Source organism: Arthrobacter sp. MOO21, assembly GCF_057369995.2.
The window spans coordinates 739070-795775 of the sequence record NZ_CM170671.2 but is presented as its reverse complement, the minus strand read 5'-3'; the positions used below and the strand labels follow the sequence as shown (position 1 = coordinate 795775).

Annotated in this window: 52 protein-coding genes, 1 tRNA gene and 1 pseudogene (2 of these 54 only partly in view); 40 read left to right on the top strand and 14 right to left on the bottom strand. The window is 65.7% G+C overall.

The features are described from left to right. A pseudogene (locus tag AC2JAJ_RS03595) lies at nt 1–702 on the bottom strand (hypothetical protein) (it extends 37 nt beyond the left edge of the window). A 188-nt stretch (nt 703–890) separates the two neighbouring features. Between AC2JAJ_RS03595 and AC2JAJ_RS03590 the strand changes: the two are divergent. Further along, nucleotides 891–2558, top strand: a complete 1668-nt coding sequence (locus AC2JAJ_RS03590; protein WP_473693842.1) for an ABC-F family ATP-binding cassette domain-containing protein — start codon at nt 891–893, stop codon at nt 2556–2558. Then, entirely contained in the window at nt 2555–4468 is a 1914-nt protein-coding gene (locus tag AC2JAJ_RS03585) for an ABC transporter ATP-binding protein (RefSeq protein ID WP_486414234.1), read from the top strand. Before AC2JAJ_RS03590 ends, AC2JAJ_RS03585 begins: the two co-directional genes overlap by 4 nt. Here AC2JAJ_RS03585 and AC2JAJ_RS03580 read toward each other — a convergent pair. The 3 genes from AC2JAJ_RS03580 to AC2JAJ_RS03570 form a co-directional block, all read right to left on the bottom strand. Beyond that, nucleotides 4465–4956, bottom strand: a complete 492-nt coding sequence (locus AC2JAJ_RS03580; protein ID WP_486414235.1) for an NUDIX hydrolase — start codon at nt 4954–4956, stop codon at nt 4465–4467. The two genes, AC2JAJ_RS03585 and AC2JAJ_RS03580, sit on opposite strands and share 4 nt — an antisense overlap. Then, complete coding sequence (locus AC2JAJ_RS03575) at nt 4953–5447, bottom strand: DUF6314 family protein (RefSeq protein ID WP_486414236.1); 495 nt, start codon at nt 5445–5447, stop codon at nt 4953–4955. The genes AC2JAJ_RS03580 and AC2JAJ_RS03575 overlap by 4 nt, the downstream gene beginning before the upstream one ends. Before the next feature lies 1 nt (nt 5448). Beyond that, nucleotides 5449–5521, bottom strand: a tRNA-Arg gene (locus AC2JAJ_RS03570). A gap of 82 nt (nt 5522–5603) precedes the next feature. Here AC2JAJ_RS03570 and AC2JAJ_RS03565 point away from each other — a divergent pair. Then, nucleotides 5604–6377, top strand: a complete 774-nt coding sequence (locus tag AC2JAJ_RS03565; RefSeq protein WP_486414237.1) for a DUF998 domain-containing protein — start codon at nt 5604–5606, stop codon at nt 6375–6377. A gap of 42 nt (nt 6378–6419) precedes the next feature. On the opposite strand, the gene AC2JAJ_RS03560 is transcribed toward AC2JAJ_RS03565, so the two are convergent. After that, entirely contained in the window at nt 6420–7049 is a 630-nt protein-coding gene (locus AC2JAJ_RS03560) for a hypothetical protein (RefSeq protein WP_221387120.1), read from the bottom strand. A 32-nt stretch (nt 7050–7081) separates the two neighbouring features. On the opposite strand from AC2JAJ_RS03560, the gene AC2JAJ_RS03555 reads away from it, so the two are divergent. Continuing rightward, nucleotides 7082–7912, top strand: a complete 831-nt coding sequence (locus AC2JAJ_RS03555; protein WP_486414238.1) for an inositol monophosphatase family protein — start codon at nt 7082–7084, stop codon at nt 7910–7912. Between the two features lie 415 nt (nt 7913–8327). Continuing rightward, nucleotides 8328–10820, top strand: coding sequence for a DNA helicase PcrA (gene pcrA / locus AC2JAJ_RS03550; RefSeq protein ID WP_486414239.1), 2493 nt, complete (start codon nt 8328–8330; stop codon nt 10818–10820). 63 nt (nt 10821–10883) lie between these two features. Here pcrA and AC2JAJ_RS03545 read toward each other — a convergent pair whose 3' ends face one another. Beyond that, nucleotides 10884–11462: a TetR/AcrR family transcriptional regulator gene (locus AC2JAJ_RS03545; RefSeq protein ID WP_473693824.1), complete on the bottom strand. Its 579-nt coding sequence runs from the start codon at nt 11460–11462 to the stop codon at nt 10884–10886. 129 nt (nt 11463–11591) lie between these two features. On the opposite strand from AC2JAJ_RS03545, the gene AC2JAJ_RS03540 reads away from it, so the two are divergent. The 15 genes from AC2JAJ_RS03540 to AC2JAJ_RS03470 all read left to right on the top strand — a co-directional run bounded on the left by AC2JAJ_RS03540 (nt 11592) and on the right by AC2JAJ_RS03470 (nt 26854). Beyond that, on the top strand, nt 11592–12269 hold the full coding sequence (locus AC2JAJ_RS03540) for an NADPH-dependent F420 reductase (protein WP_486414240.1): 678 nt from the start codon (nt 11592–11594) through the stop codon (nt 12267–12269). A 27-nt stretch (nt 12270–12296) separates the two neighbouring features. After that, nucleotides 12297–13004 carry a hypothetical protein gene (locus AC2JAJ_RS03535; protein WP_486414241.1) on the top strand — a complete coding sequence of 236 codons (708 nt, stop codon included), beginning with the start codon at nt 12297–12299 and terminating at the stop codon, nt 13002–13004. Nucleotides 13005–13228: 224 nt separating this feature from the next. After that, nucleotides 13229–14398 (top strand): ADP-forming succinate--CoA ligase subunit beta, encoded by a 1170-nt coding sequence (sucC, locus tag AC2JAJ_RS03530; RefSeq protein ID WP_486414242.1) that lies wholly within the window; start codon nt 13229–13231, stop codon nt 14396–14398. An 11-nt stretch (nt 14399–14409) separates the two neighbouring features. Then, entirely contained in the window at nt 14410–15312 is a 903-nt protein-coding gene (sucD, locus tag AC2JAJ_RS03525; protein ID WP_486414243.1) for a succinate--CoA ligase subunit alpha, read from the top strand. A 201-nt stretch (nt 15313–15513) separates the two neighbouring features. Beyond that, the gene (locus AC2JAJ_RS03520; RefSeq protein ID WP_486414244.1) at nt 15514–16245 is read left to right on the top strand and encodes a FadR/GntR family transcriptional regulator; all 732 of its coding nucleotides are present in this window, start codon (nt 15514–15516) and stop codon (nt 16243–16245) included. A gap of 229 nt (nt 16246–16474) precedes the next feature. Next, nucleotides 16475–17824 (top strand): MFS transporter, encoded by a 1350-nt coding sequence (locus AC2JAJ_RS03515; protein ID WP_221387112.1) that lies wholly within the window; start codon nt 16475–16477, stop codon nt 17822–17824. Nucleotides 17825–17833: 9 nt separating this feature from the next. Beyond that, nucleotides 17834–18610: an SDR family NAD(P)-dependent oxidoreductase gene (locus tag AC2JAJ_RS03510; protein WP_486414245.1), complete on the top strand. Its 777-nt coding sequence runs from the start codon at nt 17834–17836 to the stop codon at nt 18608–18610. A gap of 108 nt (nt 18611–18718) precedes the next feature. Further along, nucleotides 18719–19408 (top strand): GntR family transcriptional regulator, encoded by a 690-nt coding sequence (locus tag AC2JAJ_RS03505; protein ID WP_221387110.1) that lies wholly within the window; start codon nt 18719–18721, stop codon nt 19406–19408. 139 nt (nt 19409–19547) lie between these two features. Next, nucleotides 19548–20546: a sugar phosphate isomerase/epimerase family protein gene (locus tag AC2JAJ_RS03500; RefSeq protein ID WP_486414246.1), complete on the top strand. Its 999-nt coding sequence runs from the start codon at nt 19548–19550 to the stop codon at nt 20544–20546. Nucleotides 20547–20588: 42 nt separating this feature from the next. Further along, a complete protein-coding gene (gene dhaL / locus AC2JAJ_RS03495; RefSeq protein ID WP_486414247.1) occupies nt 20589–22310 on the top strand; it encodes a dihydroxyacetone kinase subunit DhaL in 1722 nt (573 codons plus the stop codon). 10 nt (nt 22311–22320) lie between these two features. Beyond that, complete coding sequence (locus tag AC2JAJ_RS03490; RefSeq protein WP_473693810.1) at nt 22321–22815, top strand: ribose-5-phosphate isomerase; 495 nt, start codon at nt 22321–22323, stop codon at nt 22813–22815. Next, nucleotides 22812–23765 carry a 3-hydroxyacyl-CoA dehydrogenase NAD-binding domain-containing protein gene (locus AC2JAJ_RS03485; protein ID WP_501053361.1) on the top strand — a complete coding sequence of 318 codons (954 nt, stop codon included), beginning with the start codon at nt 22812–22814 and terminating at the stop codon, nt 23763–23765. Before AC2JAJ_RS03490 ends, AC2JAJ_RS03485 begins: the two co-directional genes overlap by 4 nt. 38 nt (nt 23766–23803) lie before the next feature. Then, the gene (locus AC2JAJ_RS03480; protein WP_221387105.1) at nt 23804–24571 is read left to right on the top strand and encodes an SDR family NAD(P)-dependent oxidoreductase; all 768 of its coding nucleotides are present in this window, start codon (nt 23804–23806) and stop codon (nt 24569–24571) included. Between the two features lie 91 nt (nt 24572–24662). After that, nucleotides 24663–26009, top strand: coding sequence for an MFS transporter (locus tag AC2JAJ_RS03475; RefSeq protein WP_486414249.1), 1347 nt, complete (start codon nt 24663–24665; stop codon nt 26007–26009). A gap of 26 nt (nt 26010–26035) precedes the next feature. Further along, a complete protein-coding gene (locus AC2JAJ_RS03470) occupies nt 26036–26854 on the top strand; it encodes a triose-phosphate isomerase family protein (protein ID WP_486414250.1) in 819 nt (272 codons plus the stop codon). Here the strand turns inward: AC2JAJ_RS03470 and AC2JAJ_RS03465 are convergent. Continuing rightward, nucleotides 26812–27294, bottom strand: coding sequence for an SRPBCC family protein (locus AC2JAJ_RS03465; RefSeq protein ID WP_454482217.1), 483 nt, complete (start codon nt 27292–27294; stop codon nt 26812–26814). The two genes, AC2JAJ_RS03470 and AC2JAJ_RS03465, sit on opposite strands and share 43 nt — an antisense overlap. Next, entirely contained in the window at nt 27291–27650 is a 360-nt protein-coding gene (locus AC2JAJ_RS03460; RefSeq protein WP_486416748.1) for an ArsR/SmtB family transcription factor, read from the bottom strand. Before AC2JAJ_RS03460 ends, AC2JAJ_RS03465 begins: the two co-directional genes overlap by 4 nt. A gap of 170 nt (nt 27651–27820) precedes the next feature. On the opposite strand from AC2JAJ_RS03460, the gene AC2JAJ_RS03455 reads away from it, so the two are divergent. The 9 genes from AC2JAJ_RS03455 to AC2JAJ_RS03415 all read left to right on the top strand — a co-directional run bounded on the left by AC2JAJ_RS03455 (nt 27821) and on the right by AC2JAJ_RS03415 (nt 38396). Then, nucleotides 27821–28225 (top strand): tautomerase family protein, encoded by a 405-nt coding sequence (locus AC2JAJ_RS03455; protein WP_486414251.1) that lies wholly within the window; start codon nt 27821–27823, stop codon nt 28223–28225. A gap of 189 nt (nt 28226–28414) precedes the next feature. Next, nucleotides 28415–29431 (top strand): 5-dehydro-2-deoxygluconokinase, encoded by a 1017-nt coding sequence (gene iolC, locus AC2JAJ_RS03450; protein ID WP_486414252.1) that lies wholly within the window; start codon nt 28415–28417, stop codon nt 29429–29431. Further along, nucleotides 29428–30363, top strand: coding sequence for a Cgl0159 family (beta/alpha)8-fold protein (locus AC2JAJ_RS03445; protein WP_501053359.1), 936 nt, complete (start codon nt 29428–29430; stop codon nt 30361–30363). Before iolC ends, AC2JAJ_RS03445 begins: the two co-directional genes overlap by 4 nt. Nucleotides 30364–30395: 32 nt before the next feature. Continuing rightward, nucleotides 30396–32345 carry a 3D-(3,5/4)-trihydroxycyclohexane-1,2-dione acylhydrolase (decyclizing) gene (gene iolD, locus AC2JAJ_RS03440; protein ID WP_486414253.1) on the top strand — a complete coding sequence of 650 codons (1950 nt, stop codon included), beginning with the start codon at nt 30396–30398 and terminating at the stop codon, nt 32343–32345. A 42-nt stretch (nt 32346–32387) separates the two neighbouring features. Next, complete coding sequence (locus tag AC2JAJ_RS03435) at nt 32388–33917, top strand: CoA-acylating methylmalonate-semialdehyde dehydrogenase (RefSeq protein WP_486414254.1); 1530 nt, start codon at nt 32388–32390, stop codon at nt 33915–33917. Nucleotides 33918–34006: 89 nt separating this feature from the next. Continuing rightward, nucleotides 34007–34918 (top strand): sugar phosphate isomerase/epimerase family protein, encoded by a 912-nt coding sequence (locus AC2JAJ_RS03430; protein WP_486414255.1) that lies wholly within the window; start codon nt 34007–34009, stop codon nt 34916–34918. Nucleotides 34919–34964: 46 nt separating this feature from the next. Next, nucleotides 34965–35978 (top strand): Gfo/Idh/MocA family protein, encoded by a 1014-nt coding sequence (locus tag AC2JAJ_RS03425; RefSeq protein WP_321215426.1) that lies wholly within the window; start codon nt 34965–34967, stop codon nt 35976–35978. A 76-nt stretch (nt 35979–36054) separates the two neighbouring features. Beyond that, nucleotides 36055–36927, top strand: a complete 873-nt coding sequence (locus tag AC2JAJ_RS03420; protein ID WP_486414256.1) for a sugar phosphate isomerase/epimerase family protein — start codon at nt 36055–36057, stop codon at nt 36925–36927. Nucleotides 36928–37040: 113 nt separating this feature from the next. Continuing rightward, nucleotides 37041–38396 carry a sugar porter family MFS transporter gene (locus AC2JAJ_RS03415; protein WP_486416749.1) on the top strand — a complete coding sequence of 452 codons (1356 nt, stop codon included), beginning with the start codon at nt 37041–37043 and terminating at the stop codon, nt 38394–38396. A gap of 222 nt (nt 38397–38618) precedes the next feature. On the opposite strand, the gene AC2JAJ_RS03410 is transcribed toward AC2JAJ_RS03415, so the two are convergent. After that, nucleotides 38619–39638, bottom strand: a complete 1020-nt coding sequence (locus AC2JAJ_RS03410; RefSeq protein ID WP_486414257.1) for a sugar phosphate isomerase/epimerase family protein — start codon at nt 39636–39638, stop codon at nt 38619–38621. Then, a complete protein-coding gene (locus tag AC2JAJ_RS03405; RefSeq protein ID WP_157239009.1) occupies nt 39635–40813 on the bottom strand; it encodes a Gfo/Idh/MocA family protein in 1179 nt (392 codons plus the stop codon). Before AC2JAJ_RS03405 ends, AC2JAJ_RS03410 begins: the two co-directional genes overlap by 4 nt. Before the next feature lie 151 nt (nt 40814–40964). On the opposite strand from AC2JAJ_RS03405, the gene AC2JAJ_RS03400 reads away from it, so the two are divergent. The 9 genes from AC2JAJ_RS03400 (at nt 40965) to AC2JAJ_RS03360 (ending at nt 50273) form a co-directional block, all read left to right on the top strand. Continuing rightward, on the top strand, nt 40965–42005 hold the full coding sequence (locus tag AC2JAJ_RS03400; protein WP_321215429.1) for a LacI family DNA-binding transcriptional regulator: 1041 nt from the start codon (nt 40965–40967) through the stop codon (nt 42003–42005). 122 nt (nt 42006–42127) lie between these two features. Further along, complete coding sequence (locus tag AC2JAJ_RS03395; RefSeq protein ID WP_321215430.1) at nt 42128–43123, top strand: substrate-binding domain-containing protein; 996 nt, start codon at nt 42128–42130, stop codon at nt 43121–43123. Between the two features lie 64 nt (nt 43124–43187). After that, a complete protein-coding gene (locus AC2JAJ_RS03390) occupies nt 43188–44255 on the top strand; it encodes an ABC transporter permease (RefSeq protein WP_486414259.1) in 1068 nt (355 codons plus the stop codon). A gap of 12 nt (nt 44256–44267) precedes the next feature. Next, entirely contained in the window at nt 44268–45203 is a 936-nt protein-coding gene (locus AC2JAJ_RS03385) for an ATP-binding cassette domain-containing protein (protein ID WP_157239006.1), read from the top strand. An 88-nt stretch (nt 45204–45291) separates the two neighbouring features. Next, a complete protein-coding gene (locus AC2JAJ_RS03380) occupies nt 45292–46287 on the top strand; it encodes a Gfo/Idh/MocA family oxidoreductase (protein WP_486414260.1) in 996 nt (331 codons plus the stop codon). Beyond that, entirely contained in the window at nt 46287–47315 is a 1029-nt protein-coding gene (locus tag AC2JAJ_RS03375; RefSeq protein WP_501053357.1) for a Gfo/Idh/MocA family oxidoreductase, read from the top strand. The genes AC2JAJ_RS03380 and AC2JAJ_RS03375 overlap by 1 nt, the downstream gene beginning before the upstream one ends. 44 nt (nt 47316–47359) lie before the next feature. Further along, nucleotides 47360–48451 carry a Gfo/Idh/MocA family oxidoreductase gene (locus tag AC2JAJ_RS03370; RefSeq protein WP_486414262.1) on the top strand — a complete coding sequence of 364 codons (1092 nt, stop codon included), beginning with the start codon at nt 47360–47362 and terminating at the stop codon, nt 48449–48451. Next, complete coding sequence (locus AC2JAJ_RS03365) at nt 48451–49236, top strand: TIM barrel protein (protein ID WP_321215434.1); 786 nt, start codon at nt 48451–48453, stop codon at nt 49234–49236. Before AC2JAJ_RS03370 ends, AC2JAJ_RS03365 begins: the two co-directional genes overlap by 1 nt. Further along, nucleotides 49233–50273: a Gfo/Idh/MocA family oxidoreductase gene (locus tag AC2JAJ_RS03360; protein WP_486414263.1), complete on the top strand. Its 1041-nt coding sequence runs from the start codon at nt 49233–49235 to the stop codon at nt 50271–50273. The genes AC2JAJ_RS03365 and AC2JAJ_RS03360 overlap by 4 nt, the downstream gene beginning before the upstream one ends. A 31-nt stretch (nt 50274–50304) precedes the next feature. Here AC2JAJ_RS03360 and AC2JAJ_RS03355 read toward each other — a convergent pair whose 3' ends face one another. The 3 genes from AC2JAJ_RS03355 to AC2JAJ_RS03345 are packed head-to-tail and all read right to left on the bottom strand — an operon-like array spanning nt 50305 to nt 53025. Then, nucleotides 50305–51327 (bottom strand): LacI family DNA-binding transcriptional regulator, encoded by a 1023-nt coding sequence (locus AC2JAJ_RS03355; RefSeq protein WP_486414264.1) that lies wholly within the window; start codon nt 51325–51327, stop codon nt 50305–50307. A 46-nt stretch (nt 51328–51373) separates the two neighbouring features. Then, nucleotides 51374–52267: a 5-deoxy-glucuronate isomerase gene (gene iolB / locus AC2JAJ_RS03350; protein ID WP_486414265.1), complete on the bottom strand. Its 894-nt coding sequence runs from the start codon at nt 52265–52267 to the stop codon at nt 51374–51376. A 17-nt stretch (nt 52268–52284) separates the two neighbouring features. Next, nucleotides 52285–53025 carry a GntR family transcriptional regulator gene (locus tag AC2JAJ_RS03345; protein WP_461858750.1) on the bottom strand — a complete coding sequence of 247 codons (741 nt, stop codon included), beginning with the start codon at nt 53023–53025 and terminating at the stop codon, nt 52285–52287. 286 nt (nt 53026–53311) lie between these two features. Here AC2JAJ_RS03345 and AC2JAJ_RS03340 point away from each other — a divergent pair, with 286 nt between their 5' ends. Then, the gene (locus AC2JAJ_RS03340; protein WP_486414266.1) at nt 53312–54730 is read left to right on the top strand and encodes a sugar porter family MFS transporter; all 1419 of its coding nucleotides are present in this window, start codon (nt 53312–53314) and stop codon (nt 54728–54730) included. A 121-nt stretch (nt 54731–54851) separates the two neighbouring features. Then, nucleotides 54852–55988: an LOG family protein gene (locus AC2JAJ_RS03335; protein ID WP_486414267.1), complete on the top strand. Its 1137-nt coding sequence runs from the start codon at nt 54852–54854 to the stop codon at nt 55986–55988. Here AC2JAJ_RS03335 and AC2JAJ_RS03330 read toward each other — a convergent pair. Continuing rightward, on the bottom strand, nt 55985–56706 hold the 3' portion of the coding sequence (locus AC2JAJ_RS03330; protein WP_221387080.1) for a VIT1/CCC1 transporter family protein. 415 nt of this gene lie beyond the right edge of the window; 722 of the gene's 1137 nt are visible here — the last part of the coding sequence; its start codon lies beyond the right edge, outside the window; its stop codon occupies nt 55985–55987. The two genes, AC2JAJ_RS03335 and AC2JAJ_RS03330, sit on opposite strands and share 4 nt — an antisense overlap.

The following is a 56706-nucleotide window of genomic DNA, read 5'->3' as shown; positions in this document are numbered from 1 at the left end:
TGGTCCTGCTCCTGCCAGGCGCAGCGTCTTGCCCAGTGCTTGAAGCCGGTCCCCGGCCAGGGTGGTCAGCTCTCCGTCGGACATGCTGTCCAACGCTGCCTGCCGGGCGTCCGGGGGCCAGCCGGCTTCCTCTTCCGTGATGACCCCGGTCGCCACCAGTCCGCTGGCCGGCGCCACCCCGGCAGCCAACGCGGTGGCTACCGCCAGTTCCGGAGAGAGCCGGTTGGCAGTCAATTGCGCGGAGTAGTTCTGCGGTGCAACACCGGTCGCTGCCGAGACACGGTGGCGGACCTCGCCGTCGTCAATCGCATCCACCCAGTTCTTGACCGAGGTGGCGTGCGGGGCCGGGCTGAGGACGAAGGGCGGGGCGCCCTTCCTTCCCGAGGGGTCCATCGCGGGACGAGCCAATACGGCGCGCAGGAGGTCGGCAGTGGAGATCTGGCTCACCAGTTCGGAGCTGGTGGGGGCCTGCGGGGGTCCGGCGAGGACGCTGTAGGCGTCGAAACCGGCCAGCGCCGTGACGGGATTGAGGTTGTAGGCCCGGCTGATGCTGACCACGGTGCCTACGGAGATTTTTCCCCGCACCAGCTGCTGGGCGAGCGTGGTGCGCTTGATGCCGGAGACCCTGCAGATGTCTGCAGTGCTGGCATCCGGGGCAATGCCTTGCAGCCAGCGCTGGAACGCCTTGGCGGTGAGGGTCATGAAATGCTCTCTGCATAAAGGGTGGTCGGAATCGATTTTACCGTGTTGTTGTACACGTCGTTTTGCCCATGCCCGGCGGTTCGTCTATAGTTGTTGGTCGAGCCCGTTGGTCCGTACACCCCCCAAGTCCGGACCAGCGGGTTCTTTCATGCCTGCAGGCCTGGGCGGTTCGCGAAAGGACCACATCGATGACTGCGACCCTTGTTGCCAAGGACGTTGCCGGCGGCCACGGCCACCGGGTACTTTTTTCCGCGCTTTCGTTGACTGTCGCCCCGGGTGACGTCGTGGGCGTCGTCGGCGCCAACGGCGCCGGGAAATCCACCCTGCTGCGGCTGCTGGCAGGCGTGGACCAGCCGCAGGAGGGCACTGTCAGCCTGGCACCTGCCGACGCCTTCGTCGGGTGGCTGCCGCAGGAGCATGACCGCATTCCCGGCGAAACGGTGGCCGGCTACATCGCCCGCCGGACCGGTTGTACAGAAGCCACCGCCGAGATGGAAGCCACCGCCGAGGCCCTGGGCGCCGGCGCGCCCGGCGCCGACGACGCCTACTCCCGCGCCTTCGACCGCTGGATGGCCTCCGGCGCCGCGGACCTTGAGGACCGGATGCCAGCCGTGTTGGCCGACCTGGGGCTGGAGGCAGGCCCGGACGCCCTGATGACCGGTCTTTCCGGCGGCCAGGCGGCACGGGTGGCGCTGGCCGCCTTGCTGCTGAGCCGCTTCGACGTGGTGCTGCTGGACGAGCCCACCAACGACCTTGACCTGGCAGGCCTGGCCACCCTGGAAGCCTTCGTCAAGGGGCTGCGCGGCGGTGTGGTGCTGGTCAGCCACGATCGCGAATTCCTGGCGCGCTGCGTGACCCGGGTGGTCGAGTTGGACCTGGCCCAGAACAGCGTGGCCGTTTACGACGGTGGCTACGATGCCTTCCTTGAAGAACGGGCCGTGGCGCGGCGGCACGCGCGCGAGAGGTACGAGGAGTTCGCCGCCACCAAGGCGGACCTGGTGTCGCGGGCGCGGACCCAGCGGGAGTGGAGTTCGCAGGGCGTTCGGAACGCGATGAAGAAGAATCCAGACAACGACAAGATCCGCCGCGCCGCCAGCACGGAGTCGTCCGAGAAACAGGCGCAGAAGGTCCGGCAGATGGAATCGCGCATCGCCAGGCTCGATGTGGTGGAGGAGCCCCGGAAGGAATGGCAGCTGCAGTTCTCCATCGGCGCAGCTCCCCGCTCCAGCGCCGTCGTCGCGACCCTGCGCAACGCCGTGGCACGCCAAGGCGACTTCACGCTGGGTCCGGTCAACCTCCAGCTCAATGGCGGCGAACGCATCGGCATCACCGGGCCCAACGGCGCCGGCAAGTCGACACTCCTGCGCCTGCTGCTGGGAACGCAGGAACCGGACGACGGCGACGCCTCCATGGGTGCCTCAGTCGCCGTCGGCGAGATTGACCAGGCCCGTGGCCTGCTGGACGGCGGCCGAAACCTGGGTGACGCCGTCGAGGCCGTACTGGCGGACTGGAACAGCGCCGACGTCCGTACGCTCCTTGCCAAGTTCGGCCTGAAGGCCGACCATACGTCGCGGACCGTCGACTCACTCTCACCCGGCGAGCGGACCCGCGCAGCCCTTGCCCTACTGCAGGCACGCGGCGTGAACCTGCTGGTGCTGGACGAACCCACCAACCACCTCGACCTGCCCGCGATCGAACAGCTCGAAGAGGCGCTGGAAAGCTACGAGGGCGCCCTGCTGCTGGTCACCCACGACCGCCGGCTGCTGGAAAACGTACGACTCGACTCCCGGTGGCACCTGGAAAACGGAAAAGTCCAGGAGCTCCACCGCATCCCAAGCCAGGAGAAACAACCATGAGCATGGACCGCGTGGCCTGGAATTCCCTGCGCAACATCAGCACCGCCCAGAGTGGCTCCAGGCCGATCTCCAGGGAAACGCTGCGGCGCGTGCTGGGTTTCGCCGCGCCGCACAAGGGTAAGCTCATTGCCTTCGTGCTCGCCTCGGTGGCGGGTGCCTTCCTGGCGGTCGCCACCCCGGTGCTCGCCGGGCAGGTGGTTGACGCCATCATCGCCAATGCCGGGGTGGACACCGTCATCCGGCTGGCGGTGCTGATCGCACTCGTGGCCGTTGGCGAAGCCGGCGTGGGGCTGCTGACCCGCTGGCTGTCGGCCACCATCGGCGAAGGCGTCATCGTGGACCTCCGCACCCGGGTGTTCGACCACGTCCAGCGCATGCCCATCGCTTTCTTCACCCGCACCCGCACAGGCGCCCTGGTCAGCAGGCTCAACAATGACGTCATCGGGGCGCAGTCCGCGTTCGCCGGCACGCTCTCCGGCGTGGTGAGCAACGTGGTGGCGCTGGCCCTGACGCTGGCCGTGATGCTCAATACCTCCTGGCTGGTAACCGTGCTGGCCATGGTGCTGCTGCCGATCTTCCTCATCCCGGCCCGCCGCATGGGCTCGAAGCTGGCGGACCTGCGCCGTGAAGCCGCGGCACACAACGCGGCCATGGGCACACAGATGACGGAGCGGTTCTCGGCGCCGGGGGCGACGCTGGTGAAGCTCTTCGGCCGGCCGGACGACGAATCCCGCGAGTTCGCCCTCCGCGCCGGGCGGGTCCGCGACATCGGCATCCGCACGGCCATGCTGCAGTTCACCTTCGTGACGGCCCTGACGCTGGTCTCCGCGCTGGCGCTGGCCCTGGTCTACGGCCTGGGTGGCTGGATGGCAATTACCGGCCAGCTGGCAGCCGGGGACGTGGTTGTCCTGGCGCTCCTGCTCACCCGGCTCTACGCCCCGCTGACGTCGCTGTCCAGCGCCCGCGTGGAGGTCATGAGTGCCCTGGTCAGCTTTGAACGCGTCTTTGAAATCCTTGACCTGCAGCCCCTGATCCAGCAGAAGCCTGACGCGGTGCCCATTCCCGCCGGCCCGGTGTCGGTCGAGTTCGACAACGTCCGCTTCGGCTACCCGGCCGCTGACAAGGTGTCGCTGGCCTCATTGGAGGAGGTCGCCACGCTGGACACCCGCGGTGGCGAGGAGGTGCTGCATGGCATCAGCTTCCGGGTGGAACCTGGCCAGACCGTGGCGCTGGTCGGCTCGTCGGGCGCCGGAAAGTCCACCATCGCGCAGCTGCTGGCCAGGCTGTACGACGTCGACTCCGGGGCCGTGCGGCTCGGCGGCTCCAGGCCGGGGGCGGGCGTCGACGTCCGGGATACCACGTTCGACTCCCTGCGCGACACACTGGGAATGGTCACCCAGGACGGGCACCTCTTCCACGAAACCATCGCCTCCAACCTGCGCCTGGCCCGTCCGGACGCCACTGACGAGGACATGTGGGACGTCCTGCGGCAGGCGCGGTTGGAAGACATGATCCGGTCCCTGCCGGATGGGCTGGAGACGGTGGTGGGGGAGCGCGGCTACCGGCTCTCCGGCGGTGAACGGCAACGGCTCACCATCGCCCGCCTGCTCATCGCCCAGCCCCGCGTCGTCATCCTGGACGAGGCCACCGCGGCACTGGACTCCACGAACGAAGCCGCTGTGCAGGCAGCCCTCGGGGCGGCGCTTGAGGGGCGGACCGCCGTGGTGATTGCCCACCGCCTGTCCACCGTCCGTGCCGCCGACGCCATCCTGGTGGTGGAGGGCGGCCGGGTCGTCGAGCGCGGAACGCACACAGAGCTCCTGGCCGCCGACGGCCGCTACGCTGAGCTGTACCGGACGCAGTTCGCCGAGGCGACTGCCGTGGCGCAGGAAGCAGTACCCGAGTACTAGTCGGTGTGCTCCAGCCGGCGAGGTTCGGGTTGGCCGGGTCCGGGTCGGCCGGCTTCGGGTTGGCCGGGTTCCGGGGGTGTGCCTGCGAGCACGGGCAGGACATGGTCCGTCAGCAGCGGTGCCAGGTCCTGCGGGAGGGAAGCGCCACCGGCTAGCAGGTCAAGGTCCAGCCAGCGGATCTCTGCGATTTCGGCAGCGGGCCTGGCCTCCCAGGTGCCCGGGGCCAGGAAAACCGTCGCCTCGATATCGGTGGCGGCCTCATTGGCAGCGTCGGCGATCCAGACGCCCATCAGGGCAAGGTCCAGGGGATCGATAACGATCCCCACCTCTTCAGCGAGCTCGCGGGCCGCTGCCTGGACGGCACTTTCGCCCGGTTCCGGCTTGCCGCCGGGGTGCATGAACATGGCGGTTCCGCGCTTCCTGACGGTCAGGAGCCGCCCGGCGTCGTCGAAGACGCAGACGGCGGACACCACGATGCGGTCCTTCACGCGTCCTCCCTCCGGACCAGCCGCGACACCAGCAGCAGGTCCTTGCGCGGCCCGGCCACGTCCCAGCTGTAGCTGAACGCGTCCGGCCCCTCCCACGTGTACAGCACGCGGTAGGTGTCCGGGTCGCACCAATGCGAATCAAGGTTGGCGTCCGGGGCGAAGCTCATCCGGTGGAAGGGCCGGCCGTCAGGAAAGAACACGTCCAGCGCCTCCGGCTGGCCCGAAGGCTTCAGAACATACCTCCGCGAGGCGGGGCCGGTGAAAGCAGGCCAGCGCATGGTGCCTTCCTCGGAAAGGACCAGGCCGCCGTCGTCCGTTGGCGTAAAAAGTACGACGCCGGAGAAGGTTCCGCGGCTGCCATCCGAGCGGTCCAGCAGGTCACGCTCCACCTGCCAGCAGCCCGGCCGTTCGGGCGCACGAGTGTCCGGGGCGCTGCCGAGGAGGTAGGCGCGGAGGTCTCGGAGTTCGGGCTCCGGGGAACGACGGTTCAAGTGCCCTCGATTGGAATCGAACCAACGACACCGGCTTTAGGAGAGCCGTGCTCTATCCACTGAGCTACGAGGGCGCGCGTCCTGGGGCCGGCGGGACCGGTCCGTCCGAACACGGTTACAAGCATACAAGGTGCGGGGGCGTACTACGCTCAACCCATGAGTCCAGCCCCGACTGCCGCTCCGTCCGCTGTCTACATCCCGGACACTGCGTCCACACGGCATTACATCGGTGCGTGGTCCACCCTGAGCGTGCTGCAATACTTTGCTGCCGAAGCGGCGGTGGCGATTGCGTGGGCGGGTCCCCGGCCCTACGACCTCCGGACCGGCTACATCAGCGACCTTGGCGCCATCCATTGCGGTGTCTATTCCGGCCGGGAGGTGTGTTCGCCGCTGAACTGGCTGATGAATGTGTCGTTCGTGGTGCAGGGGCTCGGCATGCTGCTGGGAGCGGTGCTCCTGACCTCGGGGCTGCTGTGCGTGGCGGCGCGCCCTGGTGCCCGCGTGGACCGGGGGCGCCGGAAGCCCTGGCTGGCAGCCTTGTGGGTGCGGCTGCTGACGGGCGCCGCAGGTATCGGGACCGTGATCGTGGGGTTCGTTCCCGAGGATGTGGGCTCCCCATGGCACTACACGGGCGCCGTCTTGTACTTCGTCGCGGGCGCCGCTGCCCTGCTGGTGCTGGGACTGCTGTGGCTGCGCAAAACCGGAATGGCATGGCTCATCCTGGCGTGCGGCGCCGTGTCGGCGGCCGCGCTCGCCACCGGCGGCCTGACCCGTATGGCCGTGCCGGAGCCGGGAGCGCTGGAACGGCTGATGGCATATCCGGTGACCGTGGGGATGGCTGCCGCCGGGCTGGTGGTGGCCAGCCGGGTACACCGGCACCGGAAGGCACGGCGAGCTCTGGCCCTTGCCGCCCGGGTGGACGCGCCCTAGCGGCCGGGGCGGCCTGGCCGGTATGGCTTGGTTGGGGCCGCCTTAGTTTTCGTCCGGGGCTTTCCGCTTGCGGAGGAGCACCGCCGCAGCGCCCGCCAACAGGCTCAGGACGAACAGCACCCAGCCGGCAACGGTGAGGCCGGACGCCAAGGCAACCTGCCCGGCGTCGGGACCATTTGAGGCCAGCATGGCGTCGATGGCTACGTTGCCCCAGAGTCGGACCACCACGAACAGCAGCGGCAGCGCCCACAGGCCCCAGCGCAGCGCCTTCCGGGCCACGTTCGTGCCGATGAGGAGAAGCCACGTAAACCCGAAAATCAGCGGGAACAGCGTGCCTGCGGTCTTGTGGACGTAGTTAAGCTGGCCCAAGGCATCGGCGTTCATCGCCGCCTGCAGCTGCCCGATGTAGCCCGTATCGAAACCACCGACCAGGGAATCCGGCATGGCCCGGCCCTCGGTGAGCTGCGTGAGCTGGTCCAGGGTGAGCAGGTGCAGGTACCAGAAGAGGAACAGGCTGGCCACCACGCCCGCAATCACGATCAGGTTGCTGTTTCCTTGCGCCTTCTCAGGCGTGCGCGCCGTCGTCGGATTCACCACCGGCGGCAGGTGATGCTGCGGGACAACCGCGTTGGCGCCGTGCTTCTTGATCCGCTGGGCAGGGGTTTTGGCCATGGCACCATTATCCCGCCCCCTACACTGAAGCCATGACCATTGGCCGGCACAGCGCTGCTGAACTTGACCCTGCATTGGACGACTACCAGCTCGCAGCAGGGCTCGTGAAGGAAGCCGGGCAGCTGGCGCTCCTCATGCGCATGGGCGGCCTGCAGTCCGAGCAGAAGACCTCAGTCTCCGACGTGGTGACCGCGGCGGACCATGCGGCCGAGGCCTACGTGCTTGCACAGCTGAGACGCTGCCGCCCGGACGACGGCATCCTGGGCGAAGAGGGCACTTCCATTACGGGCACCAGCGGTCGCACGTGGGTCATCGACCCCGTGGACGGCACCTATAACTTCCTGCATGGCTCCACCTATTGGTGTTCGGCCATCGCCCTCAAGGACTCAAACGATGTCCTGCTGGGCGCCATCTTCCAGCCGGAAGAGGACAAGCTGTGGCTCGGCGGCCGGGACAGGCCGGCAACGCTCAACGGCGAAGCGCTGACGGTCTTCACCGACGACGGCGGCAAGCGGAACGCCACCGCCGTTGCTGAGCTCGGCGCTGCCACCTACATCCACCCCACCTGGCTGATGGACCCCATGTGCGCCATGCCCTGGCATGCGGCTGCCACTTCCGCTGCCTCCCTGCGCATGCTGGGTTCGGGCTCCTGCGATTTGGGCCGCGTGGCGGACGGGCAGCTGGGCTGCTGGTTCCAGCACAGCTGCCCGGAGTGGGACTGGCTGCCAGGCAAGGCCATCGTCGCGGCAGCCGGCGGCTCGGTGGACACCGTCACGGTCAACGGTCTGGAGTGGTTCATGGCGGGAGGCGCGACGGCGGTACGCCAGCTGCGTTCAGCCCTCCAGTCTGCGTCGGTGGCGTAAGCATCACCACAACACCGGTTGCTGGATGAGAGTCCGTTTGGACGTAGATCTCCTGCCGCCAGTGCCACTGCCACTGCCACTGCCACTGCCAGTGCCAGTGCCAGTGCCCCTGCAGGCGTCCGCAATGCTCCCCTCGGCGCGGTCGCGCCGCAGGCGGATCGCCGGAGGTGGAGGGGAACGAAGCAGCGCCAGGACATCAGCAAGGGTGGGAAAGGCAGGAACAACCGCAACAGCGGCCATCACCGCCGTCCCGTTCGCTTGAGTCGTGCCCACTGCTTCCACAACCAAAGTCTTCCAGCAGGGTGTGACACCGGTACCTAGCCGAAATCCCTATGTGGACAACGACTGGGGATTCGACCGGCAATCCACAGGCGGGAAGAGCCTGTCGGTCCCACCGCCTAGACTTGTAGGCACCATGGATATGTTGTTTGACCCGTACTCTGACGGACCCTTCAAGGCCGCGCCTGCAGCCGGCGCCCGCATCAAGTCGCCCGCGGAAGGCGCAGTTGCGGCACCGGGAAGCGGCGGCAGCGTCCACGCAGACCGGGCACCGGAAGGGCAACACCGAAGCCACCGCCTGGACCCCGCTCAACTGGTGGAGGGACTGAACCCGCAGCAGGAGGAAGCGGTCAAGCACGCCGGGTCCGCGCTGTTGATCGTCGCTGGCGCCGGATCCGGCAAGACCCGCGTGCTCAGTAACCGGATCGCGTATCTGATCGCCACCGGCCGCGCCCACCACGGGGAAATCCTGGCCATCACCTTTACCAACAAGGCGGCCGCCGAGATGCGGGAACGCATCGAGGCCCTGGTGGGTGCCCGCGCCAAGATCATGTGGATTTCCACGTTCCACTCGTCCTGCGTCCGGATCCTGCGGCAGGAAGCTGCCAACGTCGGACTCAAATCCAACTTCTCCATCTACGATTCCGCCGATTCCCTCCGGCTGGTTACGCAGGTGGCCAAAACACTGGATTTGGACCCCAAGAAATTTGCGTCCAAGGCCATCCAGCACAAGATCTCGGCCTTGAAGAACGAACTCATCGACGCCGACTCCTATGCCTCCGCGGCCAACTACAACGATCCCTTCGAACATGCGGTTGCGGACGTCTACAAGGGCTACACCCAGCGGCTCCGCCAGGCCAACGCCATGGACTTCGACGACCTCATCGCCGAAACCGTCTACATGTTCCGCGCGTTCCCGGCGCTTGCCGAGTCCTACCGCCGGCGGTTCCGCCACGTATTGGTGGACGAATACCAGGACACCAACCACGCCCAGTACGCGCTGGTTCGCGAGATCGTGGGGGAGGGACCCGGGGCATCGGAACTGACCGTAGTGGGCGATTCCGACCAGTCCATCTACGCCTTCCGGGGTGCTGACATCCGCAACATCGTGGAGTTCGAGAAGGACTATCCGGAGGCCCGCACCATCAAGCTGGAGCAGAACTACCGCTCCACGCAAAACATCCTCACCGCCGCCAACTCGGTTATTTCCCGGAACCCGAACCGCCCGGAAAAGCGGCTGTGGACTGCCGAAGGCGAAGGCCACAAGATCATCGGCTATGTGGGCGAGAACGAGCACGACGAAGCTCAGTTCATCGCCAAGGAAATAGACCGCCTCCAGGACGAGGAAAACCTGCGTCCCGGCGACGTCGCCATCTTCTACCGGACCAACGCCCAGTCCCGCTCCATCGAGGACGTGCTGGTCCGCGTGGGCCTGCCCTACAAGGTGGTGGGGGGCACCCGCTTCTACGAGCGCAAGGAAATCAAGGACGCCCTCGCCTACCTGCGCGTCCTGGTCAACCCTGACGACGACGTCAACCTGCGCCGCGTGCTGAACGAACCAAAGCGCGGCATCGGGGACCGCGCCGAGGGTGCGGTGGCAGCCCTGGCTGAGCGTGAACGCACGTCCTTCATCGCTGCGGCGCGGCGTGCGGACCAAGCGCCCGGCATGGCCACCCGTTCCGTCAACGCCGTCCTGGGCTTCGTGAAGCTCCTCGATGACCTGGCGGAAGTGGCCGCCGGCTCAGGCGCGGCCGCAGCCCTGGAAGCCGTCCTGGAACAGACCGGCTACCTCGCCGCGCTGCGCTCCAGCACCGATCCCCAGGATGAGTCCCGGGTGGAGAACCTGGCCGAACTCGTGGCCGTCGTGCGTGAATACGAGCAGGAGAACCCGGAAGGCAGCCTTGCAGCGTTCCTGGAACAGGTGTCGCTTGTGGCGGATGCAGACCAGATCCCGGACGCACCCGGCGCGGACATCGACTCCGCGGTTGCCGAGGCCAAGCGGCTGGGCGTGGTGACCCTCATGACTCTGCACACGGCAAAGGGGCTCGAATTCCCCGTGGTGTTCCTGACAGGCATGGAGCACGGTCTCTTCCCGCACCAGCGTTCCGCCACCGACCCCAAGGAACTGGCCGAGGAACGCCGACTGGCCTACGTGGGCCTCACTCGTGCACGGAAGCGGCTGTACGTGACACGGTCCGAGGTGCGCAGCATGTGGGGCCAAAGCCAGTACAACCCTGCCAGCCAGTTCCTGGAAGAAATCCCCGCCGAGCTCCTGGAATGGAAGCGCGAAGGAACAAGCCGGCAGTCGTGGGGTGGCGGCGGCTCGATCGGCTCAGGCCGCTACAGCGGATCGTTCTGGGGCGCAGGTACGGCCCGGGGCCCCGCGGCAGATTCTTCCGCCGGCTTCAACGCCGACGTCCCGGCGTTCATCGCCAAGAACCGGGTGCAGCCGCAGAAGGAGATCATCGCCGTCAGCGTGGGGGACAAGGTAAACCACACAAGCTTTGGCAACGGAACGGTCCTGGCTCTTGAAGGGGCGGGTGACAAGACCGTGGCCAAGGTGAAGTTCGACGTTGGAGAAAAGCGACTACTGCTGCGCTACGCGCCGCTGACAAAGCTCGACGCCTAGCCCACGTCCGTGCTGGTGCTGTCCCCGTGGGGTGCCTTCAGCATGCATGGCTAAGCGCCAGGGCTACGCACTCGGGCAGGCTTCGGCGATGATGCGCCTGGCCAGGTCGGCGGCGCGTTTTCCGTACGTTCCGCCGTCAAGGACGGCTGCGGTGGCGTAGGCCCCGTTGAGGACGATGAGGAGTTCTTCGGAGAGCCGGTCGGGGTCGGCAGCCCCGGCATCTGCTGCCAGGGTGTAGAACCAGTCGCGGACCTGCTGTTTGTGGGTTACGGCTGCCAGGTGGGCAGGGTGCTGCCCTTCGGGAAACTCCGTGCTGGTGTTCAGCATGGGGCATCCCCGGTAGGTGCTGCCGGCGCAGTCCGTTGCGAGCACTTCGAAGACGGCGATGAGCTTCTCCCGCGGGTCCCCATGCTCGGCGGCGGCCTCGCGCATGCGTTCGAACCAGGCGTCTGCCCGGCCCTCCACGTAGGCGGTGGCGAGAGCGTCCTTGGTGGGGAACTGGCGGTAGACGGTGGCGTTGCCAACCCCGCATTCCTTGATCACGCTGTCCATCCCCACGGCCCTGATACCGCGGGTATAGAACAGGCGCGTGGCCACTGCGAGAACATTGCGGCGGTTCTCCTCGCCCGTCCTGCGCGCCATCAAGCCACTCCTTCTGGATCTTCCGGGATGTCTCTCCAAGTTTGACAGACGGAACGATCCGTCACAAACTTGAGAACGATCCGTCACATTGGGCCGTGCGCCCTGAACCTGAACCACTGGGAGAACACCATGAAGACAGCAGTACTTGGAACGGGCATGGTTGGCCGGACCCTCGCCGCACGCCTCACCGAACTTGGTCACACCGTGACCATCGGCACCCGCGATCCCGAGGCAACACTGGCCCGGACAGGCGCCGACGCCATGGGTACCGCGCCCTTCGCCACCTGGGCGGCGGAAAACCCCGGCATCAACGTCGCCGGCTTCGCCCACGCCGCCGTGGGGGCCCAACTCATTGTCAACGCCACCAACGGCGGCGTATCCCTCGAGGTGCTGGCCCAGGCCGGGGAGGAAAATCTCGACGGCAAGATCATCCTGGACATCGCCAACCCGCTCGACTTCAGCAACGGCATGCCCCCAACCCTGTTCGTCAAAGACACCGACTCCCTGGGTGAGCAGATCCAGCGCGCCTTCCCCGGAGCCCGCGTGGTGAAGTCCCTCAACACCATGAACGCCGACCTGATGGCCCGCCCGGGACAGCTGTCCGATCCCGGCACGGTCTTCGTTTCCGGCAACGACGCCGAGGCCAAGGCCATCGTCAGCAGCCTGTTGAAGGACTTTGGCCACCAGGACGTCATCGACCTCGGCGACATCACCACCGCCCGTGGAACCGAAATGCTCCTGCCCGTATGGCTCCGCCTCTGGGGCGCACTCGGAACCCCCGCGTTCAATTTCAAGATCGTCCGCTGACGCAGGAGGCTGCGGGCGCCGGGCATAATGGAGGCCATGCGACGGACTGTTTGGGGGATGCTCGCCGCCCTTCTTTTGGTGGCAACGGCGTGCAGCGTGACCACCAAGGACCCTTCCTATGTTCCGCCGCCCCCGCTGCCTCCCCTCGAACAGCTGGAGAAGGCTCCCCTGGCCGACCCGAAGGACTTCTCAGCAGGGGGAGGTGACGTGCTTTCCTTCATCACGGAGGACCACAGCGTTGCCTGCTCGCTCACGTCCGCGCGCGGAGAACACCTGAACCTCCCGTATGAGCAGAACCGCTACAGCGACGCCGCCAACAACAAACTCCCCATCGTCCCGGTCGCCCACTGCGAACTCGGCAGGTACCCCGCGCCCCGGCCCGCCGACGTCAAGGACGACTGCGCCGGAACCAACCTTGGCTACCTTGGCGGCGTCGCCCTCCTGGCTCCGGACAATGCCCGTTACGGTGAGTGCCGCTCCGGCGTCACATCCATGGAGGCGGCGTTCGGACCCAAGGGGAGCAAGTCCGGGCCGCTGGCCGAACTGCACGTCCTGGCCGACGGGCAAAACATCGAACGCAACGGGCTGCGCTGCTCCGCCTACAATGGCGGCGTGGCATGCGGAAACGTCTCCTCCGGCGTCGGATTCTTCGTTTCCACCGAACGTTACGAGCTGGTCCCCGGGCCCGGCATGGACCCCTCCAAGACGCCCTCGGAAGCCCCAAAAACCCCGTAAATCCGCGGTTTTTCTACGCCTCATAGAATAGTGTCGTTACTCACATAAGAGGTAGTCTGGGACGGCCCGGTCCCTCCAAAGGACTAGAGTTCCCCATGGAGCATTACGCCGCGTGGCTCGTTTCCAGACAGGCCGCCGGTGCGTGCAATCCGCAGCGCGGTCATCGTCTTTTCGATGGTGTCCGACTGTACCGAAACTACTTCGACGTAGAAGGACACTAAACCGTGGACCTGTTTGAATACCAGGCGCGCGATATGTTCGAGGCGCACGGTGTACCCGTGCTTGCCGGCATCGTGGCGTACACCCCAGAAGAAGCAAAGGCAGCTGCCGAGAAGATCGGCGGCGTTACCGTTGTCAAGGCACAGGTCAAGGTAGGCGGCCGCGGCAAGGCCGGCGGCGTCAAAGTCGCAAAGTCCGCCGACGAGGCGCTTGAGCACGCCACCAACATCCTGGGCATGGACATCAAGGGCCACACCGTCAACAAGGTGATGATCGCCCAGGGTGCGGACATCGCCGAGGAATACTACTTCTCCGTCCTGCTGGACCGGGCCAACCGCAACTACCTGGCTATGTGCTCGGTTGAGGGCGGCATGGAAATCGAACAGCTCGCCGTCGAACGCCCCGAAGCGCTGGCCAAGATCGCCATCGACCCCGCCGTGGGCATCGACCAGGCCAAGGCCGACGAAATCGTCGCCGCCGCGGGCTTCGCCGAGGAACTGCGTGGCAAGGTCGCCGGCGTCATCCTCAAGCTCTGGGACGTCTTCAAGAAGGAAGACGCCACCCTCGTGGAGGTCAACCCCCTCGTTAAGACCGGTGCCGGTGACATCGTCGCCCTCGACGGCAAGGTCTCCCTGGACGAGAACGCCGACTTCCGCCACCCCAAGCACGCGCTGCTTGAGGACAAGGACGCTGCCGACCCCCTTGAGGCCAAGGCAAAGGCGCAGGACCTCAACTACGTCAAGCTCGACGGCGAAGTTGGCATCATCGGCAACGGCGCCGGCCTGGTTATGTCCACCCTCGACGTCGTTGCGTACGCCGGCGAAAACCACGGCAACGTCAAGCCCGCCAACTTCCTCGACATCGGCGGTGGAGCCTCCGCCGAGGTCATGGCCGCCGGCCTGGACGTCATCCTGGGCGACGAGCAGGTCAAGTCCGTGTTCGTCAACGTCTTCGGTGGCATCACCGCTTGTGACGCCGTCGCCAAGGGCATCGTCGGTGCGCTGGCCGAGCTCGGCCACTCCGCAAACAAGCCGCTGGTCGTCCGCCTCGACGGCAACAACGTCGAGGAAGGCCGCCGCATCCTCACCGAGGCCAACCACCCGCTGGTTACCCTGGCCGCCACCATGGACGAGGGCGCCGACAAGGCCGCCGAGCTCGCCAACGCAGCTAAGTAAAGGGACGCACCATGTCTATCTACCTCAACAAGGACTCCAAGGTCATCGTCCAGGGCATCACCGGCGGCGAAGGCACCAAGCACACCGCCCTGATGCTCAAGGCCGGCACCAACATCGTGGGTGGGGTTAACGCCCGCAAGGCCGGCACCACCGTCCTGCACGGCGACAACGAAATCAACGTCTACGGCACCGTCAAGGAAGCCATGGCCGAAACCGGCGCCGACGTCTCCATCGTCTTCGTACCGCCGGCATTCACCAAGAACGCCGTCGTCGAAGCCATCGAGGCCGGCATCGGCCTGGTCGTCGTCATCACCGAAGGCGTTCCCGTCCAGGACTCCGCCGAATTCTGGGCCCTCGCCCAGTCCAAGGTGGACGCCGACGGCAACCAGGTCACCCGCATCATCGGACCGAACTGCCCCGGCATCATCACCCCCGGCGAAGCCCTGGTGGGCATCACGCCCGCCAACATCACCGGCAAGGGCCCCATCGGACTGGTTTCCAAGTCCGGCACCCTGACCTACCAGATGATGTACGAACTGCGCGACCTGGGATTCTCCACCGCCATCGGCATCGGCGGCGACCCGATCATCGGCACCACCCACATCGATGCCCTGGCCGCATTCGAGGCTGATCCCGAGACCAAGGCGATCGTCATGATCGGCGAAATCGGTGGCGACGCCGAAGAGCGTGCCGCCGACTTCATCAAGGCCAACGTGACGAAGCCGGTCGTCGGCTACGTTGCCGGGTTCACCGCCCCTGAAGGCAAGACCATGGGCCACGCAGGTGCCATCGTCTCCGGCTCGGCCGGTACTGCCCAGGCCAAGAAGGAAGCCCTCGAGGCCGCCGGCGTCAAGGTCGGCAAGACGCCGTCCGAAACCGCCAAGCTGCTTCGCGAGGTCTACGCAGCGCTCTAGCAGAACTGCGCGACGCTCCAGCACAAACGCGTAACGCGGGGCCGCTTCCGGCCGGTCCGTCCAACGGACCCCGGGGCGGCCCCGCGTTACGCGTTTAATCACCGTCTCGCGGCGCTGCACGTAACGCGTGCCGCCGGATGTCAGACGTCGAGTAGGGTTTAAGAGGCAAAACGGGCCATGGCGGCCAGGCAGGGGAGCAGGATGGCAGAAGCACGGCGAACGCTGGTGGACGTCGTCGTGGACAGAGTCCTCGAGCACATCCTCAGTGGAGAGATAAAGCCCGACGACGCCCTTCCGCCTGAAGCGGACATCGCCAAGGAATCCGGGGTCAGCAGGCTGACGGCACGCGAGGCCATGAATGTCCTCAAGGCGCAGAACGTCGTCTACGTCAAACGCGGCCTTGGCACTTTCGTCAATCCGCCGGAGCGGTGGACCGGCCTGGACGCCATCATGCAGGCCGCCTCCAGGGGCGTGGCATCCGAACAGGTGGCGCTGCTGCTGCTCGAGGTTCGGCGCATGGTGGAAACCGGGGCGGCCGAACTGGCTGCCGTCCGGCACAACCAGGATGACCTTGCCGCGATGGAACAAAGCCTGCACGAGATGGAAGCCGCGCACGAGGCCGGTGACGTGGACGCCCTGACTGTCGCTGACATCGCCTTCCACGACCGCATCCTGCGGGCGTCCGGCAATCCGTTCGTCCCGGCGCTGCTGGGCCAGTTGTCGACGCTGCTGTTCGCCATGCGGCGCGAGACTTCCGCATTCCCCGATGTGCAGCGGCACGCCATCCACCATCACAAGCTGGTGCTGGCCGCCGTCGCGTCCGGCGAGCCCGGGATAGCGCGCTCCGCAATGGACGCCCACATCACCCAGACCTTCGAGGACTACGAACACTACCTCGCAGAGGCAAGCCGCAGCGGCGCCACCGCGGGCTAAAAGCTCCCCGCCGGCTCTTTCCCACAATGGGTCCTGCCCACTGAACGGTAGGCAACTCACCCTCCTTCCCAGCCGTATTGACGTGCTCACAACGCTGTGACTAGAATCTCAACCAGACATCAGACATCTGATATCAAACACCCCCCCAAAAAATGCCGCCAGCCAAAGGAGTCGTTATGTGCGCGCATTCCCTGATCATGGGTCCCCACACCACAACTGGAGCTCAGCGATGAGCGCCCGCGCAGCCGCCCCGGCACTCAGCGACCTCGGGGAGGCGACCCTCCGCAAGGTCAGGCGCCGGCTCATGCCCCTGATCGTCCTCCTCTACTTCATCGCCTACCTCGACCGCAATAACGTCGGCTTCGCCAAGCTCGGGATGCAGAACGACATCGGCCTGACCGAAGCCGCCTACGGCCTCGGTGCCGGTATCTTCTTCCTGGGCTACGCCTTGCTCGAAATCCCCAGCAATGGAGGCATGTACCGCTACGGCGCCCGCAAGTGGATCGCCCGCATCCTCATCACCTGGGGCATTTTCGCGACAGCGATGTTCCTGGTCAACGGTGAAGCCACTTTCTACGTCATCCGCTTCCTGCTGGGCGCTGCGGAAGCCGGCTTCTTCCCCGCAATCCTTTTCTACCTGACCCTCTGGTTCCCGGCCGCGCAGCGCGTGACGGTGCTGGGCATCTTCATCCTTGCCCAGCCCATCTCCAACGCCCTGGGCGCACCGGTGTCCGGCATGCTCCTGAACCTGGAAGGCGTCGCGGGGCTGCACGGCTGGCAGTGGCTGTACATCATCGAAGGCATCCCCGCCATCATCCTCGGCATCATCACGCCGTTCGTGATGACCGACCGCCCCGAGCACGCCAAGTGGCTGAAGCCCGAAGAGCGCGAATGGCTCTCCACCACCATGGCCGCGGAGCTGGCCCACAAGCAGAAGTCCGGCAACCACAACTTCCTGGCCGGCCTGAAGGACCCCCGCACCATCGCCTACTCGGCGCTGTACTTCGGCCTGGTCTGCGGCATCTACGGCCTGGGGCTCTGGCTGCCCACCATCGTCAAGGCGCTCGGCAAGTTCGACTCAACTCAGGTGGGCTTCATTGTCTTCATCCCGTACGCCATCGCAGCGGTCTTCGTCTACTTCTGGAGCAAGCGGTCCGACCGTACCGGCAACCGCGTATGGCACGCCAGCGTGAGCATGGTGCTCGCCGCCGTCGGCCTCCTGGGCGCCGGGTTCCTGCTTCCGGTCAATGCCGTGCTCGCGATGGTGTTCCTGACCCTCGCAGCCATGGGCATCTACTCCGCGATCGCCCCCTTCCTGGCCATGCCCTCCGCAGCGCTGACCGGTGCTGCGGCGGCCGCGGGGCTGGCGATGGTCAACTCGCTCGGCAACCTGGGCGGCTTCGTGGCGCCCTACATCGTGGGCATCCTCAAGGACGCCACCGGCAACAGCCAGAGCGGCCTGGTCTTCCTGGCCGCCTGCCTGGCCGTAACCGCCGTCGCCACCTACCTTTACGCACGCAATCGGCCGGAAGGTGTCTCCGCCCCCGGAGCCACCGTTCCTGCCGCCGAAACCCACTAGGAAACACCAATGACTGAGCAGCACACCTTCCCTGCAGAGCGCACCGTTGTCCTCACCGGCGCGGCCTCGGCCCGGGGCATCGGCCGTGCCACCGCGGACCGCCTGGCCAGCGAGGGCTGGTCGATCGCCATCCTGGACATCAACGCTGAAGATGCCCAGGCGGCAGCCGCGGAAATCGGATCCGACAGGGCCGTCAAGGCAATCGGCGTGGGTGCCGACGTCTCGGACGAAGCGTCCGTGGACCGTGCCATCACAGAGATCGAACAGGCCCTCCCGCCGATCATTGGACTCGTGAACCTCGCCGGAATCAGTTCCCCCACCCCCTTCATGGAGACCTCCGTGGCGGAATGGGACAAGGTATTCGCCATCAACATGCGCGGTACGTTCATCGTGTCCCAGCGGGTGCTCAAGGGCATGATCCAGCGCAGGCTGGGACGGATCGTCAGCATCTCCTCCATCTCGGCCCAGCGCGGTGGCGGTACCTACTCCAAGGTGGCCTACAGCGCGTCCAAGGCAGGCATCCTCGGTTTCACCCGTGCCCTGGCCCGCGAAGTGGGGGAGCACAACATCACCGTGAACGCCATCGCACCGGGCCCGATCGACACCGACATCATGGGCGGAACGCTGTCGGACGAGCGCAAGGCGCAGATGTCCGAGGGGATCATGATGGGCAGGGTGGGGACCCGGGAGGAAGTGGCCGCGCTGATCGCATTCCTGCTCGGCGAGGACGCCGGCTACATCACTGCCGCCACCTATGACATCAACGGTGGCCTGCAGGTTTCCTGAGACCGCCGTACTGAAGGTGCCGTGCCGTCCCACGGGCGGCACGGCGCCTTCAGGCCCGCCTCCTTGGTGCCCGCATTCGCGGGCATCTTCCGGCTATAGGATTTCTACATGGCAATCAAGAACCAGGCCTCAGGCGGCGTGAGCAGGCAGGTCCTCGCCGACCACGTTTACGAAGCGCTTCTCGTTGCCCTCATGGACGGCCGGCTGGAGGCCGGCACGCCCGTCAGCATCGACGGCATGGCAAGGGAGCTGGACGTTTCCCCAACACCGGTGCGGGAAGCCCTCGCCCGGCTGGAAGCCACCGGAATGGTGCGGAGAATGGCTTTGCGCGGTTATCGCGTGGCTCCATTGTTTTCCCCTGAAGAGCTGGCAGACCTGATGGACGCCCGGCTGGTGATCGAACCCGCCAACGCCTTCATGGCCTGCAGGAACGCGGACCCGGAACTGGCCAAACAGCTGGAACAAGCCATCGAAGACCTGAAAGCCGCCCCGCGCGGTCCCAGTTTCGCCGAGTTCCGGGCTTATTGGGAAGCGGATGAACGGTTCCACCGGCTCATCGCCGAATTCGCGGACAACCAGTTCCTGCTGTCCGCCTACAACGCGCTGGGCGGCCAAGTGCAGCGTTTCCGCTTTTTCGGGGGCCTGGGCGTGACCGACGCCGACTACGCCATCGCGGAGCACACCGAGATACTGAAGGCCTTTGAGTCCGGTGACGCCGAACTCGCCCGGCAAAAAATGATCGACCACATCGAGGGCGTCAAGCAGCGCTCACAGCACGACAGCGAAGTGCGCAGCTAGCGGTCCTTCCCGGGCGTACCGGCTGCGGAGCCAGCCCCCATACCCGCCCTGCCCTGAGCAGGCACAACACACAAGCCCTTGACAGGGCACCTTAGCAGCGTAGATCCTATAGGAAATGCGATTTAGATCTGGAGTGACAATGCCGTACACCGCTGAAAACTGGCCCATCGCCGCAGCCCTGCTGCAGTTCCCGGGAACCAGGCCCGATGGAACCACCGCCCAGGACGCCCCCGCCAGCGACTGGCAGAAGGTCTTCGAAGAAGTGGCCGACGCCGGATTCACCAACGCCGACCTCACTGACAGCTGGGTGCGTCCCGGAGATCTCTCCGCCAGCCGGCTGGATGAGCTGAAGGCGGCCGCCACCGCCGCCGGCATTGGCCTGCCCTCCATCTCCGCTATCCGCCGCAGCGTGATCGAAGAAGCCAACTGGGAAGACAACCTGGCCTACACCCACCGCACGCTCGAGGCCGCAGCCCACCTGGGGTGCGAGGTTGTCTCGATCGGCCTGCACCAGGCCATCACCCCTGAGCAGCAGAAGCAGCTCTGGTTCTGGACTGTTGAAGGCCACAAGGATCCGGTGGGGGACAAGGAAACCTGGAACAAGGCGGTCACCCGCATCCGCGAGGTGGGCAAGCACGCTGCAGAACTCGGCCTCCTGGTGTCGCTGGAGATGTACGAGGACACCTACCTGGGCACGGGGGATTCCTCCGTGCAGCTCGTCCAGGACATCGACCTGCCCAACGTCGGGCTCAACCCGGATCTGGGCAACCTCATCCGCCTGCACCGTCCCATCGAGGACTGGCGCGAACTGGTGCACAAGACCCTGCCGTACTCCAACTACTGGCACGTCAAGAACTACATCCGCGATGAGGACCAGGCACGGGACCAGTACGTCGCCATGCCGGCCCCCATGGAATCGGGCCTCATCAGCTACCGCGAGGCCTTCCAGTTCGCCATCTCCGTTGGCTTCCAGGGCATTATCTGCACGGAACACTACGGTGGCGACGGCCTGAGCGTCACCGCCGCCAACCAGGACTACCTGCGCCGCCAGGTCCTGCCCAAGCGCGACGGCTACGCCCTGGGCACCAGCCTGGTGGCCCAGGGCCGGCAGACTCCGGCGGCAGTCCCGGCCCGCTAGGCCGCCAGGCATCCCAACCGACAACCGGTTCGACGAGGAATCATGACAAAGATATTTGACGATCCAGCGCAGTTCGCAGACGACGCCCTCGACGGCTTCGTCGCCGCCAACCGCCAGTACGTGGCCCGCGTTGACGGCGGTGTTGTCCGCTCCACTGAAATGCCTGCGGGCCAGGTGGCACTGGTCATCGGCGGCGGCTCCGGCCACTATCCGGCGTTCGCCGGACTGGTTGGCGCGGGCTTGGCTGCCGGAAGTGCCTGCGGCAACATGTTCGCATCCCCGGCAGCCGGACAGGTGTACCGGGTGGCAAAGGCGTCCCAGAACGGCGGCGGCGTCCTCCTCAGCTATGGCAACTACGCCGGGGACGTCCTGCATTTTGGGCAGGCGCAGGAGAAGCTGAACGCCGAGGGCATCGAAACCCGGACCGTGCTGGTCACTGATGACATCGCCAGCGCGCCGCTCGAGGAGATCGGCAAACGCCGCGGCATCGCCGGCGACCTGACGGTCTTCAAGGTGGCGGGCGCAGCAGCCGAGGCAGGCCTGGACCTGGAGGAGGTGGAGCGCCTGGCCATCAAGGCCAACCACCACACCCGCTCGCTCGGTGTGGCCTTCGCCGGCTGCACCCTTCCCGGAGCAGATGAGCCCCTGTTCACGGTGCCCGAAGGGATGATGTCCGTGGGCCTTGGCATCCACGGCGAACCGGGCATCTCCGAGCAGCCCCTGCCCAGCGCCAGCGAGCTTGCCCAGCTGCTGGTGGACGGGCTGCTGAAGGACAAGCCGGAAGCCGCAGGCCGCCGGGTGGTGCCCATCCTCAACGGCCTGGGTACCGTCAAGTACGACGAACTGTTCCTGCTGTTCGGCAGGATCGAGGCCTTGCTCACCGCAGCCGGGCTGGACATCGTTGAGCCGGAGTGCGGCGAACTGGTCACCAGCCTGGACATGTCCGGCCTGTCCCTGACCCTGTTCTGGCTTGATGAGGAGCTGGAGAAGTTCTGGGCGGCCCCGGCTGACACCCCGGCTTTCCGGAAGGGCAACCTGGCTCCCCGCCGGGCCCGTTCCGTGGAGTCCCTCGCGGAGGTTGCAACGGAGCCGGCGCTGGACGCCACCCCGGCGTCGACTGCCCTGGCCGCCACGGCACTGGACGCGCTGAAGGAAGCGCAGGCCGTCGTCGTCGAACACGAAGAGGCGCTGGGCAAGCTGGACGCCATCGCCGGGGACGGCGACCACGGCATCGGCATGCGGCGGGGCGTGGACGCCGCCGTTGCCGCCGCTGAGAAGTCCCATGCTGCAGGCGCGGGGCTCGAGGAACTCCTCGCAGCAGCGGGGGAGCAGTGGGCCGAGCGTGCGGGCGGTACCTCCGGGGCCCTCTGGGGCGCGGCCGTCACCGCCGTCGGAAGGACCCTGGGCAGCAAGGATGCCTACACGGCCGCAGATGCAGCGGCGGCCGTCAACGCCCTCCGCGACGCCATCATCACCCTGGGCAAGGCCGAAGCGGGGGACAAGACCATGGTGGACGCGCTGCTTCCGTTCGCTGACACCTTCAGCAAGGCAATTGACGACGGCGGCAGCCTGGCCGGGAGCCTGCGTGCGGCAGCGGAGGCGGCAGCAAAGGCCGCTGACGCGACTGCGGAGCTGAGCCCGAAGAAAGGCCGCGCCCGGCCGTTGGCGGAAAAGAGCCTGGGCCACCCGGACCCCGGGGCAGTGTCCTTCGGCCTCATCGCCCGCAGGGTGGCCGACTACGCCGCCTCCATCGAAAGCAACTAAGGAGAACCGCATGACCGAGAAGACCCAGTCAGGCTGGCGCATCGTCGTCGGCAACGACGAGGCCGGTGTGGAATACAAGAACGCCCTGCGCGAACTGCTGGAGGCGGACCCCCGCGTTGCGTCGGTGGAGGACGTGGGAGTCGGCGCTGACGACTCCACCGCCTACCCGCACCTGGCCGTCGCCGCCGCCCGCAAGGTGGCCGCGGGGGAAGCGGACCGCGCCCTGCTGATCTGCGGAACCGGCCTCGGCGTCGCGATCTCAGCGAACAAGGTGCCCGGTATCCGGGCGGTCACCGCGCATGACAGCTACTCCGTGGAACGCTCCGTGCTGTCCAACAACGCCCAGGTGCTGACCATGGGCCAGCGCGTCATCGGCCTGGAACTGGCCAAGAAGCTCGTGGGCGAGTGGCTGGACTACCGCTTCGATGAAAACTCCGCATCCGCGGCAAAAGTAGACGCTATCTGCTCCTATGAGGGCGCGTCGGAAGGACTTGAGGACAAATGAGCACTCGTAACATCGCCGTCGTCGGCTCAGGCTACATGGGCGGCGGGATCGCCCAGGTCCTGGCGCTCGCGGGAGCCCGCGTCGCCCTGGCCGACGTCTCCGCCGAGATCGCCCAGAGCAACTACGAGCGGCTGCTGAAGGAATCCGACGAGTTCGTCGCCGCCGGCCTGTTTCCTGCCAACGCCACGGACCTGCTGAAGGAAAACCTCTGGGCAGCCAAGGACATCGAAGAAGCAGTAGCTGACGCCGAGTACATCGAGGAAGCGGTGCCCGAGGTCCTCGAGATCAAGCACTCCACCCTGGGCCGGATCAGCGCTGCCGCCCGCCCGGACGCCATCATCGGCTCCAACACCTCCACCATCTCCATCGCCAAACTGGCCGAGGTCGTCGAAAACCCGGAGCGCTTCCTGGGCGTCCACTTCTCCAACCCGGCACCGTTCATCCCCGGCGTGGAAGTCATCCCGCACGAGGGAACGTCCGAGGCAACCGTTCAGGCCGCCCGCACCATCGTGGGGGAGACGGGCAAGGAAACCGCCACCGTCAAGGACGTCACCGGCTTCGTGCTGAACCGGCTCCAGTACGCCCTCTTCCACGAAGCCGCCCAAGTGGTGGAGGAAGGCATCGCCAGCGCCGAGGACGTGGACACTCTGGTCCGCACCACCTTCGGCTTCCGGCTGCCGTTCTTCGGCCCGTTCGCCATTGCCGACATGGCAGGCCTCGACGTCTACGCCTTCTGCTACAAGTCGCTGCAGACCGGTTTCCCGGAACGGTTCGCCACCCCGAAGATCCTGCAGGAAAAGGTCGACGCCGGCCAGCTTGGCACCAAGACCGGCTCCGGATTCCTCGACGTCCCCGCCGACCGCACCGCAGCCCTGGTTGCCTACCGGAACAAGGCGTACGTCGCCATGCAGAAGCTCATCGAGGAACTGGGCCCGGCGCCCCTGGCGTAAACCCAGGCCGTCAACCCCCATACCCGAAGGAAGACCTTATGACTTCATTTCCCGCAGACCGCACCGTGATCGTCACCGGGGCCGTCTCCGAGCGCGGCATCGGCCGGGCCACCGCGGAGTACCTTGCCGAGCGCGGCTGGAACATCGGCGTGATCGACCTCGACGACGCCGCCAGCAAGAGCCTGGCCAAGGAGCTTGCCGAAAGGCACGGCGTCAAGGCCCACGGGGCCGGAGCCAACATCGGCGATGAGGCCTCGGTGCGGGCAGCCATCGACGAGATCGAGGCGGAACTGCCCCAGCTGGTGGCCCTGGCGAACATTGCCGGCGTCAGCTCACCGGTGCCCTACCTTGAACTCGACGGTGCCGAATGGGACCGGGTGGTGAACATCAACATGAACGGTGTGCACTACGCCACCCGCCGGGCCGCCGAGTCCATGGCCAGGAACCGGCTGGGCCGGATCGTCAACATCTCCTCCGTCTCGGCCCAGCGTGGCGGCGGAACCTTCAGCAAGACCCCGTATTCCGTAGCAAAGGCCGGAGTTATCGGCCTGACCCGGGCCACCGCCCGCGAGCTGGGCGAGTACGACATCACCGTCAACGCCATCTCGCCCGGTCCCATCGACACGGACATCATGGGCGGCACCCTCAGCGAGGAACGCAAGGATGAACTCGTGAAGGATCTGGTGGTGAACCGGGTGGGCACCACCCGCGACGTTGCCGCGGCGATCTCCTTCCTGATTGGCGAGGATGCCGGCTACATCTCGGGCCAGACGCTGAACGTCGACGGCGGCCTGTACATGCACTGACGGCACGGGTTTCCCATAACCCATGCCACAACACCCCGCGGGCCGTCGGCCCGCGGGACACCACCAACGTCACCACTCGAAGGAGAGTGCTGTGTCTGAAACCACCGCAACATCCAAGGAACTTCTGGCCCGTCCGGTCCTGAAGTCCGCGATTTTCAAGGCGGCCCGCCGGCTGATGCCGATGCTGGTCATCCTGTACGTCGTTTCGTTCCTGGACCGCACCAACGTCGGCTTCGCCGAGGCGGCCCTGGGAGCGGACAAGGGGGTGTCCGCTGCGGCCTTCGCCCTGGGTGCGGGCATCTTCTTCATCGGCTATGCCATCTTTGAGATCCCCAGCAACCTGCTGCTCAAAAAGGTCGGTGCCAAGATCTGGCTCGCACGCATCGCGATCACCTGGGGCATCGTCTCGGCCTGCTTCGCCTTCGTCCAGGGCGAGACCTCCTTCGTGATCCTGCGCTTCCTCCTCGGCGTGACCGAAGCAGGGCTGTTCCCCGGGGTGATCATGTACCTCGCCGAATGGTTCCCCAACAAGGTCCGCGTCCAGATGTTCGCCATCTTCTACCTGGCCCAGCCGTTCTCGCAGATGATCGGCAACCCGCTCTCCGGCTGGTTGATCAACATCGGCGACCAGGTTCCCGGCCTGCGCGGCTGGCAGGTCATGTTCTTCGTCGAAGGCATGCTCGCCGTCGTAGCTGGCATCGCCGCCTTCTTCTTCCTGATCAATGGCCCGGACAAGGCAAAGTTCCTCAACCGCGAGGAGAAGTACGCGCTGAAGGAAGTCATGGCCCTTGAGGACAACGTCAAGGACGAGCACGGCCCCCGCGGCATCCTCGCTGCCATGCGGAACGGCCGCGTCTGGTACTTCACCGCCATCTACTTCTGCCTGCAGATTGCCGTGTACGGTGTGACCTTCTTCCTGCCGCAGCAGGTCGCGTCCCTGACCGGGCAGAAGGTGGGGCTCGCCGTCGGCCTGCTGATCGCCGTGCCGTGGTTCTTCGGCATCTTCGCCTGCTACTTCATCGGCCGGGCTGCCAACACGGTTGCCAAGCGGCGCAAGTTCGGCACCTTCCTCTTCATCTCCACCGGCCTGTGCATCTTCGGTTCCGCTTGGGCGGGCACCAACCATCAGCCGGTCATCGGCATGGTGTTCATCACCCTGGCAGTCTGCAGCTTCCTGGCCGTGGGCCCGGTGGTGTGGTCCTATCCGACGGCGTTCCTCGCCGGATCCGCCGCGGCGGCGGGCATCGGGCTGATCAACTCGCTGGGCAACCTGGGCGGCTTCGTCGCCCCGATCCTGCGCACCGCGGTCAACGAGGCCACGCAGTCACCCACCGGATCCATGGGCGTCTACGCGCTGGGTGTCCTTCCGTTCGTGGCGGCAGCGATGATGTTCGCCACGAGGCGGTTCAAGAACAAGGCCGACGAACTGCTCGACTGAGCATTCCGCAACAAGCAAGGAAACCCATGAGCGCCTCCGGCAGCAGCGAACGCAACGGCACCGTATATGTCGGTGTCAGCACCAAGATGTACCTGGGGTACCAGGCAAGCCTTCGCTGGCTGTCGGAGGTCCGCTCTGTGGTTGACCACAGGCCCGGACTGGCCATGGATGCCGCCAAGGATTCTCCGGTCCGGGTCTTCGTCATCCCATCCTTCCCCGTCCTCGAACCGGCCGCACGCATCCTGGCCGGCTCACCCGTCCTGCTCGGTGCGCAGAACTGCGCCTGGGGTGACGGGCCGCTGACCGGGGAAGTCAGCCCCGGCATGCTGTCCGAACTGGGCGTGTCGTTCGTGGAAATCGGCCACGCCGAGCGACGCAAACTCTTTGGCGAGGACGACGACATCGTGGCCCGCAAGGTGCGTGCCGCCGTCGACCAGTCCCTCACCCCGCTGCTCTGCATCGGCGAGCCTGAAAGGCTCGACGCCGGTGCTGCCGCCGACTTTTGCCTCGAGCAGGTCAGGGCAGCCACGGCCGGTGACGCCGCCCGCCTCAGAAGCCTGGTCCTCGCCTATGAACCCGTCTGGGCCATCGGTGCGGAGGAGCCCGCCCCGGCGCAGCACGTCAATGAGGTCCTCACCCTGATCCGCGCCTCCCTGGACGCCGCATGCCCCCTTATCTACGGCGGCAGCGCCGGACCCGGGCTGCTTCCGCAACTGCCGGCCGCGGACGGCCTCTTCCTGGGCCGCTTCGCCCACGACGCCGCGAACCTGGGCCGGGTCATCGACGAAGCCTTTCGCCGGCGTCAGGCCGACGCGCCTGCCAGCAGCTCGTCCAGCCGCTCATAGCCTTCGGACATTCCGCCCTCCATGCCTGAGTGCAGCATGCCGTCCCGTGCCTCCATGCTCTGGTACATGGCATGGCCCCTCAGCCGGCAACGCCCGCCGTCGAGCTCCTCGAAGGTCATGGACTCCAGGCTGACCGAGTCCGGATAGCCGCCGAACTCAAACGTCTGCAAAGCGAAGTCATTGTCGCGCACGGTGTGGAAGACGCCACGGAACTCATAAGGGATTCCCTCCGGGCCCGTGTGGATGTACCGGTAGCTCCCGCCGGTGCGGAAATCGTAGTGGTCCATTTCCATCTTCATTCCCCGCGGGCCCAGCCATTGGCTGACGAGCGCGGGGTCCTTGTGCGCCCGGAATACGTCGGCGACCGGAAAATCGAACTCCCGCTCGAAGTCGATGTAGGGGAGTCCCTCCGGCGCAGTGATCTTCAGTGGATTGCTCATCGCATGTCCTTTGCCTTTGGCGCCGCTTGCCCGGCGCTGGATTCAAGCACGGCATCGAGGCTGCGGAACTGCTCCTCGCGGACCAACCGGTACTGGTCGATCCAAGCGGTGAGCGCCTCCAGCCGTGCGGGATTCAGGTGTACGGGCCGGCGCTGCGCGTCCCTGGTGCGGGTGACCAGCTCTGCCTGCTCGAGTACCTGGATGTGCTTCGAGACCGCTTGCTTGGAAATCTCGAAGGGTTCCGCCAATTCATTAACCGTCGCCGGGCCCCGGCTGAGCCGGGCGATGATGCTCCGCCGCACCGGATCGGCCAGGGCCATGAAGGCCGAGTCCAAACCCGCGCTCTCCGAGCTCATTGCTGCCCTTTCTTGATCAATGGATTCGTTGATCAGTTGAGTCATTGATCAACCATTTGGTTGTTTGAGGATAATCCCCAGGATCCGGTCTTTCAAGGCTTTTCGGGTCTTGTCTGCGGTTAAAGATCTTTGTTAGTATGTCAGTACAAACTTTTTGAACAGGAGATGGAATGCCGCTTGTACGAATTGACGTGAATGAAGGGCGAAGCGCGGAGGAGCTGCAGCGCCTCAGCCGGGGAATCCACGACGCAATCCTTGCCGAATATGGCATTCCCGAGCGCGACTACTTCCACATCCTCACCGAGCACCCGCAAGGGCAGATCTTCGCGCAGGACGCCGGTCTTGGCTTCGACCGCACCCGGGGAGTGGTGATGATCCAGATCTTTACCCAGGGAGGGCGATCCCAGGAGGCCAAGCAGCGGCTCTTTGCCGCTGTGGCGGACAAGCTCGCGGCTGCAGGGGTTGCCGGCGAAGACGTCTTTATCGGCTACGTCGAAAACACTGCCAGCGACTGGTCCTTCGGCTTTGGCCGTGCGCAGTATGTGACCGGCGAGCTAGCGGTCCCGGAAAAGTAGTTGAGCGCCCGCGCATGGGGGGAGCGGGCGACGCTAATACACTTGTTGTAAGTATGTCAGTACAAACCTTTGACAGGACATTGGATCTAGGGCAAAGTAGTGCGTGTGGCGCACACCACGGCCAGCCAGTCCCGGAACTCCTCCCGCTCAAAGGACCCGAGTTCCACACCAGAAAGGTCCACGATTCCCGTGACCCACGAGCTTCTTACGATCGGGCGCATCAGCGTTGATATCTACCCGAACGACATCGGGGTTGGCCTGGAGGATGTTAATTCCTTCGGCAAGTACCTCGGCGGTTCACCGTCCAACGTCGCTGTTGCCGCTGCCCGCCACGGCCGCCGGACCGGCGTGATCACCCGCACCGGTGATGATCCGTTTGGCACCTACCTGCACCGCGAGCTGCGCAAGTTCCACGTTGACGACATGTTCGTCACCCCGGTGGCTGGTTTGCAGACGGCGGTGACGTTTTGCGCGATCAAGCCAGCCACGGATGAGTTCCCGCTGTATTTTTACGGCCGGTTCCCCACAGCTCCTGACCTGCAGATCAAGGCCGAAGAGCTGGACCTGGAAGCCATCCGCGAGGCCGGTATTTTCTGGTCCACGGTGACCGGGCTTTCCCAGGAACCGTCCCGGTCTGCACACATCGCCGCGCATGAGGCCCGTCCCCGCGCCGGCCTTTCCGAGGGGCAGTTCACGATCCTGGATCTGGATTACCGGCCGATGTTCTGGGCCTCCGAAGAGGAAGCCCGCGCGGAGGTCGCCAAGATCCTCCCGCACGTTACCGTCGCGATCGGCAATGACAAGGAATGCGCCGTCGCCGTCGGCGAAGGCACTCCGGATGAGCAGGCGGACCGTTTGCTGGCCGCGGGCGTGGAGATCGCCGTCGTCAAGCTTGGGCCTGAGGGCGTGATGGCGAAGACCCGCACCGAACGTGTTGTGTCCGCCCCGGTCCCGGTGGAAACCCTGAACGGACTGGGTGCCGGCGACTCGTTTGGCGGCGCGTTCGTCCACGGCCTGCTGTCCGGCTGGCCACTCGCCCACGTCCTGGACTACGCCAACGCCGCAGGCGCGATTGTCGCCTCCCGCCTTTCCTGCGCAGATGCGATGCCGACGCCGGACGAGGTCACCTCGTTGCTGGCAGAACGCGGCCGCCCGGTCCCCGCCGCCCCTGCCGGTCAGCTTGCAACCGAAGGAGCAGGACTGTGACCCTCACGCCCGTAACCCGTGGCAGTGCCGTGAACGACGATCCGCGCCGGTATGAGCACCTGAGCACCATCCGCCTGGAAGATCCGGAGGCCGTGGCCCGTGCCGCGAAGTCCCGCCGCCGGCACCCGGGATTGAAGTCCGGGCGGCAGAACTTCATCGTCGCTGCCGACCATCCGGCCCGTGGCGCCCTGGCTGTTGGCAGCGACCCAGTGGCGATGGCGGACCGCCGCCAGCTGCTGGACCGTTTGCAGATCGCGCTGGCCAACCCGGCCGTGGACGGCATCCTGGCCTCCCCGGACATCATGGACGACCTGCTGCTGCTGGGTGCCCTGGACGGCAAGCTGGTGTTCGGCTCGATGAACCGCGGCGGGCTTTCCGGGTTGGTCAATGAGTTTGATGACCGGTTCACCGGCCACACCGCCGCGGCCCTGGAGGCCCTGGGCGCGGACGGCGGGAAGATGCTGACCCGCATTTGCCTGGGCGACCCCGATACCGTGGCCACCCTCGAGGCGACCGCGAAGGCCATCGATTCCCTGGCCGAGCGGAAGTTGATCGCGATGGTGGAGCCGTTCCTCTCCACGTGGGTAAACGGCAAGGTCAAGAACGACCTCTCCACGGATGCGGTGATCAAGTCCATCGGTATCGCTGAGGGCTTGGGTTCCACCAGCGCTTACACCTGGATGAAGCTCCCGGTCGTGGCGGAGATGGAACGGGTGATGGCGGCGACCACCATGCCCACCGTCCTGCTGGGCGGCGACCCCGAGGGGTCCCAGGACGAAGTCTTCGCCACCTGGGGAGCTGCCCTGTCCCTGCCCGGCGTGCAGGGCCTCACCGTGGGCCGCACCCTGCTCTACCCGGCTGACGGGGACGTTGCCGGCGCTGTCGCCGCGGCCGCCTCGCTGCTGCACCACACCACAGAAGTATCGGAGTAAGTCCCATGGGATCCACAACAGGAACGCGCAGGATGACGGTGGCGCAGGCCGTCGTCGAATACCTCTCCAGGCAGTACACCGTGGACACGGTGGGCGGGGTTGAGTACCGTGAGCGGCTCATTCCGGGCACGTTCGGTATTTTCGGGCACGGCAACGTGGCCGGCGTGGGCCAGGCGCTGAAGCAGTACCAGCAGCAGGACCCCACCCTGATGCCGTACTACCAGGGCCGAAACGAACAGGCCCAGGTCCACCAGGCCGTCGGCTACGCCCGGCACACCCGCCGCCGCCAGACCTTCGCGGTCAGCACGTCGATCGGCCCCGGCTCGTCGAACCTGCTGACCGGCGCCGCGCTGGCGACCACCAACCGGCTGCCGGTGCTGCTGCTGCCGTCGGACACGTTCGCCACCCGCGCCGCGGACCCGGTCCTGCAGCAGCTTGAGCAGCCCTACGCGTACGACATCACGGTCAATGACGCGTTCCGGCCGCTGTCCAAGTTCTTCGACAGGGTGAACCGCCCGGAGCAGCTGTTCTCCGCGTTCCACCACGGCCTGCGCGTCCTCACGGACCCGGCCGAGACCGGCGCGGTGACCATTTCGCTGCCGCAGGATGTCCAGGCCGAGGCCTTCGACGTCCCGGCCGAGTTCCTGGCCGAGCGGGAATGGCGAATCCGCCGCCCCGACGCCGACGACGACGACATCGCCCGCGCAGCCGCAGCGATCAAGGCGGCAAAGCGCCCGCTGATCATCGCCGGCGGCGGCGTCCTCTACGCCTACGCCAACGACGAACTCGCAAAGTTCGCCGAGCTGACCGGCATCCCGGTGGGCAACACCCAGGCCGGTGTCGGCGTGCTCCCGTGGGACCACAAGTTCAGCCTCGGTGCCATTGGCTCCACGGGCACAACGGCTGCCAACGCCATCGCCGCAGAGGCGGACCTGATCATCGGCATCGGCACCCGCTACGAGGACTTCACCACCGCGTCCCGGACCGCGTTCCAGAACCCGGACGTGCGCTTCGTGAACATCAACGTCGCCCCGATCGACGCGTACAAGCACGGCACCACGCTGCCGATCGTCGCCGACGCCCGCAAGGCCCTGGTCAAGCTCAACGCCGCCCTGGGCGGCTACCGCGTCGGCGCCGACCTCGAGCAGAAGATCACCGCAGAGAAGCAGCGGTGGGACGCCACCGTCGACGAAGCCTTCGACACCCGCTACACCCCGCTCCCGGCCCAGAACGAGATCATCGGCGCCACCAACCGGGCCATGGACGCCCGCGACGTGGTGATCTGCGCCGCCGGCTCACTGCCCGGCGACCTGCACAAGATGTGGCGGGTCCGGGACCCGTTCGGCTACCACGTCGAATACGCCTACTCCTGCATGGGCTACGAAATCCCCGGCGGCCTCGGCGTCAAGCGCGCCGCGATCGCCGAAGCGAAAAGCACGACGGCGGGCGGCGACTCAGGCGAAAAGGTGCGGGACGTCGTCGTCATGGTGGGGGATGGCTCCTACCTGATGATGCACACCGAACTGGTCACCGCCGTCGCCGAACGGATCAAGCTGATCGTGGTCCTGATCCAGAACCACGGCTACGCCTCCATCGGCTCCCTCTCCGAAATGCTGGGATCGCAGCGGTTCGGCACCCAGTACCGGGAGCTGGACGAGGAACAGCACAGCTTCGACGAGGGCGAGACCCTGCCCGTTGACCTGGCCCTGAACGCCGAGTCCCTGGGCGTGAAGGTCATCCGGATCGAACCCGGCGAGAAGGTGATCGCCGAACTCGAACAGGCCATCCGCGACGCCAAGGCCGCCCCCGAAAACGGCGGCCCGATCCTGATCCACGTCGAATCCGACCCGCTGCTGGACGCACCGTCCTCCGAATCCTGGTGGGACGTCCCGGTCTCCCAGGTCTCCGAACTGGAATCCACCAAGCAGGCCTTCCAGACCTACGTCGACCACAAGTCACGCCAGCGCAAACTGCTCGGCTGACCCCTCTCTTCATCCCCTTCGAACCACTCAAGGAAGAGTCCCATGACTGCCACCACCACCCAGACCACCACCACCCAGGCCACGGTCATCAACCACTTCATCAACGGCGCCGAAACCGCCGGCGAGGGCAACCGCACCACCCAGGTCTACAACCCGGCCACTGGTGCCGTGTCCGGCGAGCTTCGCCTGGCCAACCGCACCGACCTGGACACCGCCGTCGCCGCCGCCCGCAAGGCCGCCGACGCCTGGGGCGACATCTCCCTGGCCAAGCGCACCGCCGTGTTGTTCAAGTTCCGTGAACTGGTCGCCGCGCACGTGGACGACCTCGCCGCCCTGGTCACTGCCGAGCACGGCAAGGTCCTTTCCGACGCCAAGGGCGAAATTGGCCGCGGCCTCGAGGTCGTCGAGTACGCCTGCGGCATCCCGACGCTGCTTAAGGGTGACTACTCGGACCAGGTCTCCACCGGCATCGACGTGTTCTCCTTCCGGGAACCGCTCGGCGTGGTCGCCGGCATCACGCCGTTCAACTTCCCCGTGATGGTGCCGCTGTGGATGGCCCCGATGGCCATCGCCACCGGCAACGCCTTCATCCTCAAGCCCTCCGAGCGCGACCCCTCCGCCTCGCTGCTGCTGGCCAAGCTCTGGAAGCAGGCCGGCCTGCCGGACGGCGTGTTCCAGGTCCTGCACGGCGACAAGGAAACCGTCGACGGGCTCCTGACCCACCCGGACGTGGACGGCATCAGCTTCGTCGGATCCACCCCGATCGCGCAGTACGTCCACGAAACCGCCACCCAGCACGGCAAACGCGTCCAGGCACTCGGCGGGGCGAAGAACCACGCCATCATCCTGCCCGACGCCGACCTGGACAACGCCGCCGACCACCTCGCCGCCGCCGCGTTCGGCTCCGCCGGTGAACGCTGCATGGCCATCTCCGTCGCCGTCGCCGTCGGCGACGCCGCCGACGCCCTGGTCGCCAAGGTCACCGAACGCGCCGAAGCCGTGAAGGTCAATAACGGCACCGAACCCGACGCCGAAATGGGCCCGGTCATCACGCCGGCCTCCAAGGAACGCATCCTCCGGATCGTCACCGAAGCCGAAACCGCCGGCGCCGCCATGGTCGTCGACGGCCGCGACCTCGTGGTCCCCGGCCACGAGAACGGCTTCTGGGTCGGCCCCACCGTGATCGACCACGTCAAGACCGAAATGACCGCCTACAAAGAGGAAATCTTCGGACCCGTCCTCGTCGTGGTCCGCGTGGACACCCTCGAAGACGGCATCAGGCTCATCAACGCCAACCCCTACGGCAACGGCACCGCCATCTTCACCTCCTCCGGCGCCGCCGCCCGCAAGTTCCAGCGCTCGGTGACCGTGGGCATGATCGGCATCAACGTCCCGCTGCCCGTCCCGGTGGCCTACCACTCCTTCGGCGGCTGGAAAGCATCCCTCTTCGGCGACAAGCACATCTACGGACCCGAAGGCGTAAGCTTCTACACCCGCGGCAAGGTCATCACCTCCCGCTGGCCCGAAACCCACCACGCCTCCGGCGCCTCCTACAACTTCCCCTCCAACTGACCCCACCGCCACCCGTCGATTGCTCCGTAAACGTCGTTTTGAACGTCCAAAACGACACCTACGGAGCAGTCGATGCAAAGGAACAGACAATGACTGAGAATAAGCTGATCATCGGCACGGCGCCGGACTCCTGGGGCGTCTGGTTCGCGGACGACCCCAAGCAGACCCCGTGGGAACGGTTCCTCGACGAGGTTGCCGAATCCGGCTACAAGTGGATCGAACTGGGCCCTTACGGGTACCTTCCCACCGACCCCGCGCGGCTGGCCGAGGAACTCAAGCAGCGCGACCTCAAGATCTCCGCCGGTACTGTGTTCACCGCTTTCCACCGCGGACTGGACCAGTGGGAAACCGCGTGGGAGCCCGCCCGGAAGGTTGCCGAACTGACTGCAGCCATGGGCGGCGAGCACATCGTGGTCATCCCTGCCATGTGGCGCGATGACGTTACCGGCGAGGCAGTGGAAAGCGGCACCCTGAACGACAAGGCCTGGGGCGACCTCTTCGAGGGCCACAACCGCCTGGGCAAGACCCTGCTCGAAGACTTCGGCCTGAAGCAGCAGTTCCACTCCCACGCGGATTCCCACGTGGGAGCCCAGGAGGACATCGAAACCTTGCTGGCTGCGACTGACCCGAAGTATGTGAACCTTTGCCTGGATACGGGCCATGCCGAGTACTGCGGCGCATCAAGCCTGGAGCTCATCAAGAACTACCCGGACCGGATCGGCTACCTGCACCTGAAGCAGATCAACCCGGAGATCCTCAAGAAGGTCAACGAGGAAAACATGACCTGGGCTGCCGCCAACCTGGCAGGCGTTATGACCGAGCCGCCGAACGGCCTGCCCGACCTCCGCGCCGTAATCGAAGCGGTCGAGGGCCTCAACCGCCCCATCTTCGGCATCGTGGAGCAGGACATGTACCCGGTGGCCTTCGACGTGCCCATGCCGATCGCCAAGCGCACCCGCAACTACCTGCTGTCCTGCGGTTCCCGAACCACCGTCAACTGACAACAAAGACAGCCCGCATCCGTTACAGATACAGAAGGACGAAACAATGACTCAAAACCTCCGCGTCGCCGTCATCGGCGCCGGGCGCATGGGCGCCGACCACATCCAGCGGCTCAACACCCGCATCCACGGAGCCGAGGTTGCCGCCGTCGTCGACGTTGACCTGGCCCGTGCCCAGGCGGCCGTTGAAGGCATTCCGGGAGCCGTTGCCCTTGCTGACGCCGAGGAAGCGCTCAACAACGGCGACGTCAATGCAGTACTCATTGCCACCCCTGGTTTCCTGCACGAGGACATCCTGCTCAAGGCCGTTGCCAAAGACATCCCCATCCTTTGCGAGAAGCCGCTGACCCCGGATGCCGAGTCCTCCTGGAAGATCGTCCAGGCCGAGGTTGCACTGGGGCACAAGCGCATCCAGGTCGGCTTCATGCGCCGGTTCGACGCAGAATATGCAGCCCTTGGCCAGATCATCCGGAACCACGAACTGGGTGAACTGCTGATGCTGCACCACCAGCACCGCAACCCCACTACGCCGGCCGGCTTCACCAACGAGATGCTGATCAACGACTCCGTTGTGCACGAGTTCGACGCCATCAGGTACTTCACTGGCGAGGAGATCACCAGCGTCCAGGTCCGCCTGGGCAAGGCGACCAAGAACGCGCCCGCGGGCCAGCACGACCCCCAGCACGTCCTGCTGGAGACCGAGTCGGGTGTCCTGGCCGACGTCGAAATCTACGTGAATGCCAAGTTCGGCTACGAAGTGGCCACCCAGGCTTCCTTCGAAGAGGGCATCGTCAGCATCGGAGGAGACAAGGGTCCCTACACCCGGAGCGCCGGCCACTGGGGCGGCAACGTCACCCCCGGCTTCGAGGAGCGTTTCGGTGCGGCATACGACGTCGAAATCCAGTCATGGGTGGACGCGGCACTTAAGGGCGAGATCGGCGGTCCCACGGCCTGGGACGGTTACGCCACCGCAGCCTGCTGTGAAGCAGGCGTCGAGGCGCAGAAGAACGGCGAAAAGGTGGCCGTGAAGCTTGCCCCCAAGCCGGACCTCTACAAGTAGGACAGAAAGGGGATGGAGCGATCCGTCCCCTTTTCCGTCTCCAACCCTTTACCGATCCACAACGGAGTGTTTTTTCGTGAAAATCGCACTTGACCCTACGCCCTTCCACCACTCGCACAGCCTGCTCGAGTTCCCAAAGGTGGTTGCGGACCTCGGCTACAAGTACATGCAGATGACCCCGCACGCGGACTTCATCCCCTTCTACAACCACCCCAAGGCCGATGACGAACTGGTGGGTCAGCTCAGCAAGGCCTGCCGGGACGCGGGGATTGAGATTGCGTCCGTGCTGCCGGTCCTCCGATGGTCAGGACCGGACGAGGATGCCCGCGAAGCAGCAGTCCGCTACTGGAAGCGGGTCATCCAGATCACGGTCGACCTCGGCGTCGGCACCATCAACACGGAGTTCAGCGGAAGGCCGGAGAAGGCCGAGGAGTCCGAGCGGGCCTTCTACCGTTCCATGGAGGAACTCCTGCCGATCATTGAACGCGAGGGCCTCGACCTGCTGATCGACCCGCACCCGGACGACTTTGTGGAGGAAGGCCTGGCAGCGATCCGGGTGATCAGGGGGCTGAACTCAAAGAACGTAGGCCTGGTCTACGTCGCCTCGCACAGCTTCCACATGAAGAACGCTCCACTGGACATCATGCGGGCAGCGGGGGACAAGCTGCGGCTGGTCCATGTCGCCGACACCATGAACCACCACGCCTCGCACGGGCTTCGGTACATCACCAACCCGCCGGGCAATCCCGTCCGCGTGCACCAGCACCTGAAGATCGGTGACGGCGATGTGGACTGGGATGAATTCTTCGGCGGACTCAAGGAAATCGGCTTCCTGGACCGGGATGACACGGTGATGGTCTCCAGCGTTTTTGCGGAGGACGAGAACGCTGACGAGGTTTCCCGGTACCAGCTGGAGACGATGAAGGCCTACATCGCCAAGGCGAAGTAGTGGATGTGCGGATGGAACACAGCAAAGGAATCTTAGCGGAGTCCGAATCCCCGGACGCGGCTATCGGCGGGGGAGTACCTGCAAAGGCCACTCAATCCGATCCGAAAAAGTTCATGCGGAAGGTGGCGCTGTTCTCCACCTTCGGCGGCCTGCTTTTTGGCTACGACACCGGAGTCATCAACGGCGCCCTCCCATTCATGCAGCGCGACCTTGGCCTTACACCGCTGACCGAAGGACTCGTGACATCGACGCTCCTGTTCGGTGCAGCCTTTGGCGCCATCAGTGCCGGCCGTCTGTCTGACCGTTTCGGCAGACGCAGAACCATCATGGGGCTGGCGCTGATCTTCGTTGTCGCCACCATCTTCTGCACCATCTCGCCCAGCACTGAACTACTGATAGCGGCCAGGACCCTGCTGGGGCTCGCCGTGGGTGGCGCGTCGGTAATCGTGCCCGTGTACCTTGCGGAGATGTCGCCGGCGGCCCAGCGTGGCCGCATCGTCACGCAGAACGAACTGATGATCGTCACAGGCCAGTTCATCGCCTTCACGTTCAATGCCGTCCTGGGCAACGCCTTCCCGGAAGAGGCCAACATTTGGCGGTGGATGCTCGTGATCGCTACGTTGCCGGCTGTGGTGCTGTGGTTTGGGATGCTGGTCCTGCCGGAAAGCCCGCGCTGGCTGGCGTCTGCCGGCCGGTTCGGTGCTGTTCTGGAAGTATTGCGCTCCACCCGCGCTGCCGGGGACGTATCGGCGGAGTTCGACGAAGTGCGGCAGGCGGCCCGCGAGGACTACCAGGCCAGACTCGGAACGGTCAAGGACCTTGCCGTTCCCTGGATCCGCAGGATCTTCGTGGTGGGTCTCGGCATGGCGATCATTAACCAGATCAGCGGCGTCAACGCGATCATGTACTACGGAACGTCCATCCTGTCTTCATCAGGATTCGGCGACCAGGGCGCACTGATCGCAAACGTTCTGAACGGCATCACCTCCGTAGTGGCCGTCGTTGTAGGCATGTACCTGATGTCGCGTGTGCCTCGCAAACCCATGCTAATTGTGGGACTTTGCGGCACGGCCGCATCCCTGCTGGCCATCGCGATGATCTCTCTGGCCCTGCCGGAAAGCACCCTTCGCGGCTACCTGGTATTGCTGTTCATGGTGACGTTCCTGGCCTCTATGCAGGGCTGCATCGGCACGGTGACCTGGCTGACCATGTCCGAGATCTTCCCGATGCATGTCCGCGGCGTCGCCATGGGAATCTGCGTTTTTGTCTTGTGGATGGTCAACTTCCTCATCGGCTTCTTCTTCCCGCAGATGGTTTCGTGGATCGGAGTATCGGCTACCTTCCTCATCTTCGTGGCACTGCAGATCTGCGCGATCGCGTGGGTCAAGCGGGTGGTACCGGAAACGAAGGACAAGTCGCTTGAGGAGCTCGAACACCTCTTCAAAGAGCGTTCCGGCATGAACGCCTAATCCCCCCAACGCAAGGCACACTCCGTGCCAAAAGAAGCGCCCGACGCCGGCTGGGGTCGGGCGCTTTTCATGTTTTGGAAGCGGGCCAAAACCGGGATATTGGCGACACGCCGCCGCTTATGGCCGACATTCAGGACAACCCCGCCGGGAGAGACAGCAGAAAGACAGCAGGAGGAGCGGCGCTGTGCGCCACCCCTCCTGCTGTGCGGGTTTGTTGTGCGATCAGGCCGTCAGTTTCAACGATGCCGAGAGCGCTGCGTCTGCGTCCAGGAGAGCCCTGGCCGCAACTTCCAGCCCTTCGATACGGCCCAGTTCGACATCTTCGTGTTCGATGTTGACGAGCATGTTCGGGTCGACGTCGTGGAGGGCGCGGAGGAACTCGGCCCAGTAGGCGGTGTCGTGCCCCTTGCCCAGCGCGACAAAGTCCCAAGCTGCAGGCCTGGGCCATTCGTTAGCCCACTCGTCGCCGCCGAGGTTCGTCCGGTGTTCTTCCGGGGAGAGCCGCCGGAACCGGTTGTCCAAAACACCGTAGAGTGCGGCGGTTTCTTTGTTGATCCGTACATCCTTCGCCGCGGCCTGGAAGACCAGCGGCCCCAATTCGCGGACAACGGTTATGGGGTCCATCTGCTGCCAGAACAGGTGGGAGGCGTCCAGTTCCACACCGATGTGTGTCGCTCCGGTCAGCTCCACGAGCTTATGCACGTCGGCCGGGTTGAAGACCAGGTTCTGCGGGTGCAGCTCCAGGGCAACCTTCACACCGTACTCCCGGGCCAGTTGGTCTGTTTCCTTCCAGAATCTGGCAGCCACGCCCCACTGGTAGTCCAGAACGTCCAGGGCGGCTGAGTTCCAGGCGTTGACGATCCAGTTGGTGACGGTGGCGCCGGGCTCTCCGCCGGGCAACCCTGACATTGTGACCACCCGGTTCTGCCCCAGGCGGTGCGCGAGGCGAATGGAACGGCGGATGTCTTCGGCATGCTTCTCGCCGATCTCGCGCTTGGGATGCAGGGGGTTGCCGTTGCAGTTCAGGCCGGCGATTGACACCCCGGTACCCTCGAAGATCGCCAGGAAGTCATCGCGGGCTGCGTCACTTTCCAGGATCTGGTCCATGGCGGGCACGTGGACCGCAGGCAGGAACCCGCCGGTGTTGATTTCGATCCCGGTGAGGCCGAGGTCGGCGATGACCTTCAATGCCTCGGGAAGGGGCCGGTCATGCAGGATCGCGTTATAGACACCCAGTTTCATAGCGAAATCTTCTTTCCGTTGTTGAGGGCGGACTCGGTGACGGCGCCGAGCAGTTCCATGTTGCGGACGCCCTCGTCGAAGGTGGCACACCGGGGGAGGGACTCTGCTTCGCTGATGCCGGCAACCTCTTCGAGGAATGCCCGTGCCTGGTAGCCGAACGCATCGTTTTGACCGAAGCCCACTTCCGGGGCGTCCATGGCGAGGCCGCCGGCGATGTAGGGGTGGCCTGGGCCGAGGATGACCTGCCGGTAGCCGTTTTCGTTGCCGGAGTCGTCGTTGAGGAAGAGTTGGATCTCGGACGGCCGGCGCTGGTCGAACTTGGCGGCGCCGTTTTCGCAAAACACCTCGAACTGCAGGCTGTTGGCGTGGCCGGCGGCAACGCGGGAGACTTCGAAGCTTCCCGCGCCGACGGCAAACTCTGCGTTGAAGGCTGCGTAGTCGTCGTTCTCGACGGCTTCGAAGGTGTCGCTGACGGCCACGTGGTCATGGCCCATCACTGCGGCCAGCGGCAGCGGACGCTTGCCGATGACGGTGCTGAGCTGTCCGCCGGAGATGGATTGAATATCGCCGCAGAGGAACTCAGAGACGTAAGCCAGATGGGACCCGACGTCGGCAAGGGCACCTGAACCTGCGCCACCCTTGTACCGCCAGCTCATGGGGGCGAAGGGGCTGAAGCCATAGTCGGTCCAGTACCGGCCGCTGAAATGCAGGACGTTGCCGAGAACCCCGTTCCGGATGAGGTTGCGAATGTAGGCGATGCCCGGTGTGCGGCGGAAGGTGAAGCCAATGCGGGCGATGCTGGACGCATTTCGGGCGGCGTCGGCCATTGCGCGGGCATCGTCCATCGAATCACTCAGGGGCTTTTCGCACAGCACGTGCTTGCCGGCGGCAAGCAAACCCTCAACAACCTCGCGGTGGAGGGAATTGGCGATGACCACGCTGACCACGTCGATGTCATCGGCTTCAGCGATTGCCTGCCATGAGGTGTCGTTACGCTCGTACCCGAATCGGCGGGCGGCCAGGGAGCCGAATTCAGCATTGACGTCGCCGATGGAAACCAGGCGCACCGGAGGAAGCGTCGGGCTGTACAGGGCGGATGCCGTCCGGTACGCGGCAGCGTGCGCCTTGCCTGCCATGCCTGCGCCGATGACTGCTACACCGAGGCTTTCAGCCATTGATTTCTCCTTTGAAATTCAGCCGCAGCGGAATCGCCAGCGGCATTTTGTAGCGCTACAATTTTTGCGCTGACCTTGAGCGTATCCATGTCCATATGTCCTGTCAATCGTTCACCGGGATATTCTCAACCGAGAGAAGAAAGGCATTTCCATGACGCATGATCGCCTCACGAACCGGCGCCCCACCATCTATGACGTGGCCAAGCATGCGGGAGTCTCGCCATCGCTGGTTTCGCTGGTGCTGCAGAATCCGGTGCGCGTTAGCGAGAAGCGCCGCAATGCAGTGCAGGCGGCGATCTCGGAACTTGGCTACCGTCCCAGCCGGGCAGCCACGACGCTAGCCAGCAGCCGGACAAAGAGCATAGGACTTGTCATAGATGACTACCGGAACCTTTGGTTTGTCGATCTGCTGCGGGGTATGGAATCCGTGCTGACGGAGGGTGGCTACCAGGTGATGCTGGCCGATTCCCGCCCTGGCGCAAACCGTATCAGCGAGGCTGTGGACGGACTGCTGGCCATGCACGTTGATGGCCTGGTCATTGCTGCCGAGCCCACTTTGTCCATGCTGACCGGTGCGGGGGTGCCCACTATCGTGGCAGGCTGGCGAAACGGCGTGCCTGAGGGCATGGACCTGGTAACGAATGATGACGACGCCGGGGGCGCCATGGCCGCCGCCCACCTGTTGGACCTCGGACACACCAGGATCGGGCACCTGTCCGGGTCCGGTGGTGCCGCTGCCCACCGAAGGGCCGGCTTTACTGGGCATCTCCGGGAGGCTGGTGTCGAGGTTTGCGTCGTCGGGGAGGCAGGGGGCACGTCTGAAGAGGACGGTTACGAATCGGCACGCTGGCTGCTGGAGCACCATCCGGACACGACTGCCATTTTTGCAGCAAACGACACCATGGCAGTGGGCGCCCTCGGGGCCATCAGGGTCCGCGGACTGTCGGTCCCGCATGAGATTTCCGTCATCGGATACGACAACTCACAACTGGCCAAGTCGCGGTACCTGGACATCACCTCCGTGGATAATCGCAGTGATCTTGTGGGTATTGAGGTCGCGCGCCGTCTGCTGGCCAGGCTTGAGGATCCTGCCGCCGTACCTCAGCGGACCCTGATCGATCCTGCCCTGATGGTCCGCTCGACTACAGCCACTGCGCCGTCCTCAAGCGCCCAACCATCTTCTTTGAAGTAAAAACATACTAATGTCAGGACAAAGTCTTGACATGGGTGATCCCGATCACCCATGATCTCTGTAGAGGGCCTCGAGTTCCTGCAGAGAGGCAGGGCCGCAACCCTTATCAAAGGAGATATATCGTGAAGAAGTTTTCCTGGCGGAAGGCGACCCTCGTGGCGGCCGTCGTTCCGATGCTGGCACTGAGCGCTTGCTCCAGCGGCGGAGGCAAGTCGGCAGACACTGCAAACTCCGGCTCCTCGGGGCAGGTGGCAACCACCGCCCGCATCAAGGTGGCCCTGATCACCCATGCAGCAGCAGGCGACACCTTCTGGGACATCGTCCGCAAGGGGGCGGAGGAAGCATCGGCTAAAGACAACGTTGAGCTCCTCTACACCAGCGATCCTGAAGCCGGTCGCCAGGCGCAGCTCGTCCAGCAGGCAATCGACCAGAAGGTCGATGGCATCGCCGTCACCCTCGCCACCCCGGATGCCCTGAAGGACGTCCTGAAGAAGGCCACTGATGCCGGCATCCCGGTGGTGAGCCTCAATGCAGGCGAGAGCATCTCGTCACAGCTCGGCGCATTTACCCACTTCGGGTCCAACGAGAAACTCGCCGGCGAGGCCGTGGGGACCCGGTTGGCCGCCGAGGGCTTCAAGCACCCCGTATGCGTAATTCAGCAGCAGGGCCACGTTGGTCTGGAAGCACGCTGCGCAGGCGTCAAGGCCAAAGTTCCGGGAGCGGAGATACTGTACGTCGACGGCAAAGACATGACCGCAGTCCAGTCCACCGCCACCGCGAAGCTCCAGGCCGCCAAGGATGCCGACGTCATCATTGGCCTGGGCGCACCGATCACCCTGACGCTGCTCAAGTCCGTCGCGGATGCCGGCAGCTCTTCGAAGGTTGCCAGCTTCGACCTGAACGCAGATCTCGCGCAGAAGATCGTGGATGGTGCCGTGATCTTCACCGTGGACCAGCAGCCGTGGCTCCAGGGCTACATGTCGATTGATTCCCTGTGGCAGGCAAAGCGCGGCGGCTTCAAGCTCGGCGGTGGACAGCCTGTCCTGACCGGCCCGACCATTGTCGATAAGTCGAACGCTTCAGACGTCCTCAAATTCGCCCAGCAGGGCGTCCGCTAGATCCAGGACTCAGGCCGTGCGGAGGGTATCCGCCGCACGGCCTGACCAACAAGGAGTTCTTCCAATGGCAAATACAGCAACCCTGCCTCCGGCACCAGCCGCAGCAGCCGGGCCGCGCGGCGATGAGCGAGTCGGACAACGGAACCCGTTCCAGAAGCTCCTGGGCCGCCCTGAAGTTGGCGCTCTCGTAGGAGCAGTGGTCCTGTTCGTTTTCTTCGCGCTGGTTTCTTCGACCTTCACCCAGCCCAACGCCCTGGCAACCATTCTTTACGGCAGCTCCACCATCGGGATCATGGCCGTCGGTGTGTCGCTGCTGATGATAGGCGGCGAATTTGACCTTTCCACCGGCGTGGCCGTGATCTCATCAGCGCTGACCGCATCCCTTTTCAGCTGGAATTTCTCCATGAACGCGTGGGTAGGCGTTGCCTTGGCGCTCGCAGTCTCGCTGGCCATCGGGTTCATCAACGGCTGGATCCTGATCAAGACCAAGCTTCCCAGCTTCATCGTCACCCTCGCGACGTTCCTGATGCTTACCGGCCTGAATCTGGCATTCACCAGGCTTATTGGCGGCAGCGTGTCCTCGCCGTCCATTTCCAAGCTGGACGGCTTCGAATCGGCCCGTGCCGTGTTCGCCTCGTCGATCAGCATCGGTGGCGTTGAAGTCAAAATCACCGTGTTCTTCTGGATCATCCTGGTTGCCATCGCATCCTGGGTACTGCTGCGCACCAAGGTGGGCAACTGGATCTTCGCAGTGGGCGGCAACGCCGACTCCGCACGCGCCGTGGGCGTGCCCGTGACGAAGACCAAGATCGGGCTGTTCATGGCGGTCGGGTTCTGCGGTTGGATCCTCGGCATGCACAACCTGTTCGCCTTCGACGCCGTGCAGTCGGGCGAGGGCGTGGGCAACGAATTCCTCTACATCATCGCCGCCGTGATCGGCGGCTGCCTCCTCACCGGTGGCTACGGTTCAGCCGTGGGAGGTGCGATCGGTGCCTTCATCTTTGGCATGGCCAACAAAGGCATTGTCTACGCGCAGTGGAACCCGGACTGGTTCAAGTTCTTCCTCGGCCTGATGCTTCTGCTGGCTACCATCGTCAACCTCATCGTCAAGCGCCGCGCGGAACTGAAGTAAGGGGCGAAGGAAATGAACGCCAAAGCAATCGACCAGCAGACCCTGCTCAAGAACGAAAAGGATCCGCTGACGCACACCCCTGTTCATTTGCTCTCCCTGGAAGGTGTAGGGAAGCACTACGGCAACATCATTGCCCTTCGTGACGTTACCATGGCCGTGGACAACGGCCGCGTCACGTGCGTTCTGGGAGACAACGGCGCCGGTAAGTCCACGCTGATCAAGATCATCGCGGGCCTGCACCAGCACGACGAAGGCTCACTGTACGTCATGGGTGACGAACGGAAATTCAGTTCCCCTCGCGATGCCCTCGATGTCGGCATCGCGACGGTCTACCAGGACCTCGCGGTGGTTTCCCTGATGCCCATCTGGCGGAACTTCTTCCTCGGCTCGGAGCTCACCACCGGGTTCGGCCCGTTCAAGAGCCTCGATGTCCAGAAGATGAAGGACATCACCAAGAAAGAGCTCGCCGACATGGGCATCGACCTGCGCGATGTGGAGCAGCCCATCGGCCAGCTTTCTGGCGGCGAGCGCCAGTGTGTGGCCATTGCCCGGGCAGTGTACTTCGGAGCCAAGGTCCTGATCCTGGACGAGCCGACGGCGGCCCTGGGCGTCAAGCAGTCGGGCGTAGTTTTGCGCTACATCCTCCAGGCGAGGGACCGGGGCCTCGGGGTCATCTTCATCACCCACAACCCGCACCACGCCTTCCCCGTGGGCGACCGGTTCCTCCTGCTCAAGCGGGGCAAATCCATCGGCTACTACGACAAAAAGGACATCACGCTGGACGAGCTCACGGCCCAAATGGCTGGCGGCGCGGAACTTGCCGAACTTGCCCACGAGCTCGAACAGCTCGGCGGCCACGGCGACATCGTCAAGGAAGTCCAGGCCGAGGTTGCCGACGTCACTGAAATCGCGGAATCTGCCAAGGAAAGCAGCCCGCGGCACGTGTAGCACCCCGCCGGGGGCCCGACGGCAAATGCCCGATGGGCCCCCTCGCTCTGCCATTCGTGTGCGCACTGAACATTAGACAGGAAACAGCATGCCGATCCGGGTGGGCGTCATTGGCGCCGGCATTATGGGCGCAGACCATATCAGGAACCTTTCCGCCACCGTCAACGGTGCGGAAGTCACCTTCGTGGCAGACCTCGACGCCGGACGCGCAGCTGCTGGTGCGCCGCCGTCGGCCCGGACCACGACGGACCCCTCGGAGCTGATCAACTCCAGCGAGGTGGACGCCGTCGTTGTCGCTTCGCACGACTCCACCCACGCCGGACTGGTGCTGGAATGCTTCGAAGCGATGACGCCCGTGCTTTGTGAAAAGCCGCTGGCCCCGACGCTCCTGGAGAGCCTTGACGTGGTGGAAGCTGAGGCGGACATCGTCGCGGCGACCGGTGCCAGGCTGCTGTCCATGGGCTTTATGAGGCGCTTCGATCCTGGCTACGCCGCCCTCCGCGAATCCACGCGGCTTCGGAGCCACGGCGAACCCCTGATTGTCCACTGCACCAGCCGCACGGTAGCCTCGGGCCCCGGCACCAGCTCGGAAACGGCCATCACCAATTCGGCCATCCACGAGTTCGATATCATCCCCGGGCTGCTGGACTCGCCAATCACCGAAGTTGCATGGCAGGCGGGGCGCAGCTCGCGGCACAGTCCCGGAGAACTGCAGGACCCTGCCGTGATGCTCCTCCGGACGGCCGACGGAACCCTGGCGACCCTGGAACTGTTCCTGAACTCGCAGTACGGCTATACCACCGGGTGCGAAGTTGTTTCCGAGGGTGGCACCGCTGCCCTGCCCGAACCCGCAGCCCTGGTGGTCCAACGCGAGGGCCACCGCACGGCCGATATCCCTGCTGACTGGCGCCCGCGTTTCGCCGACGCCTACCGGCTGCAGCTCCAGACCTGGATTTCCTCCCTCGAAAGGGGCGAGCCCGCACCGCTCGCCACCGGAGAAGACGGCCTGCGGGCATCGCAGGTTGCCCAGGCCATGATCCGGTCGCTGCACAGTGACGGAGCCTTCACGAAAGTAATCTACTGATGGCCGTTCCCGTCATGCCGGCATCGCGCGTCCCGGATTCGAAGGACGCACCCTCCCTGCGGTGGGGAATCATGGGGCCCGGGTGGATTGCAGAGCGGTTCACGGAGTCAGTGCAGGCGCATTCCCGCCAGGTGATTGCCGCCGTCGGCTCCCGCTCCGTGGCCCGCTCCAAAGAGTTTGCCGGGAAGTTTGGCGTGCCGGCCGCGTACGGAAGTTACGAGGAGCTCGCAGCGGCTCCCGATATCGACATTGTTTATGTCGCCACACCGCACAATTTCCACCACAGCGCAGCCCTGCTCGCGCTCGAAGCAGGCAAACACGTCCTGATCGAAAAACCCCTAGGGCTCAATGCGGACCAGGCACGGGACATCGCCGCGCGGGCCGGGTCCGCCGGCGTCTTCGCCGCCGAGGCGATGTGGAGTTTCTTCCTCCCTAAATTCGACGTCATCCGGCAGATCCTCCAAGCCGGGACGCTGGGGGCCGTGACCACTGTGCTGGCGGAATACGGCGAGTACTTCGACCGCAGCCACCGCATCTTTGATCCAGCGTTGGCCGGGGGTCCGTTGCTGGACCTCGGGACCTATCCCTTGGCGCTTATCACCGAAATCCTGGGCTCCCCGGAGCAGATGCATGTCATTGGCCAGCAGCACGAGTCCGGGGTTATCGCGCAGCTTTCGGCGATCATGCACTTCCCGGGCGGCAGCCAGGCAGTCATGAACACGCAGCTGCATAATTTCACCCCCACGGCTGCCACCATTGTCGGCTCCCAGGCAACACTGACCATGGACGGACCATTCAACATGCCCGGCGGTTTCGAGCTGCGTTTCCCCGACGGGACACGGCGGCGCTACAGCGAGCCGGCGGGCGGGCACTTCGAGGGCCTGCATTTCGAAGCCGCAGCAGTGGCCCGTTGCATCGCGGCCGGACAGGCAGAAAGCCCCCAGCGCCCACTCGCGGCCTCCATCCGGACCATGGAAGCCGCCGACCAAATCCGGCGCCGGCTCGGCATTAGCTTTCCAGGCGAATGACCCCCCGCTTAACCGTCTCTTCACACACCCGAAAGGATGAGCCCTTGGCTTACATCACCCAGAACCCCACGGCAGTCCCGGTACCGGTACGGATAGGGCTCATCGGCTCCGGCTGGATGGGCGCATTCCATGCCGACAGCGTTGCCCGCCGCGTCCCCGGCGCGGTCCTGGCGGCCATTGCCGACCCCAACATCGAGTCCGCCCGGAGCCTTGCCCTGGAACTGGGCACCACCAAGGTCACGGCCAGCGCCGACGACATCTTCGCGGATCCGGAGGTTGACGCCGTAATCATCGCCAGCCCGGCACGGTTCCACTCGGCACTTATCACCCAGGCGGCCGCCGCCGGGAAACACGTTTTCTGCGAAAAGCCGGGCGGCCAGGGGCTGGCGGAACTCGACGCCGCCTTGGCAGCCGTGGACGCTGCCGGCGTGCACTTCCAGATCGGATTCAACCGCCGTTACGCCGAAGATTTCCAGGCAGCAAAGAAGGACCTCGCCGCGGGCATCGCCGGGACCCCGCAACTCCTGCGCTCGCTGACCCGTGATCCGGGGAACGGAAGCATCCCCCATGCCGCCAGGGTCCCGGCCTGGACCATCTTCCTCGAAACCCTCATCCACGACTTCGACACCCTCAACTGGTTCAACGAAGGGGCCGAACCCGTGGAGGTTTACGCGGTGGCCGATGCGCTCGTGGAGCCCTCGCTCCGTGACCAGGGGTTCCTGGATACAGCGGTGGTGACGATCAGGTACAGCAACGGTGCGTTGGCGGTGGCCGAGGCGAACTTCAGTGCGCTGTACGGGTACGACATCCGCGGCGAAGTCTTCGGCTCCAAGGGCATGGTCCAGGCCGGCCGGGCCACGGAGACGGCCGCCCGCCGCTACACCGCAGAGGGGCTGTCCGCGGACACCCCGCGGCTCAACGTCGAACTCTTCCGCCAGGCCTACACGGACGAACTGGCGGACTTCGCCGAGGCGGTCCGTGCCCGGCGCGACGGCGGCGTGCCATCGCCGTCGTCCGGTTTCACCCTGACGCCGGGCGCTGCCGACGCCCGCCGCGCCCTGGCAATGGCGCTGGCCTGCATCGAGTCCGTCAAAAGCGGCGCCCCTGTTGCCGTCGCCGGGAAGGCAGCCGTCTAATGCGCCTGGCAGTTTGCGCCGAGATGGTCTTCCTGGACCTGCCGTTTGTGGAACGGGTGCGCAGGATCCATGAGGCGGGATTCGACGTCGAACTCTGGGACTCGCGCGGAAAGGACATCCAGGCGCTGAAGGCTACCGGGGCGGTCTTCTCCTCCATGACGGGCTACGTATCGGGCAGCCTGGTGGACCCGGACACGGCCGATGAGGTGGTGCGGACGGCTGAATCGCTGATCCCCACCGCCCTCGAACTGGGCGTCAGCCGCATGGTGGTGCACCCGGCTGAACTGGTGGAAGGCCGCGCCGCCCGCCCGGTGTACCGCTCCACCGGCCGCATGTGGGCCACGGGCGCCAGAACCCTGCAGCGGCTTGGCGCCCTGGGCGAAAAACACGGTGTGACGTTCTGCCTGGAGAACCTGAATACCATCCTTGACCACCCCGGCATCCCGCTGGCGCGGGCCAAGGACACCCTCGCACTGGTGGAGGCTGCCGGGCACCCGAACGCCAAACTGATGCTGGACCTGTACCACGCGCAGCTGGGGGAGGGGAACCTCATCGAACTCGTGAGATCGGCCCTGCCGCACATCGGTGAAGTCCAGGTTGCGGATGTGCCCGGCCGCTGCGAGCCCGGAACCGGAGAAATCAACTACGCAGCCGTTGCCCGGGCCCTCGCCGATGCCGGCTACCACGGCACAGTGGGCATGGAGGCGTGGGCCAGGGACGGCAGCGCCGCAGCCCTCGACGCCTTCCGGACCGCCTTTACCGTCTATGCAGAGGAAAAACAATGAAGGATGTAACCCTTGGCCTGGTAGGCGTGGGCCGGATCGGTGTGATGCACGCCGGCAACATCGCGGGCCTCAACGGGGTGCTGAACCCCAAGGGCATCAACGTCAGGCTCCGGCTAACGGACGTGGCCGAAGAGCACGCACGGACGGTGGCAGCCGGCCTGGGCGCCGAGTTTCTTCCGTCCGTCGAAGCCCTCCTTGCCTCCGGCATCGATGGCCTGGTGGTGGCCACAGGCACCGCCACCCATCCCGGGCTGATCAAGGCGGGCGTGGACGCGGGCATCCCGGTATTTTGCGAGAAACCGGTGGCAATGAATGTGGCGGATGCCCTGCCCGTGCTGGATTACATCCGCAGCAAGCACGGTGTGGTCCAGATCGGCCACCAGCGCCGCCTTGATGCCGGCTACCTGGAAGCCAAGCGGGCATACCAGGCCGGGGAACTGGGCTGGATCCACTCGCTGCGGGCCGTCACCTGTGACATGGCACCGCCTCCTGTGGAGTTCCTGGCCACCTCAGGGGGCCTGTTCCGCGACTGTTCCGTCCACGATTTTGACATCCTCCGCTGGCTGACGGGCCGGGAGATCGTTGAGGTGTACGCGAAGGGCTCCAACAACGGGGACCCGGCCATCGGCGCTGTGGGGGACGTGGACACAGCGCTCGCGCTCGTGACGTTCGACGACGGCACCGTGGGCACCGTCTCAGCGACGCGTTACAACGGGGCCGGCCACGACGTCCGCCTGGAAATCCAGGGTTCCAAGGGATCGCTGACGGTGGGCCTGGATGAAAAAACCGCCATGGCGTCGGCCGAGCCCGGCGTGGGGTTCCCGTCCGGTGAGCCGCACAGGACCTTCGCCGAGCGCTTTGACCAGGCCTACCGGTCCGAAATGGCCGCGTTCGTTGAGCTTGTCCTTGGCCAGCGTGACAACCCCTGCACACCGGAGGACGCCGTGGCCGCCTCCCGGGTGGCGGACGCCGCCCAGGAATCGCTGGCCAGCGGTGTCCCGGTGAGGGTGGAACAAGCCACGGCGGGCGTGCGCTGAAACTCCTGGTGCGGGACCTTGCCGTGGGTGGCTAGGGTCCCGCGCCGGGATTTGAGGAGCTCCGGACCACCAGGGCCGGTTCGAGCTTGCGCGTGACGGCAGGGCCGGCGGAACCAGCAAGCCGGTCGAGCATGACCTGCGCCGCCACCCGGCCGAGTTCCCCGGCGTGCTGGTCGATGGACGTCAGTCCAATGAGGGGCGAGGCGGCCAGCTCGATGTTGTCGCAGCCCACGATCGCCACATCGTCCGGGACCCTCAGCCCGTGCGTGGCAATGGCCTCCATGATGCCGATGGCCGTGAGGTCGTTGTGGGCAAAGACGGCCGTGGGCAGTTGCGCCCCCGAATCCAGGAACTGTTCCATCACGGCCCGGCCGCCGCGTTCGGTCATGTCACTGTGGACCAGCTGCGGCTCCAGGCCGTGTTCGTTCATGGCATGCAGGTAGCCCTCACGCCGCTCCGTGTACGGCAACCAGTCGGAGATGTCCACGTGCGCGATGCGCCGGTGGCCCAGGGCGTACAGGTGCTCCACGGCAAGCACCCCGGAGCGGAAGTCGTCGGTCAGGACGGAAGAGACGCCGTCGACCTCCATCTCCCGGGTGATGACGACGGCGGGGGTCCCGCGCAGGGCGGCCGCCAGTTCTTCCGGCGTGCCGGTATAGCCGGCCAGCAAGACCCCGTCCACGCGCAGGTCCACGAAGGAGCGGACGGCTTCCAGCTCGGTCCGCGGGTCCGCGGAGCCGACGGCGACCATCACCTGGTTGCCGCTGCCGGCCAGGCCTTCAGCCAGTCCGTCGTAGATATCAGCGAAGACTGAGTTGTGCAGGTCCAGGAAGAGGACCCCCAGCGTGTTGGTCCGATGGCTGGCCAGGCGGCTGGCCAGCCTGTTGGGGGAGTAGCCCAGGGCGGCAGCGCTTTCCAGCACTGCCGTCCGTTTGGCGGGCGAAACATTGGGGGAGTCGCGCATCACCAGGGACACCAGGGCGCGGCTCACCCCGGCGTCGCGGGCCACGTCCTCCATGGTCACCGACCGCGGCGAGGGGGAAGTCTGTTTCACAAAACCCCACTATGCCAGCCCGCCGCCGCCTCTCCGCGCAACTGCGTCAGGAGCCGAACGGCAGGCGCGGGTCGATGTTCTGGCTGTCCCAGGTCTGGCGTACCCAGCCGTGGTGCGGGTCGTCGCTGATCAGCCATTCCCGCACGGGGCCGGGGCCGGCCATGACGTTGAGGTAGTAGAGATCGTAGCCGGGTGCTGCCATCGCGGGGCCGTGCCAGCCGTAGGGGACCAGGACGACGTCGCCGCTGCGGACCTCTGCCGAGACGTCGATGGGCCGCTCATCCGAGGCGTAAACGCGCTGGTAGCCAATGGCATCCGCATCGGCGGGTGCCGGAGATCCTGCCGCCACCTGGGTTTCGAAGTAGTAGATCTCCTCGAGGGAAGTTTCGCCGTCCTTCTCCTCGTCGTGCTTGTGCGGGGGGTAGGAGGACCAGTTCCCGGCGGGCGTGAGGACTTCGCAGACGATGAAGCGGTCCGCCTCCAGTGCGGCCGGAGTGCCGAAGTTGTGGACCTGGCGCGAGCAGTTCCCGGCACCACGCAGCTCCACCGGGGTCTCCGCGGCCGGGACCAGGCGGGTGGGGTAGGACGCCTTCGCGGGGGCCGTGGCGACCGCGACCCGGCCGCCGCCGGCAGAGCTGATGCTGACGGCGCGGCCCATGCCCGAGTAGAGCACGTCGCTGGGGCCGGAGAAAACGGACGGGCGGCCGGCGAGCGGGTACTCCGTGCCGTCCACGGTGACCGTGAAGGATCCGTTGAGCGGCACCACAATGCGTTCCTCATCCGCTGCGGGAAGTTCGACGGCGGCCCCGGCCGGAAGCGTGGCCACCTTCAGTCCGGTGTGTGCCCACCCGTCCACGGTGAGGGAGGAGTCGGCGGCCCCGATCGAGACGTCCCATGCGCCGTCGGCGGCCGTGCCCAGGGGGTAGACCCAGTTGGTCATGCAGGTGTTCCTTTGCGCTAGCGCTGTACGAGTGTCATTTCAAAGCTGTAGGAGTCGGCGCGGTACACGTGGTGTCCTGTTTCCACGCGCCGGCCGGTGTCGTCCACGGCAGTACGTTCCATGGTGACCAGCGCCGAGCCCGGCGCGGCGTCCAGCATGGAAGCCTGGTAGTCGTTGGCGGTCATGGCGCCAATCCGCTGTGTGGCCAGGCGGAAGTTCACGCCTCCGCGCCGGAGGATCGAGTAGAGGCCTTCGGCGCCAAGAGTGGCTTCATCCATGTCGGCGATGTCATCGCGCACCCAGTTCTCCATGAGTGCCAGTGGCTTTCCGCCCACTTTCCGCAGCCGGGTGAAGTGGTAGACCTTCGACCCGGCGGGCAGCTGCAGCGTGGCCAGGATTGCCTCGTCCGCCTCGACGTGCGAGAAGCTGAGGACATCGGTGGTGGGCTTCTTGCCGTTGTTGGTCAGGTCGTCGTAGAGGCTGGAGAGTTCCAGCGGGCGCCGCACCTGGCTGGAGACCACCTGGGTTCCCACGCCGCGCTTGCGCACCAGGAGCCCGGACCGGACCAGTTCGTCCATGGCCTTGCGCATGGTGGGGCGGGACAGGTTCAGCTGGGCCGCGAGGTCGATTTCGTTGTCCAGCCGGCTGCCCGGTTCCAGCACCCCGCTGTAGATCGCGGCCTCGATGCCCTGGACCACCTGGTGGTACAGGGGCACGGGCGAGGAGCGGTCAATCGTGAGTCCCAGATTGTTCGCCACGGTGCGTTCCCTCATGTTCGGTCTCTGTGGCGCCGCCCGTTCGGGCGGCGACTGCACTTTGCTGTTATATGTTCGCTTGATAGGACATACTTTCCTTCTCGATCGTAGCAGGCGTAGGGGGCGGGTCAAGGGGTGCTGTCCGCCGGGCGCATCTCGGCTGCCGGAATTAAATTGTGCTGACATTAAGACTTTCCCTTGACGGCAGCTATTAGAGCGCTCTAAAGTCAGTGGCACGCATCACATTCCTGACCGGTTTCCGGTCCCCGAGAGAATCTGAGAGGCAACAATGCTGTTGCAGAAACAAACCATCGGCACCACCGGCGCGCGGCGCCGCGGCTACCTCGCCCGGCTCACTGTCATCTCCACCCTGGGCGGCCTGCTCTTTGGTTACGACACCGGCGTGATCTCCGGCGCCCTGCTGTACATGAACGACTCCCTCAACATGACTGCCGTCGAGGAAGCAACCGTGGTGAGCGCCCTGCTGTTCCCCGGTGCCGCCGTCGGCGCCCTGACCGGTGGACGCATGGCGGACAAGCTGGGCCGCCGCGGTTCCCTGCGCGTCTGCGCCCTGCTGTTCCTGCTCGGAGCCATCGGCTGCGCCCTTGCCCCCACCGTGGCCTTCATGATCGCCGCCCGCATCGTGCTGGGCCTGGGCGTCGGCGCCGCCGCCGTCACCTGCCCGCTGTACCTGGCGGAAATGGCACCTGCCAATATGCGCGGCCGGATGGTGACCATCAACGAACTCATGATCGTCACCGGCCAGATGCTAGCCTTCGCGATCAACGCCCTCCTGGATGCCCTCATCCACGACAACGAGGTCTGGCGCACCATGCTGGGTATCGCCTCCGTTCCCGCCGTCGCCCTGCTCGCCGGAATGCTCATGCTTCCCGAATCCCCGCGCTGGTACGCCATCCGCGGCCGCCTCGAGGACAGCCGCCGCGTCCTGAACCTGAGCCGCAGCCCAGAAGAAGCTGCCGCAGAGTTCGAGGAAATCGCCGCCGCGGCCCGGACCGCCAAGGAAGAGCGCGGCCACGCGCTGCAGGACCTGAAGAACAACCCCTGGATGCGCCGCCTGCTCTGGATCGGCATCGGCCTGGCCACCGTCCAGCAGGCCACCGGCATCAACACCGTGAACTACTACGCCCCCACCATCCTGGAGAAGAGCGGGCTCGGCGTCAGCGCCTCGCTCGTTGCCACCATCGGCGTCGGCGTCACCTCCGTCCTCATGACCATCCTGGGCATCTGGCTCCTCGGTTTCGTGGGCCGCCGCCGCATGCTGGTGATTGGCTTCTCCGGAGTGGTGGGTTCCCAGGCCTTGCTGGCGATCGTCTTCCTCCTGCCGCAGTCCGACCTGGCCAGCTACACCATCCTCGCCGCGATGATGCTGTTCGTCGCCTTCGTCCAGTGCTTCATCGGAACCTGCGTCTGGCTCCTGCTCTCGGAAATGTTCCCGCTGGCCATCCGCGGCTTCGCCATGGGCATCGCGGTCTTCGCCCTCTGGACCGTCAATGCCGCCATCTCCTTCCTGTTCCCGATCGTGGTCAACGCCCTGGGCTCCACCGGAACGTTCGGCCTGTTCGTCCTGGTGAACATCGCATCCCTGGTGTTCGTCATCAAGTTTGTCCCCGAAACGAAGGGCCACTCGCTGGAGGACCTTGAGGCGCACTTCCGCGGCGGCGAAGCGCCGGCAAAGATCACCGGCTGACCATCCCCTCCGCAACATGGCGGGGCCGGACACTGACCTCCTACCGGGGGGCGCAGCGTCCGGCCCCGCTTTTGCGGTTGGTGGCCTAGGCTAACTTCATGACCTGCACCGGGAAGCAGCCGTGAATTTCGCCGGCAGCCTGGGCCCGCGCCCGCGCAACCTCGAAGTGCAGGACCTCGCCAGCTTCGACCGCCTGGTGGCTGCGGGCGCCGTCAACCTGCACGGCTGGCACGCCCAGTCACTTGACCTGCGGGGGCGGGCAGCGGCGCTTAAGAAGGTGAACGTCGAGGGCGCGATGTTCCTCGGCTGCACCTTCGATGAGGGCATGGAGGGCAACCTCCGCAGCCGGGGCGCACTGATCTTCCCGAAGCTGGTGGGCGTGCCCTTCGATCCTTACCGCGCCAGCCTCTACTCTCCGGCGGAACTGTACGCCGGGCTCGCAACGTCACCCTACGAGGAACTGCCGGACGCCCGCATCTACCACTGGAGCGTCCAGCCCGGCCAGCGGCACCGGGTGGACTCCACCCTGGCCTCGGCCCTGCACGACCATGCGATCGGCGACGCGCTGGACGAGCTGACCCGGTCCGCGCCCTGGACCCGGGACTCGATCGTGGGCGTTATGGGCGGCCATGCAGCACCGCGCGGCAGCGCAGATTTCGCCCGGGCGGCGCGGCTTGGAAGGCTCCTTGCCCGGGACGGCCATGCCGTCGCCACCGGCGGCGGCCCGGGGGCCATGGAGGCAGCGAACCTGGGTGCCTACCTGAGCCGGGCGTCCGACGGCGAGGTGGAGGCGGCGCTGGGCACGCTCGCCGCCGTCCCGGGGTTCCGTCCCTCGGTGTCCGCGTGGGCGCGTGCGGCCGCGGCCGTCGTCGAACGCCATCCCAGCGGGACGCCGTCGCTGGGGATCCCCACGTGGTTCTATGGGCATGAGCCGCCCAACTACTTCGCCACGCACATCGCCAAATACTTCGCCAACGCCATCCGCGAGGCCATCCTGCTGGAGCTGTGCCACGGTGGCATCGTGTTCCTGCCCGGGGCTGCCGGGACCGTCCAGGAGATCTTCCAGGACGCCTGCGAAAACTACTACGGAGCCCGCGAAAAGGTGGCCCCGATGGTGCTGGTGGGGCGGCGGCACTGGGAAGAGGAGTATCCGGCCTGGCCCATGCTGCGCAGCCTCGCGGCCGGCCGGGCCATGGCGGACTGCATCTTCCTGGTGGACTCGGTGGACGAAGCCGTCGAGGTGCTGCGCCGGGGCTAGCCGACTACCGTGCCGAAGACCAGGCCCAGCACGTACGTGACCGCCGCCGCGCCCAGGCCGATCGCAAGCTGGCGCAGGCCGCGGGTCAGCGGTGACGTGCCGGACAGCAGGCCAACGGTGCCACCGGTTGCCAGCAGCGCGATGCCCACCAGGGCCCCGGCCGCCACCAGGGCGGGAACGCCGGTCAAGCCGAACAGGAACGGCAGGATGGGGACGATGGCGCCGGAGGCGAAGAAGCAGAAGCTGGACAGCGCGGCCCCCCATGCGGTGCCGACCGCCTCATGCTGGTCCCCGTCGTCCGGCAGTTCCGGCTGCAGGGAAAGGCTGGGGTCGCAGTCGCAGGACAGCAGGCCCATGCGCTCGGCCACGCGGTGCTCCGCGGCTTCGCGCGACATCCCCCGGGCCAGGTACACCAGGAGGAGTTCGTTGTGTTCAAGGTCCAGGTTGGGCGCGGCCGCCAGGGTGACCTGGGTGGGGCGGGTGGCCGCCAGCAGTTCGCGCTGGGACCGGACGGAGATAAACTCGCCGGCGCCCATGGACATGGCACCGGCCAGGAGGCCGGCGATCCCGCTGAGCAGCACCACGCTGCTGGCCACACCCGAGGCCGCCATGCCCATCACCAGGGAAAGGTTGCTGACCAGGCCGTCGTTGGCGCCAAAGACCGCCGCCCGGAATGTGCCAGCCAAACGGCTGCGCCCGCGGGTCGCTAGGCCGCGGA

Excerpts from the sequence above, each read along its gene's own strand:
- AC2JAJ_RS03590 (WP_473693842.1), top strand. The coding sequence starts at position 891 with ATGACTGCGACCCTTGTTGCCAAGGACGTTGCCGGCGGCCACGGCCAC.
- AC2JAJ_RS03585 (WP_486414234.1), top strand. The coding sequence starts at position 2,555 with ATGAGCATGGACCGCGTGGCCTGGAATTCCCTGCGCAACATCAGCACC.
- AC2JAJ_RS03565 (WP_486414237.1), top strand. The coding sequence starts at position 5,604 with ATGAGTCCAGCCCCGACTGCCGCTCCGTCCGCTGTCTACATCCCGGAC.
- AC2JAJ_RS03560 (WP_221387120.1), bottom strand. The coding sequence starts at position 7,049 with ATGGCCAAAACCCCTGCCCAGCGGATCAAGAAGCACGGCGCCAACGCG.
- AC2JAJ_RS03555 (WP_486414238.1), top strand. The coding sequence starts at position 7,082 with ATGACCATTGGCCGGCACAGCGCTGCTGAACTTGACCCTGCATTGGAC.
- pcrA (WP_486414239.1), top strand. The coding sequence starts at position 8,328 with ATGGATATGTTGTTTGACCCGTACTCTGACGGACCCTTCAAGGCCGCG.
- AC2JAJ_RS03545 (WP_473693824.1), bottom strand. The coding sequence starts at position 11,462 with ATGGCGCGCAGGACGGGCGAGGAGAACCGCCGCAATGTTCTCGCAGTG.
- AC2JAJ_RS03540 (WP_486414240.1), top strand. The coding sequence starts at position 11,592 with ATGAAGACAGCAGTACTTGGAACGGGCATGGTTGGCCGGACCCTCGCC.
- AC2JAJ_RS03535 (WP_486414241.1), top strand. The coding sequence starts at position 12,297 with ATGGAGGCCATGCGACGGACTGTTTGGGGGATGCTCGCCGCCCTTCTT.
- sucD (WP_486414243.1), top strand. The coding sequence starts at position 14,410 with ATGTCTATCTACCTCAACAAGGACTCCAAGGTCATCGTCCAGGGCATC.
- AC2JAJ_RS03520 (WP_486414244.1), top strand. The coding sequence starts at position 15,514 with ATGGCAGAAGCACGGCGAACGCTGGTGGACGTCGTCGTGGACAGAGTC.
- AC2JAJ_RS03515 (WP_221387112.1), top strand. The coding sequence starts at position 16,475 with ATGAGCGCCCGCGCAGCCGCCCCGGCACTCAGCGACCTCGGGGAGGCG.
- AC2JAJ_RS03510 (WP_486414245.1), top strand. The coding sequence starts at position 17,834 with ATGACTGAGCAGCACACCTTCCCTGCAGAGCGCACCGTTGTCCTCACC.
- AC2JAJ_RS03505 (WP_221387110.1), top strand. The coding sequence starts at position 18,719 with ATGGCAATCAAGAACCAGGCCTCAGGCGGCGTGAGCAGGCAGGTCCTC.
- AC2JAJ_RS03500 (WP_486414246.1), top strand. The coding sequence starts at position 19,548 with ATGCCGTACACCGCTGAAAACTGGCCCATCGCCGCAGCCCTGCTGCAG.
- dhaL (WP_486414247.1), top strand. The coding sequence starts at position 20,589 with ATGACAAAGATATTTGACGATCCAGCGCAGTTCGCAGACGACGCCCTC.
- AC2JAJ_RS03490 (WP_473693810.1), top strand. The coding sequence starts at position 22,321 with ATGACCGAGAAGACCCAGTCAGGCTGGCGCATCGTCGTCGGCAACGAC.
- AC2JAJ_RS03485 (WP_501053361.1), top strand. The coding sequence starts at position 22,812 with ATGAGCACTCGTAACATCGCCGTCGTCGGCTCAGGCTACATGGGCGGC.
- AC2JAJ_RS03480 (WP_221387105.1), top strand. The coding sequence starts at position 23,804 with ATGACTTCATTTCCCGCAGACCGCACCGTGATCGTCACCGGGGCCGTC.
- AC2JAJ_RS03470 (WP_486414250.1), top strand. The coding sequence starts at position 26,036 with ATGAGCGCCTCCGGCAGCAGCGAACGCAACGGCACCGTATATGTCGGT.
- AC2JAJ_RS03465 (WP_454482217.1), bottom strand. The coding sequence starts at position 27,294 with ATGAGCAATCCACTGAAGATCACTGCGCCGGAGGGACTCCCCTACATC.
- AC2JAJ_RS03460 (WP_486416748.1), bottom strand. The coding sequence starts at position 27,650 with ATGAGCTCGGAGAGCGCGGGTTTGGACTCGGCCTTCATGGCCCTGGCC.
- AC2JAJ_RS03455 (WP_486414251.1), top strand. The coding sequence starts at position 27,821 with ATGCCGCTTGTACGAATTGACGTGAATGAAGGGCGAAGCGCGGAGGAG.
- iolD (WP_486414253.1), top strand. The coding sequence starts at position 30,396 with ATGACGGTGGCGCAGGCCGTCGTCGAATACCTCTCCAGGCAGTACACC.
- AC2JAJ_RS03435 (WP_486414254.1), top strand. The coding sequence starts at position 32,388 with ATGACTGCCACCACCACCCAGACCACCACCACCCAGGCCACGGTCATC.
- AC2JAJ_RS03430 (WP_486414255.1), top strand. The coding sequence starts at position 34,007 with ATGACTGAGAATAAGCTGATCATCGGCACGGCGCCGGACTCCTGGGGC.
- AC2JAJ_RS03425 (WP_321215426.1), top strand. The coding sequence starts at position 34,965 with ATGACTCAAAACCTCCGCGTCGCCGTCATCGGCGCCGGGCGCATGGGC.
- AC2JAJ_RS03415 (WP_486416749.1), top strand. The coding sequence starts at position 37,041 with ATGCGGAAGGTGGCGCTGTTCTCCACCTTCGGCGGCCTGCTTTTTGGC.
- AC2JAJ_RS03410 (WP_486414257.1), bottom strand. The coding sequence starts at position 39,638 with ATGAAACTGGGTGTCTATAACGCGATCCTGCATGACCGGCCCCTTCCC.
- AC2JAJ_RS03405 (WP_157239009.1), bottom strand. The coding sequence starts at position 40,813 with ATGGCTGAAAGCCTCGGTGTAGCAGTCATCGGCGCAGGCATGGCAGGC.
- AC2JAJ_RS03400 (WP_321215429.1), top strand. The coding sequence starts at position 40,965 with ATGACGCATGATCGCCTCACGAACCGGCGCCCCACCATCTATGACGTG.
- AC2JAJ_RS03390 (WP_486414259.1), top strand. The coding sequence starts at position 43,188 with ATGGCAAATACAGCAACCCTGCCTCCGGCACCAGCCGCAGCAGCCGGG.
- AC2JAJ_RS03385 (WP_157239006.1), top strand. The coding sequence starts at position 44,268 with ATGAACGCCAAAGCAATCGACCAGCAGACCCTGCTCAAGAACGAAAAG.
- AC2JAJ_RS03380 (WP_486414260.1), top strand. The coding sequence starts at position 45,292 with ATGCCGATCCGGGTGGGCGTCATTGGCGCCGGCATTATGGGCGCAGAC.
- AC2JAJ_RS03375 (WP_501053357.1), top strand. The coding sequence starts at position 46,287 with ATGGCCGTTCCCGTCATGCCGGCATCGCGCGTCCCGGATTCGAAGGAC.
- AC2JAJ_RS03365 (WP_321215434.1), top strand. The coding sequence starts at position 48,451 with ATGCGCCTGGCAGTTTGCGCCGAGATGGTCTTCCTGGACCTGCCGTTT.
- AC2JAJ_RS03360 (WP_486414263.1), top strand. The coding sequence starts at position 49,233 with ATGAAGGATGTAACCCTTGGCCTGGTAGGCGTGGGCCGGATCGGTGTG.
- iolB (WP_486414265.1), bottom strand. The coding sequence starts at position 52,267 with ATGACCAACTGGGTCTACCCCCTGGGCACGGCCGCCGACGGCGCATGG.
- AC2JAJ_RS03340 (WP_486414266.1), top strand. The coding sequence starts at position 53,312 with ATGCTGTTGCAGAAACAAACCATCGGCACCACCGGCGCGCGGCGCCGC.